The sequence below is a fragment of the Afifella pfennigii DSM 17143 genome (assembly GCF_000688515.1).
Taxonomy (GTDB): Bacteria; Pseudomonadota; Alphaproteobacteria; order Rhizobiales; family Afifellaceae; genus Afifella; species Afifella pfennigii.
Window position 1 is genome coordinate 1 of sequence record NZ_JHZK01000007.1, and the last position, 55,339, is coordinate 55,339.

A 55,339-nucleotide genomic window follows, 5' to 3' on the forward strand; every position below is an offset into this window, starting at 1 on the left:
CGAGATCGCCGACCTCTACAAAAGGCGCTGGGCCATCGAGCTGTTCTTCCGGTGGGTCAAGCAGACGCTCAAGATCAGGCATTTTCTCGGGCGCGGCGAGAACGCCGTGCGCATCCAGATCGCCGTGGCGCTCATCGCCTTCCTCATCCTGCGCCTCGCCCAGGCCGCCCAGAACGCCATTCAAAGCCCGCTCGCCTTCGCCAGGCTCGTGCGCGCCAACCTCATGCACAAAAAGCGCATCGACCGCCTGATCGAGCCACCCCCAGAGCCGTCCAAGGACCCCAACCAAATGCTCCTGCAATGGGCGTGAAATTAAACCGGACAGCCGTGGGTCGAGCCCGGCCATGACGACAACACGGGGGGAGCGAGCCCGGCCATGACGACAACAAAGGCCTGGCCTTGGAACGACGACATGCAAGCCGTGCGTGCTGAGCGGGGGGGCCGCTACTCGGCCGCCTCCAGATGCGCGGGCTCGTCCGCCTTGCGCCTGGCCGGCGCGCCGTGCGTTTGAGGAATGGCGTCCTCGAAGGTGGTCATCAGCTCGGTCGTCTCGTCCTCGGTGACCGGCCGCAGCGCCTCGTCCATATAGGCGAGCTTGTTCGGGTCCTCGTGGACGCGCTTCCAGATGCGGCGCAGACGCAGATAGAGCATCGCCCAGCGATAGTTCTTGTAGAGAACCTCAGACGCATAGCGCGGGTAGAAGAGGAGCGGGCTTTCCAGCCTCATGCCGCTGCGGCGTTGGGTGCGCACCTTGCGGCGCATGAAGCCGGCCTCCAGCGGATGCACCTTCTCGATGGTGACGGAGCCATAGAAGGCGCCGAGGCCGTGGAAGAGCTGCTTGGTCTTGACCCCGCGCGCCGCCGCCCGCCGCAAGACGCGCTCGATATGCGCCTCGTCGTAGCAGATCTCCCAGCATTCCCTGTAGATCGCCTCCCATTCGGCGTCGCTCATCGTCGGATGGTGGGAGACGCGGTGATTGAGGTCGTATTTGTTGACGTCCGGGTCCATCCAGATGCCCTCGCGGGTGAGCTTCTGATGGTCCTCCGAACCGGGGAGGGGCGTCAGGAAGAAGAACTCGACGAGATCGAGCGGCAGCTCCTTCTTCAGGATCTCCATGTTGCGGCGGATCTTCTCCGGCGTGTCGTCCGGGAAGCCGAGGATATAGCCGGCATAGGTGACGACGCCGGCATCCTTCCAGGCCTGGAGCATCTTGCGATACTCCCAGATCTTGTTCTGCCGCTTCTTGGCGGCCATCAGCGCATCCGGGTCGATGTTCTCCAGGCCGATGAAGACGCGGTTGCAGCCGGCCTTGGCGGCCTTCTCGATAAAGCCCTCCAGGCGGTGGCAGAGCGTGTCGACCTGGAGGATGAACTTGAAGCGCAGGCCCTCCGCCTGCAGCTCGATCATGCGGTCGAGGATGGCTTCCCAGTTCTTGTTGCGGGCGAAATTGTCGTCGGTGATGAAGAAGCGCTTGATGCCCTGGGCCGCGTTGGCGCGGATGATTTCCTCAATGTCGTCTGGCGTGCGGTAGCGCGATTTGCGGCCCTGCACGTTGATGATGGTGCAGAAGGAGCATTGGAAGGGGCAGCCGCGGCCGGAATCGAAGCTGGTATACTTGCCGGCGGTGCGCGAGACCGTCTCCTGCGGCAGGAAGGGCAGGGAGGCGCGGCTCATCCCCGGCAGATCGTGCATGTAGTTGTAGAGCGGCTCCAGGCTGTTCTGCCATACGGCCTCGACGATTTCGTCCATCCGCCCTTCCGCCTCGCCGGCATAGATGACGGCGCCGAGGCGCTGCGCTTCCTTGATGTCGTCGGGAAGCTCGTCGAGCATGGCGAGGCAGCCGGAGACGTGAAAGCCGCCGATGACGACGGGAATGCCTTCGGCACGGAAGGTGCGCGTCATGTCGAGGGCGCGCGGGAACTGGTTCGACTGCACGCCGACGAGGCCGACGAAGCCGGCATCGGCCGCCTTGATGTCGCGGATGATGCGCTCGAAGGGAATGACGGTGTTGGTCTCGTCATAGGGGGTGACGTCGATGTCGACATCCTCGCCGAGAACCTTGCGCGCGGCGCAGTCGCGAATGAGGCCGTAAAGCGCCGCCAGCGAGTTGGAGGGAATGGAGGAGATCATCCACTGAATGACATAGCCGTCGTCGTCGTAATGCGACGGCTTGATAAGAACGGCCTTGAAGGTCTTGCGGCTCATGGCTTTCGTCGCATCCCTTTGCTGTTCGTCTCGTGCCTTCGGGGCAAGAATGGCGCGCCCTACTCGGCCGCCGTCAGAACCTCGTCATCGGTCCCGCCCTCGTGAGCTTCCTCGCGGCGCCGGCGCTCCTCGGCTTGGCGGCGCGCCTTTTCCACCGCGGCCTTGGCGCTGTCGTTGAGCTGGAACATTTCCAGCGCCTCCGTCTCCGCGTCGGTCACGGGCGTGATGGCGAAGTCGGTATAGGTCTTGGAGGCCGGATCGGTGGCGATGCGCTGGCGCAGGCGGTGCGTCTTCAGGGCGTAGAGGCCGAAGCGCGTGTATTTGACCAGCGTCTGGCTCCAATGCAGCGGGTAGAAGAGCAGCGCCGGCAGTCGCGGCAGCTCCGGGCGGCGGGCCGTGCGGTCCTTGCGGCGCAGATAGCCGCATTGCTGCGGATGCACGCCCTCGAAATTGGTGGCGCCGTAAATCTGCAAGATGGAGCGCCAGATCTTCACCGGCTTGATGCCGTAGGCGACGTTGCGGCGCATGATGCGCGCCACATGCTCGTCCGTGTAGTACCAGTTCCACACGTCGCGATAGGTCTTCTGCCAGAGCTCGGCGCTCATCTTCGGATGGGCGACAGTGACCGTCTCAAGATCGTATTTGTTGAGATCGGGGTCCATCCAAATGCCGTTCTCGGTGAGGTTCTTGTGGTCCTCCGAGCCGGGCAGGGGCGTCAGCATGGTGAATTCCAGAAGGTCGACCGGTAGTTCCTTCTGGACGATCTCAATGTCGCGCTTCAGCGTCTGCGGCGTGTCGCCTGGCAGGCCCATGATGAAGCCGGCATAGGTGATGATGCCGACCTCCTTCCAGGCCTGGAACATCTTGCGGTATTCGGTGATGCGGTTCTGGTTCTTCTTCATCACCGCGAGATTGTCGGCGTTGATGGATTCAAGGCCGATGAAGACGAACTTGCAGCCGGCCCGGGCCGCCTTGTCGATGAAGTTCGGGATCTTGTGGGCGAGCGTGTCGACCTGGATGAGGAAGTCGGCGCCAAGGCCCTTCTCGCGCAGCGCGATCAGCCGGTCGAAGATGGCTTCCCAGTTCTTGTTGCGGGCGAAATTGTCGTCGGTGACGAAGAAGCGGGTGATGCCCTGGGCCCGGTTCTCCATGACGATGCGCTCAATGTCGTCGGCATCGCGCCAGCGGCTCTTCCTGCCCTGCACGTTGATGATGGTGCAGAAGGAGCACTGGAACGGACAGCCGCGGCCGGCGTCGAAGGAGGAAATGACGCCGTCGTAGCGCTTGACGAGGCGCTGCGGCAGATAGGGGATGGTCTCGCCCTGCAGGTTCGGCAGATCGGACATGTAATTGTAGACCGGCTTTTCGGCGCCGGCGTCGACATCCCTCAGGAAGTCGGCGAAATGCTCCTCCGCCTCGCCGGCGAAGAGGGTGATGCCGAGGTCGAGAGCTTCCTTCAGCTCCGCCGGCATCTCCTTCAGCATGGCCAGACAGCCGGAGACGTGGAAGCCGCCGATCGCCACCTTGACGCCCTCAGCGCGCAGCTGGCGGGCGATGGCCAGGGCGCGCGGAAACTGGTTCGACTGCACGCCGACGAGACAGACGATGCCGGAATGTCCGGGCCGGTTGATGCGCGCGGCGATCTTCTTCAAGGGCACGCGCACATTCATCTCGTCATAGGCGTTGATTTCGATCGCCACATCCTCGCCGAGGACTTGGCGCTCCGAACAATCGCGGGCGATGGCGTAAAGACAGGCCATGGAATTAGAGGGAATCCAAGCCTTCCACCATTGGATGACGTAGCCGTCCTTGTCGTAGTGCGACGGCTTGACGATCTCGACGTGGAATTTACGCATGCAGCTTGCTCGCCCTCTCAAGCTTTCACAGAAACTAACAAATTTCGTCGGAAACAACAGTAGCAATCGCGCAACATGCCAGCCGCGGCCGGCCGAGCATTGCTTCGGCCGGTTGGGTGGGCTTGTCTGTTCTTCAGCCGCAGGTCAGCGTCGAGCGGCTTTGCGGCGCAGGGGCATGGGTGCGGGAAGGGCGTAGAATTCACCGTGTGGCTGTCGCCATTTGCGGCGAACGGGTGCCGGTCGATGCGGGAGCGGGCGCCGCAGCGGAACGATTGATTTGATGGAGAAAGCGATGCGTGGGCTGATGATCGCGGCGTTGCTGTTGGGCGGATTGTCGGGGCCGGCCGTGGCAGAATGCTTTTCCGGCCTCGGCTGCAGCGACGTCGATCGCTTCCGCCAGGCCGATCTGCGAACCATGCGCTGCTCTGACCTTTGGTACGTGCGCAACCGCATCTTCGACGAGAACGGCTATTGCTTCCGGACCGCTCGCGGGCGGGCGAATTTCGACAATTCCGATTGCTGGGAGGCCGATCAGGCGCAGGTGAAGATGAACGCCGTGGAGCGCGCCAATGTCGATGCCATCGTGCGCGCGGAGCGGGCGCTCGGCTGCCGCTGAGATCGCCGCGCGGCGAACGGGGCAGTCAGTCCGCGTCCGGGACGCCGAGCGCGAATAGATCGGCCGTCAGACGGCGCGCCTCCTTGTCGATGCGCTCGGTGGAGGGCGAATCGTAGACGACGAGGAGCCGTGTCTCGCCGTCGATGTCGATGGGCGCGATGCCCTCGGCATGATCGGAGACGCGCACGGCCGGAAGATCGAGAGCGCGCTTGACCGCGCCGGCGGCGTAAAGCGGCTCTTTCGGGTCGTAGTTTTCGAGGACGAAGACCGATTGCAGCGCTTCCAAGTCCGTGGTGGCGCCGGAGAGAACGAGAAGGCGGCTCTCCTGCCAGAAGAGGTCGCGGATGCCCTGGCCGTTGATGTCGACGGCCTGCAGGCGGTAGCGCCTTTTCCCCTGGAGCTTCTTCGGCTTCAGGACGCCGGGCGCGGTCTCCTTCAGCTCCAGGACGAGGATGAAGGCGTGGCCGCCGAGGACGGGGCCGCGCAGGCCGAGGAGCACGGTATTGCCACGAACCGCCAGACCCTCAATGTCGAGGCCGTTCTCCTTGGCGGGAAGGTAGAGATAGGGGGCAAGCAGCGGATCGTCGGCCAGAAGCTTGCGCAACCAGGTCTTTTTCTTGCCGTCCAGGGGCAGCATCGCCGCGCGGCGCGCCGGCTCCCCGCCGATCGGCTCGATGGCAACCACCGGCGCGACAACGCCATTGCCGCTATCGATGAGCGGCACGCGGCCGAGAAAGCCACGATTGGGGTCCCAGTCGATATCGCGAAGGTCGGCAAGGCCGTCCTCAGGCTCGTCGCGCTTCAGCGATTGCGAGCCGGCGATCCACAGATAGCCGTCGGCGACGGCGAGCCCCTCGATATCCATCTCGCCGCCGGGCCCGTCGGGCAGATCGAAGATATCGCCGAGGGAAACGTTCTCGTGCGTGGCGGCCTTGCCCGTCTCGCGGTCGGGAATGACGCGCTCCACCGTCGCCGTCTCGTCGCAGGCCAGGAAGATGCTGGAGCCGGCGACGGCGATGCAGGACGCGTCCTCAAAGATCGGATCCTCGACATGGGCGAGGCGATCGCGGTGCTGGAAGAAGAAATCGATGGTGCCGGCCGGCGCGCGGTCGAGCGCAAGCCCGGCTTCAGCTTCGGCCGCGGCGATGACGGGTTCGGCGAAATGGCGGTTCTTGGACATGGCGGATCGCCTCCATCGCTTGCGCCTCAAGCTAACGAGGCAGAGCGGGAAGCGATCCGAAAAGGCCGTCCTATGCCTTCAGCCGCTCCGCATGCCAGGCGAGATGATCGGCCATGAAGGTGGAGATGAAAAAGTAGGAATGATCGTAGCCGGCGTGCCGTCGGAGCCTCAAATCGATGCCGGCATGGGTGCAGGCGTGCTCAAAGAGCTCCGGGCGAAGCTGCTCGCTGAGGAAGGCGTCGGCCTCGCCCTGGTCGATGAGGAAATCGGCGAAGCGGGCGCCGTCCTCCACCAGGGCGGTCGCGTCGTGGCGACGCCAGGCGGCCCGGTCCTCGCCGAGATAGGCGGTAAACGCCTTCTCGCCCCAGGGGACCTGGCCGGGGGCGACGATGGGCGAGAACGCCGAACAGGCGCGAAAGCGATCGGGGTGCTTGAGCGCCAGCGTCAAGGCGCCGTGCCCGCCCATGGAGTGGCCGAAAATCGATATGCGCGAATCGTCTACGGCGAAATTCTCGTGCAAGACATGAGGCAAGTCCTCCATGACATAGCTTTCCATGCGGAAATGGGAACCCCACGGAGATTGCGTCGCATCGAGGTAAAAGCCGGCGCCCTGGCCGAGATCGTAAGCCTCGTCATCGGCCACTTCCTCGCCGCGCGGCGAGGTGTCCGGACAGACGACGACCAGGCCGTGCTCGGCGGCCGCGCGGCGGTATTCGCCCTTCTCCATGACATTGGCATGGGTGCAGGTAAGCCCGGACAGATAGACGACGGCGGGGCACGGCTCCTCCTGCGCCTTGGGCGGTAGATAGACGGCGAAGGTCATCTCCGTTCCGGTCGCCGCCGAGGCATGGCTGTAGACGCCCTGGATACCGCCATGGGCGGCCCAGGCTGAGATGGTTTTCACGGGGGTCTTTCTCCCAGAAGCTGTCTTGGCGCGATCAGTAGACGACGACGCTGCGGATCGATTGCCCCGCATGCATGAGGTCGAAGCCCTTGTTGATCTCGTCGAGGGCGAGCGTGTGGGTGATCATCGGGTCGATCTCGATCTTGCCGTCCATGTACCAGTCGACGATGCGCGGCACGTCGGTGCGACCCCTGGCGCCGCCGAAAGCGGTGCCTTTCCAAACGCGGCCGGTGACGAGCTGGAAGGGGCGGGTGGAGATCTCCGCGCCGGCCGGCGCCACGCCGATGACGATGGACTGGCCCCAGCCGCGATGGCACGCTTCCAGAGCCTGGCGCATGACGGTCACGTTGCCGGTGCAGTCGAAGGTGTAATCGGCGCCGCCTATCTGATCGGCGCCGCGCTTGGTCAGGTCGACGAGGTAGGGAACCAGCTCCTCGCCGATCTCCTTCGGGTTGACGAAATGGGTCATGCCGAAGCGCTCGCCCCATTCCTTCTTGGCGTTGTTGAGGTCGACGCCGACGATCATGTCGGCGCCCACCAGCCGCAACCCCTGGATGACGTTGAGGCCGATGCCGCCGAGGCCGAAGACGATGGCGGTGGCGCCCGGCTCCACCTTGGCGGTGTTGACGACGGCGCCGATGCCGGTCGTCACGCCGCAGCCGATGTAGCAGATCTTGTCGAAGGGCGCGTCCTCGCGCACCTTGGCAAGGGCGATCTCCGGCAGGACGGTGAAATTGGCGAAGGTGGAGGTGCCCATGTAATGGTGCAGCCGCTCGCCGTTCAGCGAGAAGCGCGAGGTGCCGTCCGGCATCAGACCTTGCCCCTGGGTGGAGCGGATGGCGGTGCACAGATTGGTCTTCTGCGACAGGCAGGAGGGGCATTGGCGGCATTCGGGCGTATAGAGCGGAATGACGTGATCGCCTGTCTTGAGGCTCGTCACGCCTGGGCCGACCTCCACCACCACGCCGGCGCCCTCATGGCCGAGAATGGAAGGGAAGATGCCCTCCGGGTCGGCGCCGGAAAGGGTGAATTCGTCGGTATGGCAGATGCCGGTGGCCTTCACCTCCACCATCACCTCGCCCTCCTTCGGTCCATCGAGCTGGACCGTGGTGATCTCAAGAGGCTTGCCGGCCTCAAAGGCCACGGCGGCGCGCACGTCCATTAGAGTCCCTCCAAAGCTGCTCGGCCCATTTGCCGACCTTCGCCCGGCGGCGCAAGCCCGCAAGCCGACAGGGCCGTTATGTCCGCGCCCGTGCGGCCTTCGACTTTGGACGCGAAAGGCGGTTTTCTCTTGCCGCCACCGCGCAAGCGCACGCATAGAGGATGGCTCGACCGGGGAGGACAGGGCCGGGAATGTTTGCCAAGATTCTGATTGCCAATCGCGGCGAGATCGCCTGCCGCGTCATCGCCACCGCCAAGCGGATGGGTATCGCCACCGTCGCCGTCTATTCGGAAGCCGACCGCCATGCCCTGCATGTGGAGATGGCCGACGAGGCGGTGCCGATCGGTCCCGCGCCGGCGGGCGAGAGCTATCTGAAGATCGACACCATCATCGAGGCGTGCCGGCAGACGGGGGCGCAGGCGGTGCATCCGGGCTACGGGTTCCTGTCGGAGAACGCCGCCTTTGCCCGCGCGCTGGAGGCGGCCGGCATCGTCTTCGTCGGACCACCGGTCGGCGCGATTGAGGCGATGGGCGACAAGATCACCTCCAAGAAGTTCGCCAAGGAGGCCGGCGTCAACGTGGTGCCGGGCCATATGGGCCTTATCGAGAGCAGCGAGGAGGCCGCCAGGATCGCCTCGGAGATCGGCCTGCCGGTGATGCTGAAAGCCTCGGCGGGCGGCGGCGGCAAGGGCATGCGCATCGCCTGGAACGAGCGGGAGGTGCGCGAGGGCTTCGAGGCGGCGCGCCGGGAAGCCAAATCCTCCTTCGGCGACGAGCGCATCTTCATCGAGAAGTTCATCGAGGAGCCGCGCCATATCGAAATCCAGGTGATGGCGGATGCGCATGGCAACGTCATCTATCTCGGCGAGCGCGAATGCTCCATCCAGCGGCGCAACCAGAAAGTCGTGGAGGAGGCGCCCTCGCCCTTCCTCGACGAGGAGACGCGCAAGGCGATGGGCGAGCAGGCCTGCGCGCTCGCCGCCGCCGTCGGCTACCGCAGCGCCGGCACGGTGGAGTTCATCGTCGACCAGCACCGCCATTTCTACTTCCTGGAGATGAACACCCGCCTGCAGGTGGAGCATCCGGTGACGGAGCTCGTCACCGGCCTCGACCTGGTTGAGATGATGCTGCGGGTGGCCGATGGCGAGAAGCTGCCGCTCCGCCAGGAGGAGGTCAAGATGCAGGGCTGGGCGATCGAGTGCCGGCTCTATGCGGAGGATCCGTTCCGCAACTTCCTGCCTTCCACCGGGCGGCTGACGCGCTATCGCCCACCGGAGCGCGCCTCCGGCGAAGGCACGCGGCTGCGCAACGATACCGGCGTGGTGGAGGGCTCGGAAATCACCCTCTTCTACGACCCGATGATCGCCAAATTGTGCACGCATGCGACGGGCGAGGGCGCAAAGGCGCGCGCCGCAGCCGTGGCGGCGATGAGCGACGCGCTCGACGCTTTCACCGTCGAGGGCATCCGTCACAACATCCCGTTCCTTGCCGCGCTGATGGCGCATCCGCGCTGGCAGGAAGGCAGGCTCTCGACCGCCTTCATCGCCGAGGAGTTCCCGGACGGTTTTTCCGGCGCGGCGGCGGGCGAGGAGGAGGCACGGGTCCTGGCCGCCATCGCCGCCACGGCGCATCTCATCGAGCGCGCCCGGCTCGACAGGCTGAGCGGCAGGCTGAGGCCGCATTCGGGACGCATCCGCGAGGATTGGGTCATCCGCCTCGACGGCGAATTCAGGGATGTGCGGGTCGCCGGCGGACGCCCTGGCGTTCCCTGCGACCTCGATCTCGTTATCGACGGTGCGGCGATCGCCATCTCCACGGTCTGGCGCCCCGGGGAACTGACCTTCCACGGCAGCATCGAAGGGCGCGAGGTCTTCGCCCAAATCGCGCGCGAGGGCGCGGCGCTGCGGGTGGAAAGGCGCGGCGTCTCGCGCCTTACCCATCTCTTGCGCCCGGCGGTGGCGGAGGCGGCCCGGCATATGCCGGAGAAGAAGGCCGGCGAGCTCGACAACCGGCTGCTTTGCCCGATGCCGGGCATCGTCATCTCGCTGCCGGTGAAGGAAGGACAGAAGGTGGAAGCGGGCGAGACGCTCGCCACCGTCGAGGCGATGAAGATGGAGAACGTGCTGCGGGCGGAACGGGACGTGGTGGTGAAGAAGATCTGCTCGGCGCCGGGGGAGGTGGTCGCCTTCGATCAGGTGTTGATGGAGTTCGAATAGCCACCGCGCTTGCCATGGCTTTTGGGGGCTTCCACTCGCTCGTTCGCCTGTTCTAAGATTCGCGCAAGCGAGAATGGAGCAGGGCGGCCATGTGGCTCCTCAAGAGCATCCTCAAATCCTTCGTGCGCAACGGTCACCTGAAGATGATCGACGCAGAGGGCGGCGAGCACCATTTCGGCGGCAAGGCGCCGGGGCCGGACGTGACCATGCGCCTGCACGATGCCAAGCTGCATTGGCGGCTGGCGATCAATCCGGAACTCTGCGCGCCTGAAGCCTTTATGGACGGCACGCTGACCTTCGAGGACGGCGCCACCGTCAAGGATTTTCTCGGTCTCTTTTCCGTCAACCGCGACTATCTCGCCGGGCATCCGGCGCAAAGTGTCGTCAACGGGCTCTACCGCAGCCTCCGGCGCTGGCATCAATACAACCCGCTGTGGAAGGCCAAGGAGAACGCCAAGCACCATTACAACGTCAAGGAAGACCTTTACCGGCTCTTCCTGGACGAGCGGATGCAATATTCCTGCGCCTATTGGCTCGACCCGGAGCACGAGACGCTGGAGCAGGCGCAGCTCAACAAGCTTCGGCATATCGGCGCGAAGCTGGATCTGAGGCCCGGCATGAAGGTGCTGGATATCGGCTCGGGCTGGGGCGGGCTGGCGATCTATCTGGCGCAGACCTTCGATGTGCAGGTGACCGGGGTCAATCCGGCCACCGAGCAGCTCGCCGCGGCGCGGCGTTGGGCCGACAGGGAGGGCCTGTCCGGGCGGGTGGAATTCATCGAGAAGGATTATCGCGAGATCGAGGGCACGTTCGACCGCATCGTTTCCGTCGGCATGTTCGAGCATGTCGGCTATCGCTATTACGACGCCTTCTTCCGCAAGGTCTTCCAGATCCTGAAGCCGGACGGCTTCATGATGCTGCATTCCATCGGACGCATGTCGCCGCCGGGTACGACCGGGCCCTTCCTGCACAAGTACATCTTCCCGGGCGGATACGTGCCGGCTCTGTCGGAAGTTTTCGCCTCGCTGGAGCGCACCGGGCTGTGGGTGGACGACGCGGAGGTCCTGCGCCTGCACTACGCCTATACGATCCAGCGCTGGTACGACCGCTTCATGGCCAACCGGGAGACGGCGGTGGAGCTCTACGACGAGCGCTTCGCGCGCATGTGGGAGTTCTATCTCGCCGTGGTGGAGCTCGGCTTCGTGCACGGCACCAATATGGTCTTCCAGCTCATCCTGTCACGCCAGCGCGACGCGGTGCCGATCACCCGCGACTGGATCGGCGAGGCGGAGACAAGGCTCGCCGCCGGCCGGCCGCTTTCGACGGCGGCGGAGTGAGCCGGCGCGCGTAGGGTGCCCCTTCAATCGCTGCATGTGCGCATCGCCGGCCGCGTCCAGGGCGGGGGCTTTCGCGCCTGGACGCAAGACGAGGCACAGGCGCTCGGCCTTTCCGGCTGGGTGGCGAACATGCCCGACGGGACGGTCGAGGCCGTCTTCAGCGGCGAGGAGGAAGCGGTCAGACGCATATTGGAGCGCTGCGCGTCGGGACCGCGCTTCGCCGTGGTGGAGGAGGTGAGGATACTCGGCGAAGCGCCGAAGGAGACAGGCGCTTTTCGCGTCGCCCGCTCACCGCGTTAACATCGATTTAAATTGCAATTGGTTCGTCAACCCTTCGTTAAGCTAATCTCAGAGCCCAAGAGAAAAAGGCCGACAGGGGTGACGTCATGTCCGTCTTGCCGAAACTCGGCCGGGGGCTCGCGCCGGCTTTGATGGCGACGGCTGCCGGCCTGACCGCAACCGCCGTCGCCTATGCGGCTCTCGGCGACAGGCCTCAGATCGCCGCGAGCGAGCCCCCCGCAAAGGAAATACCAGGGCTGACGGAGGTTCGCCTGCGCTTCGAGCCGGACGGGGATCCGCGCGCCGGCAGGGTGAAGGTGCTGCTGAGACCGGAAAGCCGGCCGTTGACCTATTTCGAGGCGCGCCAGGCGGTGCGGCAGGCGTTCCTGGAGACGCTGAAGGAGCCGGGGCTTCCCGATGACCTGAAGCGCATCGCGGTGACGGTGGAGATGCAGCCGGAGGGCGCGCCGGGCGGCGAGACGCAGACCTATCTTTTCGTGCGCAAGGACGCCAAGACCTGGACGATCCTGGCGCCGCAGCCCTGAAATCAGTTCCCCGGCGCCTCAACCGGCCCGAAGACGGCCCTGAAGGCGTCGAGGAGGGCGCGGTCGGCCTCCGCCAGGCTTGCGGCGCGGCCGAGATCGGCAAGGCTGGTAACGCCGTGGCCGGCGATGCCGCAGGGCACGATGCCGGAAAAATGCTCCAGGTCCGGCGCCACGTTGAGGGCGATGCCGTGCAGGCTCACCCAGCGGCGCACACGCACGCCGATGGCGGCGATCTTGTCCTCCGCCGGCGCTCCGTCGGGGCCCGGCCTGTCCGGCCGCTCCACCCAGATGCCGACGCGGCCCGTTCGCCGTTCGCCCGTCACGGCGAAAGCGGCGAGGGCGCGAATCAGCCATTCCTCCAGCGCGTGGACGTAGCAGCGGATGTCGGGCCGGCGCGTCTGAAGGTCGAGCATGAGGTAGGCGACCCGCTGGCCGGGGCCGTGATAGGTGAACTGGCCGCCGCGGCCGGTCTTGAAGACCGGGAAGCGATCCGGGGCGAGAAGGTCGTCGGCCGCGGCGCTGGTGCCGGCCGTGTAGAGCGGGGGATGCTCCAGGAGCCAGAGGCATTCGCGCGCCTTGCCGGCGCGGATGGCGGCGACGCGCTCGTCCATGAAGGCCAGCGCCTCGGGGTAGGCGACGGGCTCCGGGGAGACGATCAGTTCCACCGGCTCCGCATCCGCGGCAGGCCAGAGCGTGCCGGCGCCGGCCTTGCAGGCGGCCGGCTCGGCGGCGCGATCTTCAGCTGAGTGCAGCATGGCGCCTCACATAGGCGCGCAAGGGGCTTCTGGCGAGAGCTTTCAAGGGAGCGAAGATGCGAGAGCGGCCCGTGGGGGTGGGCGGGACGGACCGCTCTCGCGCCGGCAGCGGGCAGGCTCAGAACGCCATGCCGATGAACTGCCGGTTGTAGCGCCCGGAGAAGGCGTTGAAGCGCACGGCGAAGCGCTTGCCGCCGCGGGTGGCGTGGTAGCGGTAGAACTTGCCGCGGCAATCGAGTGGGCGAATGCGGTGGAAGCCCTGGGCGCGCAGCTGCATGCGGCCGCCCTGGCAGCTCATCTTGTGCCAGCCGCCGCCAGGACCGCCAGGCCCCCAACCGCCGCCGGGACCGCCAGGCCCCCAGCCTCCGCCGGGACCCCAGCCGCCGCCGTGGCCCCAGCCGCCGCCGTGGCCCCAACCGCCGCCGACCAAGGTGAGCGAGACCTCGCCGGCCTGCGCCTGGCTGACCGGCTGGAAGGCGGCGAAACCGATGATAAGGGCCGCCGCGGCGAGAACGATCTTCTTCTTCATGATGCGTCTCCTGTCGGGTTTGAGCGTCGGCCCATCGCCGTCGCCATGGCCATCAGTTTCCCGAAGCGGCAAAAAGGTTCAGTGCGCGAGCACACATTCCGCGGCCGGCAGGGCAGGGCCGCGTCTTATGGCCAAGAGCGGCCTTGTTTCGCTTCAGGCCATTTGCTACATGACCGCCGCGCCGGCGTGGCCGGCTGCAGATTTTCGCGGTCGTGGCGGAACTGGTAGACGCGCAGCGTTGAGGTCGCTGTGGGGCAACCCGTGGAGGTTCGAGTCCTCTCGACCGCACCAATCGGCAAAAAGGCGGCTTCGTGCCGCCTTTTTTCGTTCTCACAGACCCGCCGCCCGGCGCAGCGGCTGGACCCGCCCCCACGTGAACCGTAAGGATGAGCGATGGATACGCAGGCCCTCGAGCGCGACGGTGAGCAAGAGGTTCCGGCCCTGGCGGTGCGGGACGAGGAAGGCTCGCTCAACAGCGATTATCTCGCCGCGGTCGCCGAGGCGATCGAGGCGCGCGAGGCGGCGCGTCTGCTGGCGCTGGTCGGCGAACTGCACGAATCGGATCTCGGCGATGTCCTGCAGACGCTCGACCGCGATGAGCGCGAGGCCTTCATCCAGCTTCTGGGCAGCGAATTCGACTGGACGGCGCTGACGGAGGTCGACGAGGCCGTCCGCGACGAAATCCTGGAGACGATCCCGAACGAGGCGATCGCGGAGGCGGTCCGCGAACTCGATTCGGACGATGCCATCGGCATTCTGGAGGACATGGCGGAGGAGGACCGCGAGGAGATCCTCGCCGCCCTGCCGCTGGCGGAGCGCATCGCGCTGGAGCGCTCCTTCGACTATCCGGAGGAATCCGCCGGGCGGCGGATGACGACGCATTTCATCGCCGTGCCGCCCTTCTGGACCGTCGGGCAGACGATCGACTTCTTGCGCGAGGACGAGCGGCTGCCGGACGATTTCACCGAGATCTTCGTCGTCGATCCGCGCTTCCGCTTCCTCGGCACGGTGCCGCTGGACCGGCTCTTGCGCACCAAGCGGCCGGTGAAGATCGAAGAGATCATGGGCGAGGTGACGCATTCGGTCTCCGCCACCGACGACCAGGAGGAGGTGGCGCGCCTGTTCGAGCGCTACAATCTCCTGTCCGTCGGCGTCGTCGACGAGAACGACCGGCTGGTCGGCGTCATCACCGTCGACGACATCGTCGACGTCATCGAGGAGGAGGCGGACGAGGACATCAAGCGCCTCGCCGGCGTCGGCGACGAGGAGATCTCCGACAGCTTCGTCTCGGCGGTGCGCTCGCGCTTCGTGTGGCTGCTCATCAATCTCGGCACGGCCGTCCTCGCCTCCGTCGTCATCGGGCTTTTCGACGCCACCATCTCGGAGATGGTGGCGCTCGCCGTGCTGATGCCGATCGTCGCCTCCATGGGCGGCAATGCCGGCACCCAGACCATGACGGTGGCGGTGCGCGCGCTGGCGACACGCGAGATCGAGACCATCAACCCCTTGCGCTTCATCTCCAGGGAGACGCTGGTCGGGCTCGCCAACGGCATTCTCTTCGCCGTCATCATCGGGGTGGTGGCGACCTTCTGGTTCTCCAACGTGCAGCTCGGCGGCATCATCGCCACGGCGATGGTCATCAACATGGTGGCGGCGGGGCTTGCCGGCATCCTCATCCCGCTGGCGCTCGACAAGATGGGCGCCGACCCGGCGATCGCCTCCTCCGTCTTCGTCACCACGGTGACGGACGTCGTCGGCTTCTTCGCCTTCCTCGGCCTTGCCGCCTGGTGGTTCGGCATCGGCTGAGCGGGCACGGGCGCAAAAATCGTTGCAATCGCGCACTCGCCGTTAACGACCCAGAAAGGCTAAGCCTTCACCAATGAGCCGATCCTGGGACGGCTTTCATGCGGCAGACAACCACTTCCTTTCGCCTTGGCCTGGCGCTTGCGGCCACGCTCATCCTCGCCGCCTGCGGCGGGGCCATCCAATACCTGCCCGATTCCGACCCGCATCCGGGCGTGGCCAGGGCGCATCGCATGCCCGTGCAGGGCATCGACGTCTCCAAATATCAGGGCGATATCGACTGGGCGAAGGTGCGCGACGATGATATCCGCTTCGCCTATATGAAGGTCTCCGAAGGTGGCGACCATGTCGACGAGCGCTTCTACGAGAACTGGGAGAAGGCCGCCCGCGCCGGGGTGCCGCGCGGCGCCTACCATTTCATGTATTGGTGCCGGACCGCGAGCGAGCAGGCGCTGTGGTACCAGATGGCGGTGCCGCGCGACAAAAGCCAGCTGCCGCCGGTGCTGGACCTGGAATGGAACCACCAGTCGCGCACCTGCCCGCACAAGATCTCCAAGGAAGAGGCGCTGCAGAAGATCGACGTGATGCTCGCCGCGATGGAGGCCCATAGCGGCAAGCGGCCGATCATCTACACCGATATCACCTTCCATAAGGACATTCTGGAAGGGCGCTATCGCAACTACGATTTCTGGCTGCGCAGCGTCGCGGCCGAGCCGCATGAGCGCTACAAGCATCGCGCGTTCTTGATCTGGCAATACAGCGCCACCGGGCGCGTGCGGGGTATTTCCGGCCCGGTGGACCGCAACGCCTTCAACGGCTCGGAGAAGGAGTTCGAGCGCTGGCTGAGGCGCCAGGGGGCAAGTTAAGGAGGAGAGGATGGGCGTCGCCATCCGGCCGCTGAGACAAGCCGACCGCCCCGGCTGGGAGCCGCTATGGCAGGGCTATCTGGACTTTTATCAGACCGCTCTCGCCCCGCAGGTGACGGAAGGAACCTGGGCACGTCTTCTTCAGCCGGAAACGCGCATCCATGGCCTCGGCGCCTTTCTGGACGGCGGCGAGCGGCTTGTCGGCATCGTCCATTATCTCTTCCATCCGGTCACCTGGTCGCTGGCGGACCGCTGCTACCTTGAGGATCTCTTCGTCGCCGAGGAGGCGCGCGGGCGCGGCGCCGGGCGGGCGCTGATCGAGGCGGTCTACGCGGCGGCCGACAAGGAGGGCGCCGACCAGGTCTATTGGCTGACGCAGGACTTCAACCACGACGCCCGCCGGCTCTACGACAGCCTCGCCAACCTGACGCCCTTCATCAAATACCGGCGGTGAGCGGTATGGCACCGAGCATCGACGGCATTCTAGAGACGGCGGTCTACGTGGAGGACATGGAAGAGGCCCATCGCTTCTACGGCGAGGTGCTCGGCCTGAAGCGCGTCATCGACACGCCGCGGATGATGACCTACGAGGCCGGGCCCGCCGAGGTGCTGCTCGTCTTCAGGCGCGGCCAGACGGCGGAGGACGCCAAGACGCCGGGCGGCGTGGTGCCGGGCCATCACTCAGAGGGTCCGGCGCATTTCGCCTTCCGCATCGCCAAGGACGCCTACGGCACATGGAAGCGCCATCTTCAGGCGCATGGCGTCGTGGTGGTGAGCGAGGTGACCTGGCCGAAAGGCGGACGCTCCATCTATTTCCACGATCCGGACGGCAACGTGGTGGAGCTGGCGACGCCGGGCCTTTGGCCGAACTACTGAACCGCTCCCGGTCGCGCCGCCGGCCGCAAGGCGGATAGGCCGGCGGCCAGGGCTATATCCAGCGACGCACGCGCGCCTTGAAGGCGCGGTACTCCTCGCCGAAGCGCGCTTCCAGGTGCTTTTCCTCGCGCGCGATCGCCACCCTGTCGAGGAGGACGAAGACGGCCGGCGTCAGAAGCACCAGCCACAAGTTGGCGAAGGCGAGACCGAGGCCGAGAATGAGCAGGCCGTTGCCGATATAGATGGGATTGCGCGAATAGCGGAACGGCCCGTCGGTGGCGAGCGCGGCGGCCGAGCGGTCGGGCCGCACCGTCGTGGCGTGGCGACGGAAGGTCTGAAAGGTCCAGATGTCGAGGCCGAGGCCGAGGAGGATGAAGACGACGCCGAGGCCGCGGAAGGCCTCCACGGTCTCCGGCGAGAGCGGGATCGGCACAAGCCAGGAAAGGATAAGGGCGAGCAGGACGGCGCCGGCCATGATGACGGGCGGCCAGGGAACCTTGCTCGGCGCGGCGGAAAAATCGTCCATGGGATGGCCCGAGGGTTGTGCTCTGTCTTCGGCATGGAGATGGAGAAAGCAAGGTGCGCGCGCAATAGGGCTTGCGCTTGGCGCCCGCGCAATTTCTCCTGGGGGCAGGCAACGCTTGAGACGAACGACATGCTGGCCAACGACCTTCCCACCTTCAATTTCCAGCTCGGCGAAACCGCCGAGATGCTGCGCGACACGGTGCGCTCCTTCGCCGAGGACAGGATTGCGCCGCTTGCCGAGAAGATTGACCGCGAGGACTGGTTTCCCCGCGAGCTCTGGCCGGAAATGGGCGCGCTCGGCCTGCACGGCATCACCGTAGAGGAGGAATGGGGCGGGTCGGGCCTCGGCTATCTGGAGCATTGCGTGGCGATGGAGGAAGTCTCGCGCGCTTCCGGCTCCATCGGCCTTTCCTACGGCGCGCATTCCAACCTGTGCGTCAATCAGCTGCGCCGCTGGGGCAGCGAGGAGCAGAAGTCGCGCTACCTTGCCAAGCTCATCTCCGGGGAGCATCTGGGCGCGCTCGCCATGTCGGAGACGGGGGCGGGCTCCGATGTCGTCTCCATGAAGCTCAGGGCGGAAAAGCACGGCGAGCGCTACTTCCTCAACGGCTCCAAGATGTGGATCACCAACGGCCCGCAGGCCGATACCCTCATCGTCTACGCCAAGACCGACCCTGAGGCCGGCGCGCGCGGCATCACCGCCTTCCTCATCGAGAAGGGCTTTGCCGGCTTTTCCGTCGCCCAGAAGCTCGACAAGCTCGGCATGCGCGGCTCGGAGACGGGCGAGCTCGTGTTTGAGGATTGCGAGGTGCCGGAGGAGAACCGGCTGGGGGCGGAAGGCGAGGGGGTGAAGATCCTCATGTCCGGCCTCGATTACGAGCGCGTCGTCCTGGCAGCCGGGCCACTCGGCCTGATGCAGGCGGCGCTCGACGTGGTGATCCCGTATCTGCACGAGCGCCGGCAGTTCGGCCAGCCGATCGGCTCCTTCCAGCTGATGCAGGGCAAGCTCGCCGACATGTATGTGACGATGAATGCCTGCCGGGCCTATGTCTATGCCGTGGCGCGCGCCTCAGACGCCGGGCAGACAACGCGCCAGGACGCGGCCGGCGCCATCCTCTACGCGGCGGAGAAGGCGACGCAGGTGGCGCTCGACGCCATCCAATGCCTCGGCGGCAACGGCTATATCAACGATTATCCGACCGGACGCATCCTGCGCGACGCCAAGCTCTACGAGATCGGCGCCGGCACCAGCGAGATCCGCCGCATGCTGATCGGGCGGGAGATCTTTCAGCGCACCGGCTGAGAAAGGCCGCGCCCGCCTTCGTCTCTTCCTCGCCGACCTCTTCCCGCAAGCCAGGAGCCTTGCCATGCTGACCGCCTATGGCCGCCCCAATTCCATCAACGCCCAGAAGGTGCATTTCTGCCTGGAGGAGCTCGGCATCGCCTATGAATGGGTGATGGCCGGCATGGAGCACGGGGTGGTGGACAGCCCCGAATACGGGCGGATGAACCCCAACCGCCTCATCCCGGTGATCGACGACGAGGGCTTCGTGCTATGGGAATCGAACGCCATCGTGCGCTATCTTTGCGCCCGCTACGGCGCCGGCGGGCTGTGGCCGGAGGACCTTCAGACCCGCGCCAGCGCCGACCGCTGGATGGACTGGCAGACGACCACCTTCTCGCCGGCCTTCACGCCGGCCTTCCACAATCTGGTGCGCACGCCGGAGGGCGAGCGCGATCTTGCCGCCGTGGAGGCGGGAAAGCGCAAGGGCGAGGCGGCGGCCGCCATCCTCGACGACTGGCTGGCCTCGCGCCGCTTCGTCGCCGGCGAGGCCTTCACGATGGGCGACATACCCATCGCCGCGGCGGCGCATCGTTGGCTGAACCTGCCGCTGGAGCGACGCGAGGCACCGCATTTGGAGCGTTACTACCGCGAAGTGATGCAAAGGTCGGCGGCGGCGACGGCGCTGGCGCTGCCGGTGACGTGAGGCGATATCGCGGGGCAGGGCGCGGTGATAGGCTCGCGGCGAGGGCTATCGTGATGGGGCGCGGCGCACCTTGCTAGAGATTCGCGGCATTCTGCGGCTGGAGCGCTGGTGGCGGCGGCTTCAGACGGTGCTCACGAGCTTCTGGTTCGTGCCACTCGTCCTCGGCGCCGGCGGCTGGGCGGTGGCGCTTCTGGCGCTGCGCCTCGATCAATGGGAGGCGCTGCAGGCGGGCCTCGGCGACATCTTCTTCCGGCAGATCGCGGCGGAGACGGCGCGCTCCATTCTGGCCACCATCGCCGCGGCGACGATCTCGGCGACCTCCATCGTCTACTCGCTGTCGCTCCTCATCCGCACGCTGGCGGCCTCCTCGCTCGGCCCGCGTCTCGTCCAGGACTTTCGCCAAGACCGGCTGACGCGCCTGACGCTCGGCGTGCAGCTCGCCGCTTTCACCTATGCGCTGACGGTTCTCTATTACGTCGGCAGCGTGGTTGAGACGCGCACCATTTCCATCGGGCTTGCCATCGGCTTCGTGCTGGCGGCGCTTTCCTTCCTGGTCGTCTTCGTCAACCGCATCTCCGACCAGGTGAGCATCGACCATATCGTGGCGCGGGTGGCGGGCAACCTGCAATGGGCGCTGAAGCGCGAGGCGGCGCGGGCAGAGAAGGGCACGCGCGCGCCATTGCCGGAGCCGACGCCGCCGGCAGGCGCGACGATCCTTGCCGAAGAGGACGGCTATGTCGCCTCCATCAGCTATTCGGCGATCGCCGGCGGCGCCGATCCGGCGATGCGCACCGTGGAGCTTTTGGTGCGGCCGGGCGATTTCGTCATCCGGCGCAAGGCGCTGGCGCGCATCGACCTTGAGGAGGCGCCGGAGGGCTTCGCCAAACTGGTGCGCGAGGCGGTGATCCTCGGCCATGCCCGCACCTATTACCAGGATATCCCGGCGCGCTTTCAGCTCCTCGTCGAGATCGCGCTGAGAGCGCTGTCGCCCGGCGTCAACGACGTGTTCACGGCGGTCGCCTGCGCCAACCATCTGGCCGGCGCCTTTTCGCTTCTCGACGGGCGGGATCTGACGCCGCCGGTCTATTTCGACGAGGCGCGCGACGTCATAGTGGTGCCGAAGGCGCTTCGCTTTTCCGACCTTGCCGGGGCCGTCTTCCATCCGCTGCGCCAGGCGGCGGCGCAGGTGCATGTCATGAACGTGGCGCTGCTCGGCACGCTCGGCGACCTCGCCATCGCCTCGCGCAGCGCCTCAGCGCGGGCCGTCTATGTGGAACATGCGCAGCTGCTCGTGGCCAGCGCCTGCCGCCAGCCGCTGGAGGATGCCGACAGGGCGATGATTGAGAAGCTTCTGGAGCGTACCCGCGTCGGCCTGCAAGAGGCCGGAGAGATCAAGGAGCCGGCCCCGGCGCCGCACCGGGAAGAAGGGTGGGAGGAAACCGCGAGCTAGGCTCCGTGGGGGATCGGCAAAACCTAGAACGGGATCTCGTCGTCGATCTCGTTCTGGAAGCCGCCGCCTCCACCGCCTCCACCGCCGCGCTGATCCATCGGGCCGGAGGAGCCGAAATCGGAGCGCCCGCCGCGCTCCGGCGCGTCGTAGCCGCCTCCGCCGCCGCCGCTGCGGCCGTCGAGCATGGTCAGCGCCGAGTTGAAGCCCTGCAGCACCACCTCCGTGGTCCAGCGCTTCTGGCCCGACTGGTCTTCCCATTCGCGCGTTTGCAGCTGGCCTTCCACATAGATCTTGGAGCCCTTCCTGAGATATTGCTCGGCGATCTTGGCCAGACCCTCGTTGAAGATGACGACGCGGTGCCATTCGGTGCGCTCGCGGCGCTCGCCGGAATTGCGGTCGCGCCAGCTCTCGGAGGTGGCCAGCCTCAAATTGACGACCGGACGGCCGTCGTTCATGCGCCGCACCTCCGGATCGGCGCCGAGATTGCCGATCAGGATCACCTTGTTGACGCTGCCCGCCATCACTCTCTCCCTTGTCCGCGGCGGCCGCCCCGGCAGGCGGCCGATGTCGTGCCCCTTCTTGCCCATGCGGGCGACGGCTGCAAATGCCAGCTTGCATCTCGCTCGTGTTCACTGTATGTTCTTTGTCGGCCGAAGGCAAGGAGGGGGGCGTTGGAACAGCGGATGAGCGTGGTCACCCTGGGCGTCGCCGATCTGGCGCGGGCGCGGCGCTTCTACGAGGAGGGGCTCGGCTGGCGGCGCGGCAACAGCGAGGCGGAGGTCGCTTTCTATCAGCTGAATGGCATGGTGCTGGCGCTCTATCCGAGCCGCTCGCTCGCCGCCGATGCGGGGATCGCGCCGGAGGCAAGCGGCTTTGCCGGCATCACGCTCGCCTATAACGGGCGCAGCCGCGAGGAGGTCGATGTCGTCATCGCCGAAGCGGAGGCGGCCGGGGCGATCGTCGTCAAGCGCCGCCAAGAGGTCTTTTGGGGCGGATATTCGGGCTATTTCGCCGATCTAGACGGGCATGTGTGGGAAGTCGCCTTCAATCCCTTCTGGTCGCTCGACGAGGCCGGTCATGTCAGCCTTGCCGGGCGAGGCTGAGCCTTTTTTGCCGCCGCCGTTTGCCCTAGATAGGAGGCGCGGCGAAGCCACAGCTTTCACCATTCAGCGCAGCCGGCGCCCGCTCCGGCGCCATCCAAGGGACGAGAATGGCCGATCCCTCCAAAACGATTTCCGTGCGCGGGGCGCGCGAGCACAATCTGAAGAATGTCGATCTCGATCTGCCGCGCGACAGCCTGATCGTGATGACGGGGCTTTCCGGGTCGGGAAAATCCTCGCTCGCCTTCGACACCATCTATGCGGAGGGCCAGCGGCGCTATGTGGAATCGCTGTCGGCCTATGCCAGGCAGTTCCTGGAGATGATGCAAAAGCCCGATGTCGACCAGATCGACGGGCTGTCGCCGGCCATCTCCATCGAGCAGAAGACGACCAGCCGCAATCCGCGCTCCACGGTCGGCACCGTCACCGAGATTTACGACTATATGCGGCTTCTGTTCGCGCGCATCGGCGTGCCCTATTCGCCGGCGACGGGCCTGCCGATCGAAAGCCAGACGGTCAGCCAGATGGTCGACCGCATCCTCGCCTTGCCGGAGGGCACGCGGCTCTACCTGCTCGCGCCGGTGGTGCGGGGCAGGAAGGGCGAGTTCAAAAAGGATCTCGCCGAATGGATGAAGCGCGGCTTCCAGCGCGCGCGCATCGACGGGGCCTTTTGCGAGATCGTCGACGCGCCGGCGCTCGACAAGAAGTTCAAGCACGATATCGACATCGTGGTCGACCGCGTCGTGGTGCGCCCGGACGCTGCGAGCCGGCTTGCCGATTCCCTGGAGACGGCGCTCAAGCTTGCGGAAGGCCTCGCGGTCGCCGAATGCGCCGATCCGCCGGAGGGCGGGGGCGAGCCGGAGCGGCTCACCTTTTCGGAAAAGTTCGCCTGCCCGGTCTCCGGCTTCACCATCTCGGAGATCGAGCCGCGGCTCTTCTCCTTCAACAACCCGTTCGGGGCCTGTCCGACCTGCGACGGGCTCGGCTCGGAGCTCGGTATCGACCCGGAGCTCATCGTTCCCGATCCCGCTCTCAGCCTGAGGCGCGGGGCCATCCATCCCTGGTCGCGCTCCTCCTCGCCCTATTACCTGCAGACGCTGGAGGCGCTCGCCGGGCATTACGGTTTCAGCCTGACGGAGCCCTTCGAGAGCCTGCCGGAGACGGCCAGGCGGGCGGTGCTCTACGGCACCGGCAAGGAGAAGGTGACCTTCACCTACAACGACGGTCTGAGGTCCTATCAGGCCAAGAAGACCTTCGAGGGCGTCATCCCGAACCTGGAGCGGCGCTGGAAGGAGACCGATTCGGCCTGGATGCGCGAGGAGATCGGCAAATACATGTCGAGCGCGCCCTGCACCGCCTGCGGCGGTTTCCGCCTGAAGCCGGAGGCGCTGGCGGTGAAGGTGGCCGGCCATCACATCGGCGAGGTCTCCGCCTTCTCCATCCGCCAGGCGAAGGATTGGTTCAAGGCGCTGCCGGAGAGCCTGACGGACAAGCAAAGCGAAATCGCCGTGCGGATTCTCAAGGAAATCCGCGAGCGGCTCACCTTCCTCGACGATGTGGGGCTCGACTATCTCACCTTGTCGCGCGGCTCCGGCTCGCTGTCGGGCGGCGAGAGCCAGCGCATCCGCCTCGCCTCGCAGATCGGCTCCGGCCTGACCGGGGTCCTCTACGTCCTCGACGAGCCCTCCATCGGCCTGCACCAGCGCGACAATGCCAGGCTGTTGGAAACGCTGAAGCACCTTCGGGATCTCGGCAACACCGTCATCGTGGTGGAGCACGACGAGGATGCCATCATGGCCGCCGACCATGTCGTCGATATCGGTCCGGGGGCGGGCATCCATGGCGGCGAGATCGTCGCCGCCGGCAAGCCGGCCGACATCCTGGCGCATCCGGCCTCGCTGACCGGCCAATACCTTTCCGGCGCAAGGGCGATCCCGGTGCCCGAAGAGCGCCGCAAGCCGAAGAAAGGCAAGTGGCTGAAGCTTTCCGGCGCGACCGGCAACAACCTCAAGAATGTCACCGCGAATATCCCGCTTGGCACCTTTACCTGCGTCACGGGCGTCTCGGGCGGGGGAAAATCGACGCTCCTCGTCGACACGATCTACAAGGCGGTGGCGCGGCGCCTTTCAGCGGCGCGCGAGCATCCTGCGCCCTTCGAAGGGCTCGCCGGGCTGGAGCATCTGGACAAGGTCATCGATATCGACCAGTCGCCGATCGGGCGCACGCCGCGCTCCAATCCGGCGACCTACACGGGCGCCTTCACGCCCATCCGCGAATGGTTCGCCGGCCTGCCGGAGGCCAAGGCGCGCGGCTACCAGCCCGGCCGCTTCTCCTTCAACGTCAAGGGCGGGCGCTGCGAGGCCTGCCAGGGCGACGGCGTCATCAAGATCGAGATGCACTTCTTGCCGGACGTCTACGTCACCTGCGACGTCTGCCACGGCAAGCGCTACAACCGCGAGACGCTGGAAGTCACCTTCAAGGGCAAGTCGATCGCCGACGTCCTCGATATGACGGTGGAGGAGGGGGTGGAGTTCTTCGCCGCCATCCCGGCGGTGCGCGACAAGCTGACGACGCTCGCCCGCGTCGGCCTCAATTACGTGCATATCGGCCAGCAGGCGACGACGCTTTCGGGCGGTGAGGCGCAGCGGGTCAAGCTCGCCAAGGAGCTGTCGAAGCGCGCTACCGGGCGGACCCTCTACATCCTCGACGAGCCGACGACCGGCCTGCATTTCCACGACGTCGCCAAACTCCTGGAAGTGCTGCACGAATTGGTCAAGCAGGGCAATACGGTGGTGGTCATCGAGCACAATCTCGACGTCATCAAGACCGCTGATTTCATCCTCGACCTCGGCCCGGAAGGCGGCGACGGGGGCGGTGAGATCGTCGTCGCCGGCACGCCGGAGGAGGTCGTCGCCGAGAAGCGCTCCTATACCGGCCAGTTCCTGAAGCCGATCCTGGAGCGCGGCAGGGCGCGCGCGCAGGTGGAGGCGGCGGAGTAGGGAAGTCAGCCGACCGAACTTGGCAGCGTTCGGGTCTTCGCGCTGCGGCCTTAATCGGTATCTTAGGTTCTGTCGCGAAGAGCCGCCGGAGGGGACCATCGTCTTGTGCCTCCGTCACATGGCGCGGCGTGACGACCGGCACCAGGGCCGATAGGCGACAAGCATGCCCCCACGCTCCGCCGGCATTTTGATGTATCGCCGACGCCCGTGGGGACCGGAAGTGCTCCTCGTCCATCCCGGCGGGCCCTATTGGGCGAAGAAGGACAAGGGCGCCTGGACCATTCCCAAAGGGCTGTTGGAGGCGGGTGAGGAGCCGCTTGCCGCGGCATTGCGCGAATTCAGCGAGGAAACGGGCCTTGCGGCGGAGGGCGAGGCTATCCTCCTCGGCACCTTCCGGCAGGCGGGCGGCAAGCACGTCACCGCCTTCGCCGTGGAGGGCGATGCGGACCTTGCGGCCTTCAAGAGCAACCTTTTCGAGATGGAATGGCCGCCGCGCTCCGGGCGCCTGGCGCGCTTTGCGGAAGCGGACCGGGCGGGCTGGTTCCAGATCCAGGAGGCGCGCGGCAAGATCCTGAAAAGCCAAGTGCCGATCCTGCGCGCGCTCGCGGTGCATCTCGGCCTGGACGTTGCCGAATAGCTGGGCGAGGCCGCCGATCTGTGGCATTTGGGCGCGATGAGCGAGAAGCACGCCGCAGCGACAGGCGGGAAGAAACAGGGAAAGCCGGCGCCGGAGAAGGACAAGGCGCGGCCGGCCGAACCCACCCGCGCGCCATCCGGGGCGGGCGGCGAGAGCGGCCTGCACCGGCAGTTGCGACTACTCTACGAGGGCCATTCGCAGCGCGCCCACCGCTTCCGCTATGCGCTGCTCGCCTTCGACATCGTGACGGTGCTGTTCATCGTCGGCACCTCCTTCGTACCTCGCACGCAGGTGGTGGAATCGCTCGACGTCCTCTTCGGCATCGTCATCCTCGTCGACTTCTCCGCTCGCCTCTATATCAGCCGGCGGCCCGTGGCGGAGTTCATGCGGCTTTCCACCTGGGCCGACATCATCGCCATCGTCTCCTTCCTGGTGCCGATCGTGGGGGAGGGGGCGGGCTTCCTCAGGATCCTGCGCACGCTGCGGCTGTTGCGCACCTATCAGCTGATGGAGCGGCTCAGAGCCGACAGCCGCTTCTTCCGGCGCAACGAGGAGCCGATCATCGCCATCGTCAATCTCGGCGTCTTTCTCTTCATCATGACGGGCCTGGTCTACGAGACGCAGCATTGGCGCAATCCGGCGATCGGCAATTATGTCGACGCGCTCTATTTCACCGTCACGGCGCTGACGACGACCGGTTTCGGCGACATCACCCTTGCCGGCACCGGCGGGCGGCTCATCGCCGTCATCATCATGATCTTCGGGGTGACGCTCTTCCTGCGCCTGGTGCAGGTTTTGCTGCGACCGCGAAAAGTGCGATTCACCTGCCCCAATTGCGGCCTGCAGCGGCACGAGATCGACGCCGTCCATTGCAAGGCCTGCGGCACGCAGCTGGCCATTCCGGACGAGGGAAGATTCTAGATTTCGTCTAGATTCTGCCCGGATTCGAACGCTGCGCGCATGCCAAAGCGGCAATTGTGAAAAAAGCATGCAGCCGGCCCGCGTCCGCCTGCGAAAAAACGATGCAGTTCGCCCACTTCCAGGGCATCGCAGCCATGCACTTTTGTGCAGTGCAAAACGGATGGGCGCGGGCCTATATCCTGGCTGTCGAACACCACACAAGAACGCATCGAGGTCAACCATGCGCACGTCGTCCAAAGGTCTTCTGGGCCGCTTCCGCCGTTGGCGGCGCTATCAGCGCACCGTGAAGGAGCTGCAGGGCCTGTCGGTCCGCGAGCTGCACGACATCGGCATCACCCCGGGTGAGATCCGCCGCGTCGCTCGCGAGGCGAGCTACTAAGCTTCCCGCTCCCAGAGCACCCTACCAAACCGCCGGCGGTCCTCCGCCGGCGGTTTTGCTTTGCGCGGCGTTTCAGCCCGGTGCCCCGTGTTCACGGCTATGAAAGGCTCTAGGAAGCGCCGCCGCGGGCGGCGAACCAGGCCTTCAGCGGCATGATTTCCGGCGGTTCGGCATTGGCGTTCGGCCAGGAATCGACGGCATAGCGCGGCCCGCCACCCTTCTCGCCGATGACGGCGGTGGCGTGCGGGTAGCGGCCGTCGAGGAAGAAGCCGCGCGCCACGGGGCTGAGCACCTGGTGATGCTTCAGCGCGCCTTCCCCGGCGAGGAGGAGAAGAAGGCTCGTCGTGTTGGTCGCCTCGTCCAGGCAATCCATTTGCGTCGGATCGCCGCCGCCGATCTTCTCAAAGCCGCCGGTATCGGCCGAGGTGCCGATGCGCGCGCCGACGATGCGCTCATAGGCCTGGACGGAATCGGAAATGGCCGCCCGCTCCGCCGCCGGCGTCGCCGCATCGCGCAAGGGCAGGGTGAGCGCCTTTACCTCCGCCTCGGTGAAGGTGACGGGCGTCGTCCGCAGGCAGCCGAAAGCGTGGCAGACGAAGACCTTGCGCCCCTGTGGCGGGCGCGCCTCGCGCGCTTGGTACCAGCCGTCATAGGTGGAGCTCGTCTGCGCGGCGCAGGCCGCCAGAAGAAGGCCGACAAGGGTTGCGATGAAGCCGGGGCGCATGAGCGGAGACTAGCCGAGCCTGCCGATCGGCGGAAGCTGGAACCGAGCCGCGATCGCCCCCGTTGGGGAGGAAGAAGAGACGGGCGGGCGCAAGCCAATGGAGTTTCGCCATGCACGACATCACCGGCAAGAAGGTCGCCATTCTCGCCACCGACGGCTTTGAGCAATCGGAGCTGGAGGTGCCGCTGCGAGAGCTTCGCAAAGCCGGCGCCGAGGTGCACGTCGTCTCGCCGCAGAAGGGCGAGATCAAGGGTTGGGACAAAAAGGATTGGGGCCGCGCCGTGCCGGTCGACCGCAGCCTTGAGACGGCGCGCGCTGACGACTACGACGCCCTTGTCCTGCCCGGCGGGCAGATCAACCCGGACCTTCTGCGGCTGGAGGAGAAGGCGCTCGACTTCATCCGTGCCTTCTATGTGGACAAGAAGCCGATCGGCGCCATCTGCCACGCGCCCTGGCTGTTGATTGAAACCGGCATCGCCAAAGGTCGCGACATGACCGGCTACGCCTCCATCAAGACCGATCTTGAGAATGCCGGCGCCAACTGGCACGACGAGGCGGTCGTGGTCGATGAGGGCATCGTCACCAGCCGCCATCCGGGCGACCTCGATGCCTTCTGCGCCAAGGTGGCGGAGGAGATCGCCGAGGGCCGCCATACCCAGCGCCAAGCCGCGTAGCACGCATTCCTTGCGGATAGGAGAGAAGCCGGCCGGCGCAAGCGGCCGGCTTCGTCATGTTGGCGCTTTCACGTTGGTTGGGGGCCGGCGATGAAGGCGACGATGCCGTCGGCGACGTATTGCACGGCGAGCGCGGCGAGGATGACGCCGAGAAGGCGCGAGATCACCATGCGCCCGGTATCGCCGATGAGCTTTTCGATGCGCTCGGCAAGGGCGAAGACGAAGAAGGTGATGGCAAGGATCACCGCAATGACGCCGACGAGCTCCGCCTTGCCGGCAAGGCCCGGCAGCTTGCCGGCCAGGAGGATGGTGGCGGAGATGGCGCCCGGCCCGGCCACCAGCGGAATGGCGAGCGGGAAGACGGCGAGATGCCCCATCTCCGCGGAGGTGAGGCGCGTGGCGCTGCGCTCATGCCGCTCGGCGCGCTTTTCAAAGATCATCTCAAAGGCGATGACGAACAAAAGCAGGCCGCCGGCGATGCGGAAGGCGGCGAGCGTGATGCCGAAAAGGGCGAGGATCGCCGTGCCGGCCAGCGCGAAAAGGACGAGGATGACGAAGGCGATGATGGTCGCTCTCAGCCCGACCTGACGGCGCTCGGCGCGGCTCATGCCCGCTGTCAGCGCGATGAAGAGCGGCGCCAGCCCGGCCGGGTCGATGGTGACGAAGAGCGTCACGAAAGCGGTGATGAGTTGATCCATCGCCTTAAGCCATACAGGGGCGCGCCGGGGCTGGAAACCGCAGATGCGGGCGGGGCGGGCGTTAACGGGTCGGCGCTGGTGGCCGTGCGGGCAGGGGCGCGCGGCCGCAATTTTCCACCAAGGGGGCCCCGCGTCGACACGGCTTTGCCAAATTTATCTATAAGCCATTGATTTCAAATATGTATTCAAGCCTCGCCATGCTTGGCTTTTGGGCCGATTCCGGCTAGAACAGGGCGCACAATCACAACCACCGATTCTTCCCCTTGACCGACCCGAACCATCCATCCGACGGGCGCCGCGGCGGCGATATCCGTTCCATCTCCATCACGGAGGAGATGCGCTCCTCCTATCTCGACTATGCGATGAGCGTCATCGTCAGCCGGGCGCTGCCGGATGTGCGCGACGGGCTGAAGCCGGTGCATCGGCGCATCCTGCATTCGATGAACGAGATGGGGATCGCCTCCAATCGGCCCTATCGCAAATGCGCCGGCGTCGTCGGCGATGTGATGGGCAACTACCACCCGCATGGCGACCAGGCGATCTACGACGCGCTGGTCAGGATGGCGCAGGACTTCTCCATGCGCCTGCCGCTCATCGACGGGCAGGGCAATTTCGGCTCGCTCGACGGCGATCCGCCGGCGGCGATGCGTTACACCGAGTGCCGGCTCGACAAGTCGGCGGAGTCGATGCTCTCCGACATCGACAAGAACACGGTCGATTTCCAGGAGAACTACGACGGGCGCAAGCGCGAGCCCGTCGTGCTGCCGGCGCGCTTTCCGAATATCCTCGTCAACGGTGCCGGGGGCATCGCCGTCGGCATGGCGACCAACATCCCGCCGCACAATCTCGGCGAGGTGATCGATGGCTGCGTGGCGCTCATCGACGATCCGGCGCTCTCCGACATCGACCTGATGGAGATGATCCCCGGGCCGGATTTCCCGACCGGTGGCGTCATCCTCGGCCGCGGCGGCATCCGCTCGGCCTATCAGACCGGCCGCGGCTCCATCCTGATGCGCGGCAAGGTGACGATGGAGACCGGCGCGCGCGACCGCGAAGTGATCGTCGTCACCGAGGTGCCCTACCAGGTGAACAAGGCGGCGATGATCGAGAAGATCGCCGAGTTGGTGCGCGAGAAGCGCATCGAGGGCATCGCCGACATTCGCGACGAATCCGACCGCCAGGGCGTGCGCGTCGTCATCGAGGTGAAGCGCGACGCCGTCGCCGATGTGGTGCTGAACCAGCTCTACCGCTTCACCCCGCTGCAGACGAGCTTCGGCGCCAATTTCGTGGCGCTCAATGGCGGACGGCCGGAACAGCTCGGCCTGCGCGACATCCTGACGAGCTTCATCGCCTTCCGCGAGGAAGTGGTCGGCCGGCGCACGAAATTCCTCCTCGGCAAGGCGCGCGACCGGGCCCATGTGCTGGTCGGGCTCGCCATCGCCGTGGCCAATATCGACGAGGTGATCGCCCTCATCCGGGCCGCGCCCGACCCTCATGTGGCGCGCGAGCAATTGATGGCAATGGCCTGGCCTGCAAAGGATATCGCTCCTCTGGTCGCGCTGATCGCGGACCCCCGCCATCTGGTGGCCGAGGACGGGACGGTGCGCCTTTCGGAAGAGCAGGCGCGGTCCATCCTGGATATCCGCCTGCAGCGGCTCACCGCGCTCGGGCGCGACGAGATCGCCGATGAACTCAACAAGCTCGCCGCCGAGATCAAGGAATACCTGGAAATCCTCGCCTCGCGGGCGAGAATCCTCGGCATCGTCAAGGACGAGCTGGCCGCCGTGAGGGAGGAGTTCGCCACCCCGCGCAAGACGCAGATCGAGGAGGGCGGCGCCGACCTGGAAGACGAGGACCTCATCCAGCGCGAGGACATGGTCGTCACCGTCTCGCATGCCGGCTACATCAAGCGCGTGCCGCTCGCCACCTATCGGGCGCAGCGGCGCGGCGGCAAGGGCCGCTCCGGCATGTCCTTCCGCGACGAGGATTTCGTCAACCGCCTGTTCGTGGCCAACACGCATACGGCGGTGCTGTTCTTCTCCTCGCGCGGCATCGTCTACAAGCTGAAGGTCTGGCGGCTGCCGCTGGCCGCGCCGCAAGCGCGCGGCAAGGCGCTGGTCAACATTCTTCCGTTGGAGGAAGGCGAGACCATCACCACCATCCTGCCGCTGCCGGACGACGAAAAGGAATTTGAGCGGCTCGATCTGATGTTCGCCACGACCGGCGGCACGGTGCGGCGCAATTCGTTGTCGGATTTCGTCAACGTCAACCGCAACGGCAAGATCGCCATGAAGCTGGAGGAGGGCGACGCGATCGCCGGCGTGTGGACCTGCTCGCAGGACGACGACGTTCTCCTCACCACCGCCTTCGGCCAGTCGATCCGCTTCCCGGTCACCGATGTGCGCGTCTTCGCCGGGCGCTCCTCCGTGGGCGTCAGGGGCATCAATCTCGGCAAGGGCGACAGGGTGATCTCCATGTCGATCCTGCGGCACTTCGAGGCGAGCCCGGAAGAGCGCAGCGCCTACCTCAAGATGCGCCGGGCGATCGCCGGCGAAGTGGAGGGCGAGGGCGAAGAAATCGCCGAGGAGGGCGAGGAGGCGGCCGAGCCCGGCGCGCTGTCGCCGGAGCGCTATGCGGAGATGAGCGCGGCGGAGGAATTCATCCTCACAGTTTCGGAGCGCGGCTACGGCAAGCGCAGCTCCTCGCACGAATACCGGATCTCCGGGCGCGGCGGCAAAGGCATCATCGCCATGGTGGTGAACGATCGCAACGGGCCGCTCGTCGCCTCCCTGCCGGTGGAGGACGCCGACCAGATCATGCTCGTCACCGATCGCGGGCAGCTCATCCGCGTGCCGGTCGAGGGCATCCGCATCACCGGTCGGGCGGCGCAGGGCGTCATCGTCTTCTCCACCGCCAAGGACGAGAAGGTGGTCTCCGTGGAGCGCATCACCGAGGCGAACGGGCAGGACGAGATCGTCGGCGAAGAGGGGCCTGAGGAGGGCGAAGCGGGCGAGGACGGCACCGAATAGGGCGGCGGGGCATGATCGAGCTTTCCACCTTCCTCACCTATCTCGCCGCCTGCATCGCCATCGTCATCGTGCCGGGGCCGACGGTCACGGTGATCATCGCCAATTCCATGCGTCACGGGGCGCGCGCCGGTCTTTTGAACGTCGCCGGCACGCAGGCCGGAATCGCCATCATGCTCCTCGTCCTCGCCTTCGGCCTGTCGACCGTCGTCGCCTTTCTGGGAGAGGCCTTCTTCTGGCTGAAGCTCGTCGGCGCGGCCTATCTCGTCTGGCTCGGCATCAAGCTGTTGCGCTCCGACGGGCGGCTCGGCGGCGGCGATGCGGCCGGGAAGAGCCGCAACTGGTTCTGGCAGGGCTTCATCGTCATCTGGTCGAACCCCAAGGCGCTGTTCTTCTTCGGCGCCTTCATCCCGCAATTCGTCGATCCGAGCGGCTCCACCGTGCTGCAGACGGTTTTTCTCGGCCTGGTGTTCATGGCGGTGGCGACAATTCTGGACGGCGCCTACGCCCTGGCGGCGGGCCGCACGGGGCTGCTTCTGTCGCGTCGCAATGTGCGGCTGGTGGAGGTTTTCGGCGGCACCTGCCTGGTCGGCGGCGGGCTGTGGATGGCGCTCGCCCGCCGCTAACCCGTGCAGTAAGGGCGTTGCGGTTCGCGGCACGGAACGATAAGCGGAGCGGATGGCGCGTACAGGTCTTTATCCCGGCTCCTTCGATCCGCTCACCAACGGGCATATCGATATCCTGCGAGCCGCCTTCGCTCTCGTCGACCGGGTGGTGGTGGCGATCGGCCGGCATCCCACCAAGGCGGGGCTTCTCGACCTCGACACGCGCATCGCGCTCATCCAGGAAGTGGCCGGGCCGCTGGCAGAGGCGGAGAGCGTGGAACTGGTGGTGGAAAGCTTCGACAACCTCGTCGTCGATTTCGCCCGCGAGGTCGGCGCCACCATCCTCATCCGCGGCCTGCGCGACGGCACCGATCTCGATTACGAGATGCAGATGGTGGGCATGAACCTCACCATGGCGCATTGGCTGCAGACCGTCTTCGTGCCGGCGAGCCCGCATCATCGCCACATCACAGCCACGCTCGTGCGCCAGATCGCTACGATGGGCGGCGATATCGGCCCCTTCGTGCCGGCCTCCGCGGCCGACGCCGTGCGCCAGGCGGTGGCGCGGCAGAAGCCATGAGCGCCGCCCGCGCCAACCTCGAGAGGATTCACCGAACATGCTGAAACGCCTTGCAGCGCTGACGCTTTTCGCCGCGCTTCTCAGCGCGCCGATCGCCGGTCCCGCCCATGCCCAGGCGAGTGAGCCTGAGAACACGCTCATCATGCAGCTTGCGCAGGGCAACGTGACCATCCGTCTGCGGCCCGACCTTGCGCCGCAGCACGCGGAGCGGCTGAAGACGCTCGCCCGCCAGGGCTTTTACGACGGCGTGCCGTTCCATCGCGTCATCGACGGCTTCATGGCGCAGACGGGCGACCCGACCGGCACCGGAACGGGCGGCTCCGATCTGCCGGACCTTGAGGCGGAGTTTTCCGCCGAGCCCTTCGAGCGCGGCATCGTCGGCATGGCGCGCGCCCGCGACCCCAACAGCGCCAATTCGCAATTCTTCATCATGTTCGCGCCGGCGCCCGGCCTCAACGGCCAGTACACGGTGGTGGGCGAGGTGGTGGAGGGCATGGAGCATGTCGACGCCATCAAGAAAGGCAGCCGCGCGGCGAACGGCATGGTGGAGGGCCCCGACAAGCTCCTCTCCATGCGCGTCGCCGCCGACCAGTGATCTGACCGAACCGGAGGACTTTCCCATGGCCGCAGAGCCGGAAAACACCATCATCCTGGATACCAGCAAGGGCCAAGTGACGATCGCCATGCGGCCGGATCTCGCCCCCAACCACGTGGCGCGCATCAAGGAACTGGTGCGCGAGGGCTTCTATGACGGGGTGAAGTTCCACCGCGTCATCGACGGCTTCATGGCTCAGACCGGCTGCCCGCAAGGCACCGGCACCGGCGGCTCCGGCCAGAAGCTGAAGGCCGAATTCTCCGGCGAGAAGCACAAGCGCGGCACCGTCTCCATGGCGCGCGCGCAGAACCCCGATTCCGGCGACAGCCAGTTCTTCATCTGCTTCGCCGAAGCGCCCTGGCTCAACGGCCAGTACACGGTCTGGGGCGAGGTGACGGAAGGCATGGACGTGGTCGACGCCATCAACAAGGGCGAGCCGCCGCGCGAGCCGGACACCATCCGCTCCGTCAAGGTGGCGGCCGACGCCTGAGATCAGGGCGCGGCAAGCCGCGCCCACAGCGATGCGCGTCGAGGATTTCGATTTTGAACTGCCGGAGGAGCTGATCGCCCTGCGGCCGGCGCGCCCGCGCGACGCGGCGCGGCTTTTATGCGTGCCGCCGGCCGGCGCGCTCAAGGACCGACATGTGCGCGATTTGCCAGGGCTCCTGCGGCCCGGCGACCTCCTTCTTCTCAACGACACGGCGGTGATTCCGGCGCGGCTTTCCGGTCGGCGTCTGGCGCGCGAGGAAGGCGGCGCGGAGGCGCGCATGGAAGCGACGCTGATCGAGCGGCTGGACGAGGCACGCTGGCTGGCGCTCGCCAAACCCGGGCGCAAGCTCGCCGTCGGCGACCGGCTGCGCTTCGGCGGCGAGGGCGAGGCCTGCTTTCTGGAGATGCTCGACGCGCGGGTGGAGGCGAAGGGCGAGGGGGGCGAGGTGACGCTTTCCTTCGCCTTTCAGGGTCCGTTCCTCGACGACGCGATCCGTGAGCGCGGGACGATGCCGCTGCCGCCCTATATCGCCGGACGCAGGGCGCCGGACGCGCAGGACCGCAGCGACTATCAGACGGTGTTCGCCGCGCGCGAAGGCGCGGTGGCGGCGCCGACGGCCGGGCTGCATTTCACCGAGGAGCTTTTCGCCGCCCTTGAGGAGAAGGGCATCGAAAAGCGCTTCGTCACCCTGCATGTGGGGGCGGGGACCTTTCTGCCGGTCAAGGCGGAGACGACAGAGAGCCATGTCATGCATGCCGAATGGGGCGAGGTGAGCGAGGCGACGGCCGAGGCGATCAACGCGGCGCGCCGGCGCGGGGGAAGGCTGGTGGCGATCGGCACCACGGCGCTTCGCATCCTGGAGAGCGCGGCCGACGCAAACGGGCGGGTGCATGCCTTTTCCGGCAAGACCGACATCTTCATCACGCCCGGCTACCGCTTCAAAGCGGTGGATCTTCTGTTCACCAATTTTCATCTGCCGCGCTCCACCCTCTTCATGCTGGTGGCGGCGTTTTCTGGCCTTGAGCGCATGCGCGCGGCCTATGCCCATGCGATCGCCGAACGCTACCGTTTCTATTCCTACGGCGATGCCTGCCTCCTGGAGCTGGCCGTGCCGGCGATGCGGCCGCGATGAGCGCGTTCGTCTTTGCCATCCAAGCGCGCGACGGGCAGGCGCGGCGCGGCGTCATCGCGACGCCGCGCGGGGATATCCGCACGCCGGCCTTCATGCCCGTGGGCACGCAGGCGAGCGTGAAGGCCATGTATCCCGATCAGGTGCGCGATCTCGGCGCCGATATCGTGCTTGCCAACACCTATCATCTGATGCTGCGGCCGGGCGCGGAGCGGGTTGCCGAGCTCGGCGGGCTGCACGAATTCATGCGCTGGCCCTATCCCATCCTCACCGATTCGGGCGGCTTTCAGGTGATGTCGCTCGCCAAGCTCAGGAAGCTCGACGAGGACGGGGTCACCTTCGCCTCGCATATCGACGGCTCCACCCACCGGCTGACGCCGGAGCGGGCGGTGGAGATCCAGCGCCTGCTCGGCTCCGACATCACCATGCAGCTCGACGAGTGCCTGAAGCTGCCGGCCGAAGAACCGGAGATGCGCCGCGCCATGGAGCTTTCCCTGCGCTGGGCGGAGCGCTGCAAGACCGCCTTCGTGCCGGCGCCGGGAAAGGCGCTCTTCGGCATCGTGCAGGGGGGCGACGATGCGGCCTTGCGCCTTGCCTCGGCGGAGGGACTGCGGCGGATCGGCTTCGACGGCTATGCGGTGGGCGGGCTTGCCGTCGGCGAGCCACAGGCGGTGATGCTGAAGGTGCTGGAGGAGACGGTGCCGGCGCTGCCGGCGGCAAATCCGCGCTATCTGATGGGCGTCGGCACGCCCGACGACATCCTCCAGGCGGTTTGGCGCGGCATCGATATGTTCGATTGCGTGATGCCGACAAGGGCCGGGCGGCACGGCCAGGCTTTCACCCGCTTCGGCCGGGTGAACCTGCGCAACGCCCGCCACGCCGACGACAAGCGCCCGCTCGACGCCACCAGCGACTGCCCGGCGGTGCGGGATTATTCGCGCGCCTATCTGCATCATCTCGTCCGCACGCAGGAGACGCTGGGCGCAATGCTGCTGACCTGGGCCAATCTCGCTTATTACCAGAGCCTGATGGAGGGCGCCCGCCAGGCGATCGGCGAGGGGCGCCTCGGCGATTACATCGCCATGGTGCGAGAGGATTGGGAGAGGGGCGACGTCTAGCGCCGCCGAAGGCCGTCAGGCGACGGCCTTGTCGCAACAGGCTCTAGCGGACGAGGGCGCCGAGATAGGCCGCCGTGGCGATGAGAACCGCCATGGTGGCGGTGGAGACCAGCGCGTAATGGAATTGGCGGGCCCTGGCCGCGAAGGCCAAGGCATTCAGAGCCTTGTCCTGCATCAGATCAGCACCCCCGGGGCTGGCGAGAGTTCGCAATCGACGATCTTCCAGTCGCCCGCATCGTCCTGGAACAGCGAGAATTCGGCCGACCATTGGATGCCGATGCGATCGCGGACATAGGTCGTGACGCGCGTCAGCTCGCCCTCCAGCGCCACGCTGTCGATCTGGATCCGCTTGGCATGGACGAGCGGAGGATGGATCTTGGAGAAGAACTGATAGGCCGCTTCTTCGGTGCCGAGACGGCTCTGCTCGAACTCGGTGGCGAAGACCCAAACGGCCTTCGGCTCCTTGTTGGACAGGCCCCAGACGAAGGTCTCAACGGCCGTTTCGACGGCGCCGCGCTGATCGGCATTCAAGGATGGCATCGGGCGCTGATAGGAGACCCGGTCCAGCCGGTCGCCCTTTTCGGCGGCCTGCGGCAGGTTTTGAGGCAGGGGCATCGGCGCGTTCAGGGAATTCACCTGGGCCGTGCCGACGAGCATCGTGGCGGCGATGCCTACCGCGGCAATCGCTGTGTTGCGCCTCCATCCGCCCGTCAAACTGAACATTGCCTTCGCCTCCGCCTCAGGAATGTCCAGGGATAATTCGTTAACCCGCCAGTAAGTTCCGTGCGAAAACACACAGGCGCGAAAATCGCCGGAGCAAAAGGTTTCGGAAGCCTTAAGGAGGGCGCGGAAAAAGCACGGTATTTTCGCCTATCCGACTGAAGAACAGGCCGTTCGCGTCAAGAAGAGAGCGCCCGCTTGAGCCTGCGGGCCCGCCGTCGCCGCACGGAGGGCTTTCGGTCAGACGACGCCGGGTATCGCAGCGGCGGTCGCGGCGGTCCGGCGTCCTGGCGGGGCTTCGCCGCCAGCCGGCCGGGCAGCGCCGCCGTGCCTGTGCCATTTTGACACGAATTTTCACGCAAGAGTTTACCAAAGGTAAACCAATCGCTGGATTTCGCGGGCAGCTTTCAGTCTACTAGAGAAGACGCGAAGGGCGGGAGGCTTCGCCTTAGCGAATACCCCATGGATATGCTCAGGTCCGCCGCATCTCCTGGGTCCGTGGGGTCGGCCGGTCCGGTCGCGGCACGTGGCCTCCTCGATTGCCGCGGCCGGCCGGCCACTCAGCGCCTCTCAAGGCTCTGCACATCTGGCACAAAAGAGAAAGGCGCCCCGAGGGGCGCCTTTTTCGACTCTAAGATGTGGCGGCGATCACTTGATCTTCGCTTCCTTGAAGTTGACGTGCTTCTTCAGCTTCGGATCGTATTTACGCTTCACCAGCTTGTCGGTCATGGTGCGGCTGTTCTTCTTGGTGACGTAGAAGGTGCCAGTGCCTTCCTCGCTCACCAGGCGAATCTTCACGGTCGTGGCCTTGGCCATCCTTATCGTCCTTGCTCAAGCGCGGGAATTTGGTCGCTCACATGACCGTTCGCGAGACGGAAGTCAAGGTGCCTCGGCGCGTGCGCGCACCAGCCTTGCCGCGGCGATGATGGCATAGAGCGCAAAGGCGCCGCCGACGACCAGCGGAAAGCCGCTCAAGGGCCAGCGGCCGAGCGCGTCGCCGACCGTGATAGGGCCGACCAGCATGCCGAGCGAATAGCAGAAAACGAAGGCGGCGTTGGCGGCGGCGAGGTCGCCGGCGGCAAAGCGCGAGGCGAGATGGGCAAGGCCGACCGTGTAGATGCCGGCCGAGGCGCCGCCCCAGAGGAAGAGGACGAGCATCAGGGCGGGCCAGCTGCCGGAAACCAGGTGCGCGGCCAGCATGCCGAGGGCGCCGATGAGGGCGCAAACGAGCAGGATGAGGCGCTTGTCGATGCGGTCGGCGAGAAGGCCGAGGGGGATTTGCAGCGCCACATTGCCGAGCGTCATCGCCGAGGCGAGCAGCGGCACGATCGCGGTGGAATAGCCAAGATGCTGGCCCCAGAGCGGCAGGAAGGCGAAGCCGCTCGATTCGGACATGGCGAAGACGAAGACGCCCACCGTGGCGATCGGCACCGCGAGGATGAAGGCCGCAAAGCCGCGCGAGGGCCTCTCAGAGAAGTCCGGCGAGACATCGCGCGCCAGCCAGGCCGGAACGGCGCCGAGGAAGAAGAGCGCCGTGCCGATGAAGAAGGGAAGCGGCGTGGCGATGCCGGTCAGGGTGATGACGATGGGCCCGAAGGCGAAGCCCACCGACAGAAAGGTCGCGTAAAGGCCCATGATGAGGCCGCGGCGGGCGGCCGGCGTGACCGCGTTGATCCAATATTCCGACAGCGCGAAGGTCACCGACACGCACATGCCGTAGATGAAGACGAACACGAAAAGGATGCGCAGATCCGTCACGTACCAGGCGAAAGGGATGAGGCAACCGGCGATCGGCAGAAGGGTGGCGATGGTGCGGGCCGTGCCGAAGCGCCTGGCGATATGAGGGGCGTAGGGCGTGGCAAAGAGCGCCGAGAGGGCGATGGTGGCCACCAGGATGCCGATGAGGCGCTCGGAGATGCCACGCTCAGCAAGGGTCAGCGCCAGGAGCGGGGACAGAAGGCTGATGGTGATGCCGACGGCGATCATGGTGACGATCGCCGCCATGGCGCCGCGCGTCAGGCCGAGAGAGGCGCAACGCTTGCTGACGGCGGCGCTGAGGCTCACCTGGTTCGGCTCCTAGAGAATCGTACTTAGAGAAGCGTGCTTTTCGTCTGTCCGTAATGCATAAAATGGAAGGGAACACCACCGTCGGGCGTAAGCTCAGGATCGCGTGTCAGCCGGCCGGCGAGATCGGCCAGGACCCGGCGGGTGATAAAGGGCAGGTCGGCCTCCTCCATATCCTCGAAGGTCAGCCATTTGGGATCGAGAAGCTCCCTATCGGTCTCCGCGACGCGCTGCATGGAGCCATCGTCGAAGACGGCGAAAAAGCGCGCATCGAAGCGGCGCGGCCGTCCCGGCGGGGTGATGGCCCGCGCCACCAGGCGCACCGGCGCCAGCGCCGGCAGATAGCCGGCCTGGTGAAAGGCGCGCCAGGAAGGGTTGCGCGAGGGGCGGGCAAGCGGGGCTTCCTGCCGGTCGCCGAGGAGATAGCCGGTCTCCTCGAAGGTCTCGCGGATGGCCGCCAGGGCGAGGGCGCGCCCGAGCCGCGGTGTCGCCCGCGCGCCGCAATGGTCGGCCAGTTTCATCTCCACGGGCGCGGCAAGCTCGCTGGCGGCGGGGGCGCGGTAATCGGCCTTTTCGACGCGCCCGCCGGGAAAGACGAGCTTGCCCGGCATGAAGACGTGCTGGTCCGAACGTCGGCCCATCAAGATGCGGGTCTGCCCGCCCTCGCGGCGCAGGACGATGAGCGTGGCGGCATCCTTGGGTCGCAGCGACGGGTGCGGGCGGGCGCTCTGCGGGCCGGGAAAGGCGAAATTGGCGCTCATCGCCAGGCGCTGTCGACGGATTTGTCGGCGGCTTCCGGCGCGTCGGGATCGAAGCCATGCATCCCCAGCGCCCATTGCAGGGCGACGGTGGCGCCCTTGGCCGGTCGCAGCAGAATGAGCGACATCGCCACCGTCAGCGGCAACCACAACGCCATATGCACCCAGAGCGGGGGAACCAGCGCCAGCTCCATCGCGAGCGCCAGGGCGACGACGACATGGCCGACGATGAAGACGACGAAATAGGGCGGGGCGTCGTCGGCGCGGTGGTGGTGAAGCGCCTCGCCGCAATGGTCGCATTGCTCGCGCACGCGCAGAAAGCCGGAAAACATCGGGCCGCGAAAGCAGTTCGGGCAGCGGGCGGCCGCGCCGCTCGCCAGGGCCCGCAACAGGGGTCGTTTCTTCGTCGTCACATCCGCCATCCTACTTCCGCCGCCGCCTGCCCCCCTTGGGCGGGCGACGCCTCTGGGTCGGGCCGCGCAGGCGCCGCCGGCCGCCAGCGCCACCCTTTTCCTTGGTGCCCTGGCTCAGCATCTCCAGCTTCAGGTCGCCGGCGAAGGGCGTCGCTTCGAGGAGGCGCACTTCCACGCGCTCGCCGAGCTGATAGCTGAGGCCGGTTTCGGTACCCGTCAAGCGGTGCAACGCCTCGTCATAGGCAAAATACTCCGCGCCGAGCGTGCCGATGGGCACGAAGCCGTCGGCGCCCGTCTCCTCCAGCTCCACGAAGAGGCCGGCGCGGGTGACGCCGCGGATGCGACCCCAAAAATGCGCGCCGACCTGGTCGGAGAGCCAGGCGGCGATGAGCCGGTCGAGCGTATCGCGCTCGGCGGCCATCGCCCGCCGTTCGGCAAGCGAGATATCGGCGGCGACCTTCTCCATGGCCGGCGCATCCATCTTGCCGAGGCCGCCCTCGCCGAAGGACAGGGCCGAGATCAGCGCCCGGTGGACGAGAAGATCGGCATAGCGGCGGATGGGCGAGGTGAAATGGGCGTAGCGGCGCAGATTGAGGCCGAAATGGCCGATATTCTGGGTGGAATACTGGGCCTGGCTCTGCGAGCGCAGCACCACCTCGTTGACCAGCATGGAATGAGCGGTGTCGGCGACGGTCCTCAAAATACGGTTGAACTCGGCCGGGCGCAGGCTGCCCTTCTTCGGCAGGTTGAGGTCGAGCGAGCCGAGGAAGTCGCGCAGGGCCTCCAGCTTGTCGAAGGAAGGCTCGTCGTGGATGCGGTAGACGAGCGGCGAATCCTTGCCCTCCAGCTCCTCGGCGGCGGCGACGTTCGCCTGGATCATGAATTCCTCGATGAGCTTGTGGGCATCGAGGCGGGGCGGGACGTAGATGCGGTCGATGGCGCCGGTCTCGGTGAGCACGACCTTGCGCTCCGGCACGTCGAGCTCCAGGGGCTCGCGATCCTCGCGGCCGGCATGCAGCACCTTGTAAGCGGCCCAGAGCGGCTTCAAGACGTCCTCAAGCAAGGGCGCGGTGCGCTCGTTGGGATGGCCGTCGATGGCAGCCTGCGTCTCCTCGTAGGAGAGGGCGGCGGCCGAGCGCATCATGACGCGGTGGAAACGGTGGCTCAGCTTGCGGCCGGCGCCGTCGAAATGCATCCGAACGGCGAGCGCCGGGCGGTCCTCGCCGGCGCGCAGGGAGCACAGATCGTTGGAGATGCGCTCCGGCAGCATGGGCACGACGCGGCCGGGAAAATAGACGGAGTTGCCGCGCTTTTCCGCTTCCTTGTCCATGGCAGAGCCGGGGCGCACATACCAGGCGACGTCGGCGATGGCGACGGTGACGATGAAACCGCCTTCGCGCTCCGGGTCGGGGCGGGCATGCACGGCATCGTCGTGGTCGCGCGCATCGGCCGGATCGATGGTGATCAGCTGCATGTCGCGCCAGTCGTCGCGATCGGCCATCCCAGCGGGGCTCGCCTCTTCCGCCTCGGCGAGCACGCGCGGCGGGAAGACGTAGGGGATATTGTGCTCCTCAAGGGCGATCAGGCTGATGGCCTTTTCGGAGGTGACGTCGCCGACGCGCTCGGCGATGCGGGCGGAGGGAAGGCCGAGCCGGTTCCTGGCGCGCGGCTCGATGGCGACGAGCTCGCCGTCCTCGGCATCGCCCGCATCGGCCGGCGCGACGATGAATTCGCGCTGACGGCGGTTGACCGGGACGATGCGCCCGCCGCCGCGCCCGCCCGGATCCGCGCGGAAGACGCCGATGGCGCGCTCGGGAACCCGCTCCAGAAGCTTCATCACCCGGCCCTCGTAAGGGCCGTTGCCGGAAGGCGGGGCGATGCGGGCGAGAACCCGGTCGCCCGGCCCGGCGGCGGGCTTGCCGTGGCGCTTGCCGGAAGGGGAGAGGGCGAGGCGCACCCGCGGCGGGTCGCCGGCCGCCTCGTCCCAATCGGTGGGCAAGGCGATGAGGTCGCCGTCCTCGTCGACGTCGAAGATGCGCAGGACGGTGACCGGCGGCAGCGTGCCGGCAGGCCGGATGGCCTTGTGCGGGGAGGCGATCAGCCCCTCGTCGGCCATCTGCCGCAGCATGCGTTTGAGGCCGATGCGCTCCGCGCCGGTGATGCCGAAGGCGCGGGCTATCTCGCGCTTGCCGACCTTGGCATCGGAGCCTTGCACGAATTCCAGGATATCCTGCCGGCTCGGCAGAGCCGGTGGAGCCTTCTTCTGTTTCTGCTTCTTGGCCTTCGGCAATGTCAGCCTTTCGCCTTTGCCGGGCTCTTCTTCGCCGGCGCCTTGGTCTTGGATGCGCTCTTGGATGCCGTCTTGGCCGTCTTCGCCTTGCTCGCCTTTGCCGTCTTGCCGCCCTTGGCGGCCTTGGCTTCAATCAGCGCCAGAGCCTCCTCCAGCGTGACGCTCTCAGGGTCCTTGCCGCGCGGCAGGGTGGCGTTGATCTTGCCGTGATGGACATAGGGGCCGTAGCGCCCCTCCATGACGGTGACGGGGCCGCCGTCCGGATGCTCGCCGAGCGCCTTCAGCTCCTTCTTGCCCGGGCGGCCCTTCTTCTCCGCCAGAAGCGCGACGGCGCGGTTGGCGCCGACCGTGAAGACCTCCTCAAGGCTGTCCAGATTGGCGTATTTGCCATCATGGGAGACGAAGGGGCCGTAGCGTCCTATACCGGCGGTGATCGGCTTGCCGGTCTCAGGATGGGCGCCGATCTCGCGCGGCAGGGAGAGAAGCTGCAAGGCCTTCTCCAGGTTCATCGTCTCCGGGTCCCAGCCGCGCGGCAGGCTGGCGCGCTTGGGCTTGTCGTCGCCCTTCGCCGGGTCGGCGCCAAGCTGCACATAGGGCCCGAACCGACCGGAGCGCAGGCTGACGGGCTCGCCGGTGTCCGGATCCTCGCCAAGGGCGACGCCTTCCGCGCTCATCGCCTGCTGCGCCATGTCGCCGTCGGGCTCCGGCTCGGCGAGCTGACGGGTGTAGCGGCATTCGGGATAGTTGGAGCAGCCGATGAAGGCGCCGTAGCGGCCAAGCTTCAAGGAGAGCTTGCCATCGGCGCATTGGGGACAGGTGCGCGGGTCGCTGCCGTCCTCGCGTGGGGGAAAGATGAAGTCGCCCAGGATCTCGTTGAGCGCCTCCAGCACCTCAGCGACGCGCAGGCCCTGAATGTCCTCAAGATTGGCGTTGAAATCGCGCCAGAAGTCACGCAGCACCGCCTGCCAGGACATCTCGCCGGCGGAGATGAGATCGAGCTTCTCCTCCAGATCGGCGGTGAAGTCGTACTCCACGTAGCGGCGGAAGAAGCTTTCCAGGAAGGCGGTGACGAGGCGGCCCTTGTCCTCCGGCACCAGGCGGCGCTTGTCGAGCCGCACATAGCCGCGATCGCGCAGGACACTCATCGTCTGGGCATAGGTGGAAGGCCGGCCGATGCTGAGCTCCTCCATCTTCTTGATGAGCGAAGCCTCGGTGTAGCGCGGCGGCGGCTCGGTGAAATGCTGGCTGGCGGCAACGCCGAGCGCGCTCAGCGGGTCGTCCGCCGCGACGGGCGGCAGGCGGCCGCCTTCCTCGTCCTCCGGCTCGTCGCGACCCTCCTGGTAGAGGGCGAGAAAGCCATCGAAACGAATGACGCTGCCGGTGGCGCGAAGGCCGAGCGTGCTGGAGCCGGAACGCGCATCCACCTCGATCGTGGTGCGCTCCATCTCGGCGGAGGCCATCTGGCTCGCCATGGTGCGCTTCCATATGAGCTCGTAGAGCCGCGCCTGGTCGCTGTCGAGACGGCGCTCAACATCCGCCGGCAGGCGGGCAGGGTCGGTGGGGCGAATCGCCTCGTGCGCCTCCTGGGCGTTCTTGGCCTTGACGAAATAGCGCCGTGGCTGATCCGGCAGGTAGGGCGCGCCGTAATCCGACTTGATGAGGTCGCGCACGGCCGACAGCGCTTCCGGAGCGATGTCGACGCCGTCGGTACGCATATAGGTGATGAGGCCGATGGTCTCGCCGCCGACATCGACGCCTTCATAGAGGCGCTGGGCGACGCGCATGGTGCGGGTGGCGTCGAAGCCGAGCTTTCGCTGCGCTTCCTGCTGCAGGGTGGAGGTGGTGAAGGGAGGTTGCGGATTGCGGCTGTGGGGCTTCGATTCCACGCTCTCGACGCGGAAGGCCGCGTCCTGAAGCAGCTTCTTCAGCCGCGTCGCCTGGGCCTCGTCGCCGATGGAGAGCTTGGTCAGCTTCTTGCCGTCCTCGGCGACGAGCCGGGCGGTGAAGCTGTCCTTGGCGGGGGTGGCGAGCTCGGCGGTCAGAGACCAGTATTCCTGTGGGCGGAAGCGCTCGATCTCCGATTCCCGGTCGCAGACCAGGCGCAGCGCCACGGACTGGACACGGCCGGCGGAACGGGCGCCCGGCAGCTTGCGCCACAGAACCGGCGAAAGGGAGAAGCCGACAAGGTAATCGAGAGCGCGGCGCGCCAGATAGGCCTCCACCAGCGCGTCGTCGATCTCCCGGGGCTGGGCGATGGCCTCTTCCACGGCGCGCTTGGTGATGGCGTTGAAGACAACGCGCGCGACCGGCTTGTCCTTCAGCCCCCTCTTCGACCTCAAAACCTCCAGGACGTGCCAGGAAATCGCCTCGCCCTCGCGATCAGGGTCGGTGGCGAGCAAGATCCGGTCGGCGGATTTGGCCGCCTCGGCGATCTCGGCAAGGCGCTTCTTGGCCTTGTCCGCGACCTCCCAGGACATGGCGAAGTCCTCGTCCGGCCGCACCGATCCGTCCTTCGACGGCAGATCGCGGACATGGCCGTAGGAGGCCAGGACCTGGTAGTCGGAGCCGAGGTATTTGTTGATCGTCTTCGCCTTGGCGGGCGATTCGACAATCACGAGATCCATGGAAATCTACTCCTTGGGCGGAAACAGGCGCCGCGCGGTTGCCTCACTTGGATTGCCCGGGCGGCTGGGTCAAGGCCGCAGAAGGGCAGGGCAGCCAGGAGCGCAGCGGTCAGGCCTCTATCCTCCCGACTGTTATTCAACTAAAACGCGAATAAATACATAGACGCACGTCTTGCGTGCTGATGGGGCGTTGACGTTGGTGGAAGGTAAGCGGCGCGAGGAGATCGCGGAAGAGATTGCCGTTCAGGCGAGCCAGTTGCGGCGGATGGCGGAGGAGGCGCGCATGCCCTTTCTTGGCTATCTCGCCGAGATGGTGGTGCTGGAGGCCTGGCGGGAAGCCTCGCGCGAACGCGATGCGAGCGAGGAGCACGGCGCTTCAGGGGCCGCGGGATAGGATGCTCAGAAGATCAGAGAAATGCGTCCGCCTGGATGACGCTCCAGCCGGCCGGCGAGCTCCAGCTCCAGGAGAATGACGCTGACGATGCGCGCGGCGAGCCCGGTCTCTGCGATGAGGTCGTCGACCGTGACCGGGACCGGGCCGAGCGCGTCCACCACCTTCGCCCGCTCCTCGCCGGCCGGCTCCACCATGGCGGGCGGGGGCGTCTTTTTGGGAAGCTCGAAGCCCTCCCGTTTCGGCAGGGCCAGCATCGGCGACAGCGCCTCCACGATATCGGCCGCATCCGTCACCAGCCTGGCGCCCTTCTTGATGAGGCCGTTGGTGCCCGATGCACGCGGATCGAGCGGCGAGCCGGGCACCGCCATGACCTCGCGGTTCTCCTCCAGCGCCAGGCGGGCGGTGATGAGGGAGCCGGAGCGCTCCGCCGCCTCCACGACGACCGTCGCCAGCGTCATGGCGGCGATGATGCGGTTGCGGCGTGGGAAGTCGCGTGCCCGCGGCGTCCAGCCCATCGGCATCTCGCTGACGAGGGCGCCTTGCGCGGCGAGGATGCGCTCAAGAAGCGCTTCGTGCTCGGGCGGATAGACGATATCGACCCCGCCGGCGAAGACGGCCACCGTTCCCGTCCCCAGCGCGGCCTCGTGGGCGGCGGCGTCGATGCCGCGGGCAAGCCCGGAGACGATTGTGAAGCCGGCCTCTCCAAGCCCGCGGGCAAGGCGGGCGGCCATGCGCTTGCCGGCGATGGAGGCGTTGCGCGAGCCGACGATGGCCACCGCCGGGCGAGCGAGAAGGGCGGCGTCGCCGCGCAGGGCGATGAGCGGCGGAGGCTGCTCGGCCTGGCGCAGCCAGGGCGGGTAATGCGGCTCGCCGACGCCGATGAAATCGGCCCCGATCCGCGCCGCGGCGGCAAGCTCGCGCTCCACCTCCGCCTCGCTGGCAATCTTCAAGGTGCGGCGCGCGCCGCCCCGCTTCGACAGTTCCGGCAAGGCGCGCAGCGCCGCGGCGGCGGAGCCGTAATGGTTGATGAGGGAGCGGAAGGTCTGCGGGCCGACATTCTCGCTGCGGATGAGGCGCAGCCAGGCGCGTTTCTGTTCGCCCGTCAGGCGGATGCCTTCGCCAGCTTCGGGGCCGCCCCCACGCCCCGGCATCTTCAGCCGCCGCTCATTTCTGACCGATCCGCGATTCGGTGCCCTTCAAGAGCCGGGCGAGATTGGCGCGATGGCGGAACCACAGGATGACGGTGACGATGAGGAAGAGTTCGGCGAGCGCGATCTGCCCGGTGACGAAGAAGATGACGGGCGTTGCGGCGCTCGTCAGCAGCGCGGCAAGGGAAGAATAGCGGGTGGCGAAGGCCGTGCCGATCCAGATCGCCGCGGCGGCGAGCATGGTCGGCCAGGAAAGCGCCAGCAGGATGCCGAAATAGGTGGCGACGCCCTTGCCGCCGGAAAAGCGCAGCCAGACGGGAAAGCAATGGCCGAGAAAGGCGCCGAAGGCCGCGGCGAGCGCCGGCTCGGTGCCGAAGCGGCTGGCGAGGAGGACGGCGAGCGTGCCCTTCAGCGCATCGGCGAGGAGCGTCGCTGCGGCCAGCTTCTTATTCCCGGTGCGCAGAACATTGGTGGCGCCGATATTGCCGGAGCCGATGCCGCGGATATCGCCGAAGCCGGCAAGGCGCGCCAGGATCAGCCCGGAAGGAATGGAGCCGAGAAGATAGCCGAAGACGAGGCCGCCAAGAGCGGCCCAGGTGAATGCCAGCTGGATCGGATCGGCCGTCACGGCTCTGCCCCCATACGAGCGGCCTCAGGGCTTGCTTGCTAAGCTCCCCGCTCTCCATCTGCATAAGGATAGACGGTCCTCCCGGCAACCAGCGTGCGCGTCACGCGGCCGGAGAGCTTCGCCCCCTCAAAGCAGGTGTTCTTGGAGCGGGAATTGAGGGCCTCCTCCGTCACCACCCAGGGCCTATTAAGGTCGACGACGGCAAGGTCGGCCGGGGCGCCGGGCTTCAAGGTGCCGCCGGCAAGGCCGAGGAGGGAGGCCGGCGCGGTCGACATCGCTTCCACCAGGCGCAGCAGCGGCACGTCGCCGGAATGGACGAGGCGAAGGCCGACCGCAAGCGAGGTCTCCAGGCCGACGGCGCCGTCCGCCGCCTCGGCGAAGGGCTGGCGCTTGCCCTCCACATCCTCCGGGTCGTGGGCGGAAACGACAATATCAAGCGTGCCGTCGGCCAGGGCCTCCACCATGGCGAGGCGGTCTTCCTCGCTTCTGAGCGGCGGCGACATTTTGAAGAAGGTGCGATAGGAGCCGATATCGCCCTCGTTGAGGGAAAGATGCGCAATCGCCGCCCCGGCAGTGACACTAAGGCCGCCAGCCTTGGCATGGCGGACGGCATCGAGAGAGGCGGCGCAGGAGAGCTGCGCGGCGTGGTAGCGGCCGCGCGTCAGGCGGGCGAGCCGCAAGTCGCGCTCCAGCAAGATGGTCTCCGCCTCGCGCGGAATGCCGGGAAGGCCGAGGCGGGTCGCAACCTCGCTCTCGTTCATGACGCCGGCGCTGGCCAGATCGGCATCTTCCGTGTGGTGCACGATGAGGGCGTCGAAGTCGCGGCCATAGGTGAGGGCGTTGCGCATCACCTGGGCGTTGCGCAGCGAGCGGCGGCCCTCGGTGAAGGCGACGGCGCCGGCATCCTTCAAAAGCCCGAATTCCGACAGCTCCTCGCCGGCAAGCCCCTTGGTCACGGCCGCCATGGGATGGATGTTGACGAGGGCGGAATGGCGGGCGCGGCGCAAGACGAAATCGACGAGCGCGGGATCGTCGATGACCGGATCGGTGTCGGGCATCGTCACCAGCGTGGTGACGCCGCCAGCGGCCGCCGCCCGGCTCGCCGTCTCCAGCGTCTCCAGATGCTCCGCGCCGGGCTCGCCGACGAAGACGCGCATATCGACAAGGCCGGGAATGACCGCCTTGCCGGCGCAATCGAAGACCTCCCAGCCCTCCGGCGTGCCCTGATTGGCCGCTTCCGGCCCGGCGGCGACGATGCGCCCGTCGGAGACGACGACGGCACCCGGACTGTCGAGACCGCGGGAGGGATCGACGATGCGGGCGTTGGCGAGGAGGATGGGACGGGGCATGGGCGGCATTTTTGAGCTAGCGATTCGGCAGGTGCTGCGCGAGCGCTTCCAGAACCGCCATGCGCACGGCGACGCCCATCTCCACCTGTTCGCGAATGACGCTCTGCGGACCGTCCGCCACCAGGGGGTCGATCTCCACGCCGCGGTTCATCGGACCTGGATGCATGACCAGAGCGTCCGGGGCGGCAAGGGCGAGCTTTTCCACGTCGAGCCCGTAATAGCGGAAATACTCGCGGATGGAGGGGACATAGGCGGCGCTCATGCGCTCGCGCTGCAGGCGCAGCATCATCACCACATCGACGCCGACGAGGCCCTGGCGCATGTCGTTGAAGATGTCGACGCCGAAGCGGTCAATCGCCGTCGGCAGCAGCGTGGAGGGGGCGATGAGGCGGATCTGCGCCCCCATCGCCTGAAGCAGGATGATGTTGGAGCGGGCGACGCGCGAATGGCGGATATCGCCGCATATGGCGACCTTGAGGCCCTGCAGGCGGCCCTTGTGGCGGCGGATGGTGAGCGCGTCGAGAAGCGCCTGGGTGGGATGCTCGTGGGCGCCGTCGCCGGCATTGATGACGGAGCATTCGACCTTCTGGGCGAGAAGCTCCACGGCGCCGGCGGAATGGTGGCGCACGACGAGGATATCCGGGCGCATGGCGTTCAAGGTCATGGCCGTGTCGATGAGCGTCTCGCCCTTCTTCACCGAGGAGACCGCGACGGCCATGTTCATGACGTCGGCGCCGAGGCGCTTGCCGGCGAGCTCGAAGCTCGACTGGGTCCGGGTGGAGGCCTCGAAGAAGAGATTGATCTGCGTGCGCCCGCGCAGGGTCTGCTTTTTCTTCTCGATCTGGCGCGAGACCGCGATCTCCTCCTCGGCGAGATCCAACAGCGCGGATATCTCCAACGGAGAAAGGCCTTGGATGCCCAGAAGATGCTGATGCGGGAAGGAAGGAGCGTCGGCCATTAAAGGGTTGGCTATAGGCTCAATCGGCAAGACCGGCAACTCGGCGAAGCCACGGCGCTGCGATTTTCCCCTGGATTGAATCGCCATGGGGAGACGGATCGGGCGGCGATGGTGCATGGTGCGCGAAATCCGCCCTATGTTGCCGTCGCTAGAACGAAGACCGAGAAGATGGCCGAGAACCTTAAGCCTGCCCAAGAACGAACGCATGCGGTGTTCAATCAGACACCAGCGCGCGTCAATGTCGACCTCTTCCATGCCGACCCGCTGCTCGATCTGGAATGCTCCGGCTTTTCCGACGGCGTGCGCGAGGATCTGGCCCATGTCGGGCGTTTCTGGGGCTCCCAGGAAGCGCGCGAATTCGCTCGCCTGGCCAACGGCGAGGCGCCGACGCTGGAGCGCTACGACGCGCAGGGGCGGCGCATCAACGAGGTCAACTTCCACCCAGCCTATCACGCCTTGATGCGGCGCTCCGTCGCCGCCGGGCTGCATTGCTCCGTCTGGGAGCGCGGCGGCGAGGAGGAGCCTGTGCGCCACCGGGCGCGCGCGGCGCGCCTTTACATGACGGCGCAGACCGAATGCGGCCATATCTGCCCGATGACGATGACCAACGCCTCGCTGGCGAGCCTCCGGCACACGCCGGAGCTGCTCTCCGAATGGGGCCCGAAGCTGCTGTCGCGGACCTACGACCGCGCCCTGCGCAAGCCGGGCGACAAGCAGGGCGTGACCATCGGCATGGGCATGACGGAAAAGCAGGGCGGCACGGATGTGCGCCAGAACACCACCCGCGCCCAGCCGACCAATCAGGGCTATTTCCGTCTGACCGGCCATAAATGGTTCATGTCGGCGCCGATGTCGGATGCCTTCCTGGTGCTCGCCCAGACCGACAAGGGCCTTTCCTGCTTCCTGATGCCGCGCATCCTGCCGGACGGCACGGAGAACGGCATCCGCCTGGAACGGTTGAAGGACAAGCTCGGCAACCGTTCCAACGCTTCCTCGGAGGCGGAGTTCGAGGACGCCCATGCCTGGCTCGTCGGCGAGGATGGGCGAGGGGTCAGGACCATCATCGAGATGGTGACCTATACGCGGCTCGATTGCGCCACCGCCTCCGCCGGGCTGATGCGCGCCGGCCTGGCGGAGGCGGTGCACCATTGCCGCCACCGCCACGTCATGGGCTCGGCGCTGATCGACAAGCCGCTGATGCAGCGGGTGCTGTGCGATCTGACGCTGGATCTTGCCGGCGCCATCGCGCTCACCTTCCGGCTGGCGGAAGCCTTCGACATGCAAGCCGAGCGTCCGGAGGAGGCGGCCTATGCCAGGCTGATGACGCCGGTTGCCAAATACTGGATCTGCAAGAGCGCGCCGCCCTTTCTGGCGGAGGCGATGGAGTGCCTCGGCGGCAACGGCTATGTGGAAGAAAGCGTCATGCCGCGACTGGTGCGCGAGGCACCCGTCAACGCCATCTGGGAAGGCTCCGGCAACGTCATGGCGCTCGACGTTCTGAGGGTCCTGGAGCGGGACGGCGATGCGCTGCCGGCGGTGCTGGAGAGCCTGCGCCAGGAGCTCGGGCCGAACGGGCGGGCCGCGGTGGAGGTGCTGGCGGCCGCCGCCGACGTGGCGCGCGAGGACGAGGGCAGCGCTCGCATGCTGACGGAGCAGCTCGCCTTGACGGCCGCCGCGGCGGCGCTGAGGCGCGATCTTCCGCCGGTCTTCGCCGACGCCTTCATCGAATCGCGGCTCGGCCGGCCCTGGCGGGCGACCTACGGCATGCTCGATCGGCGCTTCAACATGAAGGCGCTGCTCGACTACGCCTTTCCGGAAGGCTGAACGGCCCGGCGCAGGCATGACGACAAGCCCGGCGCAGGCATGACGACAAGCAATGCTGAGGCGCAGTCTGTCGTGATGCCAAGGCGTGGCCTTGGTATCCATTCCGCGCCGCCATCGGCATGTCGAAGGTGTTTTTTGCGTGTCCGGCTGATACCCTGACATTCGATGCCGTGTCAGGCCCATCGCGGTAACGGCGCCTGTGCTTATCCGGCGGCCTTGCGCCTCAGCGTCGCCAGCCGGTCGAGCGCGCCCTGCAGGATATAGGCGGCGGCGGCCGCGTCGATGCGCTCGGCGCGCTTGGCCCGGGAAAGGTCAGCTTCCACCATCGCCCGCTCCACCGCCATGGTCGACAGCCGCTCGTCCCAAAAGGTCATCGGCAGAGCGGTGAGGCCGCGCAGGTTGCGCGCGAAGGCCCGGCTTGCCTGGGCGCGCGGGCCCTCGCTGCCATCCATGTTGACGGGAAGGCCGAGCACGAGGCCGCCCACCTTCTCGCGACCGCAAAGGTCAAGGAGCGCGGCGGCGTCCTTGCCGAATTTGACGCGGCGGATGGTCGTCACCGGGCTCGCCACGCGCTGGCCGGGATCGGACAGGGCAAGGCCGATGGTCTTGGTGCCGAGGTCGAGGCCGGCAAGGCGCGCACCGGGCGGCGCGGCTTCGGCGAAGGCTTCAATCGGCAGGTCTGGCGGGAGTGCGGGCGGCATGGCGTCGACGTAGCATGAGACCGCGCGATTGTCGCGGAGCGCGCAATCGGCCAAATAGAGGGCCATGGGCAGCCAAGTGATTCCACCGCCGGGAAGCGGCGAGGAGAACATCCTTCCGGTCAATCTCAGAGAGGCGTTGGAAGAGCGCTATCTCGCCTATGCGCTGTCGACGATCATGAACCGGGCGCTGCCGGATGTGCGCGACGGGCTGAAGCCGGTGCACCGGCGCATCCTGCACGCCATGCGGCTGATGCGGCTCCTGCCTGGCTCAGGCTTCAAGAAGTCGGCCAAGGTGGTCGGCGAGGTGATGGGCAATTTCCACCCGCATGGCGACCAGGCGATCTATGACGCCATGGTGCGCCTCGCCCAAGCCTTTGCCGTGCGCTATCCGCTGGTCGACGGGCAGGGCAATTTCGGCAATGTCGACGGCGATAACGCCGCCGCGATGCGCTACACGGAGGCGCGGCTGACGGAGGTCGCCAACCTCCTGCTGGAAGGCATCGACGAGGACGCGGTCGACTTCCGGGCGACCTATGACGGGGAGGACGAGGAGCCGGTCGTGCTGCCGGGCGCCTTCCCCAATCTCCTCGCCAATGGCGCCGCCGGCATCGCTGTTGGCATGGCCACCAACATTCCGCCGCATAACGCCGCCGAACTCTGCGATGCGGCGCTGCATCTCATCAAGCATCCGAACGCCACGGCCGAAAAGCTGCTGGAACTGGTGCCCGGACCCGATTTTCCCACCGGCGGCATCATCGTCTCGCCCGCCTCCGATCGGCTGGAGGCCTATGCGAGCGGGCGCGGGACGATGCGGGTGCGCGCCCGATGGGAGAAGGAGGAGGGGGCGCGCGGCTCTTGGGCCGCCATCGTCACCGAAATCCCCTATCAGGTGGCGAAGGGGCGCTTGATCGAGCAGATCGCCGGCCTCATCGAGGCGCGCAAACTGCCGCTGGTCGGCGACATCCGCGACGAGAGCGCGGAGGATGTCCGCATCGTCATCGAGCCGAAGAGCCGAACGGTCGATCCGGATCTGATGATGGAATCGCTGTTCAAGCGCGCCGATATGGAAGTGCGCTTCTCGCTCAACATGAACGTCATCTCCGAAGGCCGGGTGCCGAAGGTGATGGCGCTGCGCGACATCCTCGCCGAATGGCTGGCGCATCGCAAAGAGGTGCTCCTTCGCCGCACGCGGCACCGGCTCGGCAAGATCGCCCATCGGCTGGAGATCCTCGACGGCTACCTCATCGCCTATCTCAACCTCGACGAGGTGATCCGCATCATCCGCGAGAGCGACGAGCCCAAGCCGGAGCTGATCAAGGCCTTCCAGCTTACCGACGTGCAGGCCGAGGCGATCCTCAATATGCGCCTGAGGGCCTTGCGCAAGCTGGAAGAGATGGAGATCCGCAAGGAGCACGAGGCGCTGACGAAGGAGCAGGCGGATCTCACCGACCTGGTGGCATCGGAAGAGCGGCAGTGGAAATGCGTCGCCTTCGAGATTTCAAAGGTGAGGAAGAGCTTCGGCCCCGATACGGAGCTGGGGCGGCGGCGCACCTCCTTCGCAGAGGCGCCGGAGATCGACGTGGATGAGATCCAGCAGGCGATGATCGAGCGCGAGCCGGTCACCGTCATCCTCTCCGAGAAGGGCTGGCTGCGCACCATGCGCGGGCATTTGACGGACTTCGCCGCGCTTGCCTTCAAGGAGGGCGACCGGCTGAAGATCGCCTTCCCGGCCTATACGACGGACAAGATCGTGCTTTTCTCCACCGCCGGAAAGGCCTTCACGCTGGAGGCGGCGAAGCTGCCCGGCGGACGCGGCCATGGCGAGCCGGTGCGCCTCATGGTGGAGATGGACAACGACCAGGACATCGTGACCGCCTTCGTCCACGACCCGGCGGCAAAGCGCCTCGTCGCCTCGGCGGCCGGCAACGGCTTCGTCGTGGCGGAGAGCGATATGGTCGCCAATACCCGGAAGGGCCGGCAGGTGCTCAACGTCTCCGGGGCGGACGAGGCGAAGATCTGCGTTGTCGCGAAGGGCGACCACGTGGCCGTCATCGGCCAGAACCGCAAGCTCCTCGTCTTCCCGGCGAGGCAATTGCCGGAGATGTCGCGCGGCAAGGGCGTGCGTCTGCAGCGCTACAAGGACGGAGAGATCTCCGATGTGCGCTTCTTTGACGGCGAGGAGGGGCTCATCTTCGAGGATTCGGCCGGGCGCAGCCACAGCCGCTCTTTCGGCGACCTTTCCGAATGGCTCGGCGAACGGGCACAGGCCGGGCGCATGGCGCCGCAGGGCTTTCCCAAATCGAACCGCTTCTCGCCGGCGACGTAAAGCCGAGGAGCGGGGGCTAGGAACTAGGAGCGATCTCCACGATCACCGGGTAGTGGTCGGAGCCGAGATTGGGGCCGCGGCGGATGTCGGCCGCCGCAAGTCCCGTGCCGAGATAGACGTGATCGAGCGGCATCACCGGGCCGAAGGCGGGCAGCGTGAAGCGGCCGCGAAAGGTCGCATTCGTGGAAGGCCAGGTGGGAAGGGCGCGGGTCACGCGGGTGAGCGGCGTCGCCGCATCGAAGCGGCGCAGCGCGTAGGACCAGGGCGTGGAGTTGAAGTCGCCGGCCAGGATGGTGTTGGGTTCCGCATCGGCAAGACGCGTCTTCAGGTTGGCGAACTCCGCTTCCTGCTCGTCGGCGGGAAACGGCCAGTGCA

Annotated in this window: 54 protein-coding genes and 1 tRNA gene (1 of these 55 cut by a window edge); 30 read left to right on the forward strand and 25 right to left on the reverse strand. The window is 66.7% G+C overall.

Going from position 1 to position 55,339, the window contains the following annotated elements:
- Positions 1-310: IS4 family transposase (locus tag Q331_RS20470; protein WP_026381883.1), on the forward strand; the 310-nt coding region annotated here is incomplete at its 5' end.
- 134 nt (positions 311-444) lie between these two features.
- On the opposite strand, the gene Q331_RS0107365 is transcribed toward Q331_RS20470, so the two are convergent.
- On the reverse strand, positions 445-2,205 hold the full coding sequence (locus Q331_RS0107365; RefSeq protein ID WP_026380154.1) for a B12-binding domain-containing radical SAM protein: 1,761 nt from the start codon (positions 2,203-2,205) through the stop codon (positions 445-447).
- Positions 2,206-2,264: 59 nt separating this feature from the next.
- The gene (locus Q331_RS20475; RefSeq protein ID WP_084174867.1) at positions 2,265-4,061 is read right to left on the reverse strand and encodes a B12-binding domain-containing radical SAM protein; all 1,797 of its coding nucleotides are present in this window, start codon (positions 4,059-4,061) and stop codon (positions 2,265-2,267) included.
- Positions 4,062-4,353: 292 nt separating this feature from the next.
- Here Q331_RS20475 and Q331_RS22940 point away from each other — a divergent pair, with 292 nt between their 5' ends.
- A complete protein-coding gene (locus Q331_RS22940; protein ID WP_169738477.1) occupies positions 4,354-4,677 on the forward strand; it encodes a YARHG domain-containing protein in 324 nt (107 codons plus the stop codon).
- Between the two features lie 25 nt (positions 4,678-4,702).
- On the opposite strand, the gene Q331_RS0107380 is transcribed toward Q331_RS22940, so the two are convergent.
- The 3 genes from Q331_RS0107380 to Q331_RS0107390 all read right to left on the reverse strand — a co-directional run bounded on the left by Q331_RS0107380 (position 4,703) and on the right by Q331_RS0107390 (position 7,923).
- Positions 4,703-5,857 (reverse strand): DUF3616 domain-containing protein, encoded by a 1,155-nt coding sequence (locus tag Q331_RS0107380; protein WP_026380155.1) that lies wholly within the window; start codon positions 5,855-5,857, stop codon positions 4,703-4,705.
- A 70-nt stretch (positions 5,858-5,927) separates the two neighbouring features.
- On the reverse strand, positions 5,928-6,761 hold the full coding sequence (gene fghA / locus Q331_RS0107385; RefSeq protein WP_026380156.1) for an S-formylglutathione hydrolase: 834 nt from the start codon (positions 6,759-6,761) through the stop codon (positions 5,928-5,930).
- Between the two features lie 34 nt (positions 6,762-6,795).
- Positions 6,796-7,923 (reverse strand): S-(hydroxymethyl)glutathione dehydrogenase/class III alcohol dehydrogenase, encoded by a 1,128-nt coding sequence (locus Q331_RS0107390; RefSeq protein WP_026380157.1) that lies wholly within the window; start codon positions 7,921-7,923, stop codon positions 6,796-6,798.
- A gap of 191 nt (positions 7,924-8,114) precedes the next feature.
- Between Q331_RS0107390 and Q331_RS0107395 the strand changes: the two genes are divergently transcribed.
- From Q331_RS0107395 to Q331_RS0107410, 4 genes are all read left to right on the forward strand, one after another.
- Positions 8,115-10,139 carry an acetyl-CoA carboxylase biotin carboxylase subunit gene (locus Q331_RS0107395; protein WP_026380158.1) on the forward strand — a complete coding sequence of 675 codons (2,025 nt, stop codon included), beginning with the start codon at positions 8,115-8,117 and terminating at the stop codon, positions 10,137-10,139.
- A gap of 89 nt (positions 10,140-10,228) precedes the next feature.
- A complete protein-coding gene (locus tag Q331_RS0107400; protein ID WP_026380159.1) occupies positions 10,229-11,476 on the forward strand; it encodes an SAM-dependent methyltransferase in 1,248 nt (415 codons plus the stop codon).
- 15 nt (positions 11,477-11,491) lie between these two features.
- The gene (locus Q331_RS0107405) at positions 11,492-11,776 is read left to right on the forward strand and encodes an acylphosphatase (RefSeq protein ID WP_026380160.1); all 285 of its coding nucleotides are present in this window, start codon (positions 11,492-11,494) and stop codon (positions 11,774-11,776) included.
- An 86-nt stretch (positions 11,777-11,862) separates the two neighbouring features.
- Positions 11,863-12,300, forward strand: a complete 438-nt coding sequence (locus Q331_RS0107410) for a hypothetical protein (RefSeq protein ID WP_034491424.1) — start codon at positions 11,863-11,865, stop codon at positions 12,298-12,300.
- 2 nt (positions 12,301-12,302) lie between these two features.
- On the opposite strand, the gene lipB is transcribed toward Q331_RS0107410, so the two are convergent.
- On the reverse strand, positions 12,303-13,055 hold the full coding sequence (gene lipB, locus Q331_RS20485) for a lipoyl(octanoyl) transferase LipB (protein WP_084174871.1): 753 nt from the start codon (positions 13,053-13,055) through the stop codon (positions 12,303-12,305).
- A gap of 118 nt (positions 13,056-13,173) precedes the next feature.
- Positions 13,174-13,584 (reverse strand): hypothetical protein, encoded by a 411-nt coding sequence (locus Q331_RS23895; protein ID WP_051630787.1) that lies wholly within the window; start codon positions 13,582-13,584, stop codon positions 13,174-13,176.
- Between the two features lie 206 nt (positions 13,585-13,790).
- Here Q331_RS23895 and Q331_RS0107425 point away from each other — a divergent pair.
- From Q331_RS0107425 to Q331_RS0107445, 5 genes are all read left to right on the forward strand, one after another.
- Positions 13,791-13,875 (forward strand) — tRNA-Leu (locus Q331_RS0107425).
- A 102-nt stretch (positions 13,876-13,977) separates the two neighbouring features.
- On the forward strand, positions 13,978-15,390 hold the full coding sequence (gene mgtE, locus Q331_RS0107430; RefSeq protein ID WP_026380162.1) for a magnesium transporter: 1,413 nt from the start codon (positions 13,978-13,980) through the stop codon (positions 15,388-15,390).
- A gap of 98 nt (positions 15,391-15,488) precedes the next feature.
- Entirely contained in the window at positions 15,489-16,253 is a 765-nt protein-coding gene (locus Q331_RS20495; protein WP_051630789.1) for a glycoside hydrolase family 25 protein, read from the forward strand.
- Between the two features lie 10 nt (positions 16,254-16,263).
- Positions 16,264-16,707, forward strand: coding sequence for a GNAT family N-acetyltransferase (locus Q331_RS0107440; protein WP_026380163.1), 444 nt, complete (start codon positions 16,264-16,266; stop codon positions 16,705-16,707).
- 5 nt (positions 16,708-16,712) lie between these two features.
- Positions 16,713-17,129 carry a VOC family protein gene (locus tag Q331_RS0107445; RefSeq protein WP_026380164.1) on the forward strand — a complete coding sequence of 139 codons (417 nt, stop codon included), beginning with the start codon at positions 16,713-16,715 and terminating at the stop codon, positions 17,127-17,129.
- 52 nt (positions 17,130-17,181) lie between these two features.
- On the opposite strand, the gene Q331_RS0107450 is transcribed toward Q331_RS0107445, so the two are convergent.
- Positions 17,182-17,655, reverse strand: coding sequence for a methyltransferase family protein (locus tag Q331_RS0107450; RefSeq protein ID WP_026380165.1), 474 nt, complete (start codon positions 17,653-17,655; stop codon positions 17,182-17,184).
- 129 nt (positions 17,656-17,784) lie between these two features.
- Between Q331_RS0107450 and Q331_RS0107455 the strand changes: the two genes are divergently transcribed.
- From Q331_RS0107455 to Q331_RS0107465, 3 genes are all read left to right on the forward strand, one after another.
- Complete coding sequence (locus Q331_RS0107455) at positions 17,785-18,957, forward strand: isovaleryl-CoA dehydrogenase (protein WP_026380166.1); 1,173 nt, start codon at positions 17,785-17,787, stop codon at positions 18,955-18,957.
- Between the two features lie 64 nt (positions 18,958-19,021).
- A complete protein-coding gene (locus tag Q331_RS0107460; protein WP_026380167.1) occupies positions 19,022-19,642 on the forward strand; it encodes a glutathione S-transferase family protein in 621 nt (206 codons plus the stop codon).
- Between the two features lie 70 nt (positions 19,643-19,712).
- Positions 19,713-21,092: a DUF2254 domain-containing protein gene (locus Q331_RS0107465; protein ID WP_026380168.1), complete on the forward strand. Its 1,380-nt coding sequence runs from the start codon at positions 19,713-19,715 to the stop codon at positions 21,090-21,092.
- A 23-nt stretch (positions 21,093-21,115) separates the two neighbouring features.
- On the opposite strand, the gene Q331_RS0107470 is transcribed toward Q331_RS0107465, so the two are convergent.
- Positions 21,116-21,613: a single-stranded DNA-binding protein gene (locus Q331_RS0107470; RefSeq protein ID WP_026380169.1), complete on the reverse strand. Its 498-nt coding sequence runs from the start codon at positions 21,611-21,613 to the stop codon at positions 21,116-21,118.
- Between the two features lie 162 nt (positions 21,614-21,775).
- Here Q331_RS0107470 and Q331_RS0107475 point away from each other — a divergent pair, with 162 nt between their 5' ends.
- The 5 genes from Q331_RS0107475 (at position 21,776) to Q331_RS23395 (ending at position 27,128) form a co-directional block, all read left to right on the forward strand.
- Complete coding sequence (locus Q331_RS0107475; RefSeq protein ID WP_034491430.1) at positions 21,776-22,195, forward strand: VOC family protein; 420 nt, start codon at positions 21,776-21,778, stop codon at positions 22,193-22,195.
- A gap of 107 nt (positions 22,196-22,302) precedes the next feature.
- Positions 22,303-25,191, forward strand: a complete 2,889-nt coding sequence (gene uvrA / locus Q331_RS0107480; RefSeq protein ID WP_026380171.1) for an excinuclease ABC subunit UvrA — start codon at positions 22,303-22,305, stop codon at positions 25,189-25,191.
- A gap of 163 nt (positions 25,192-25,354) precedes the next feature.
- Entirely contained in the window at positions 25,355-25,828 is a 474-nt protein-coding gene (locus tag Q331_RS0107485; protein ID WP_026380172.1) for an NUDIX domain-containing protein, read from the forward strand.
- 36 nt (positions 25,829-25,864) lie between these two features.
- A complete protein-coding gene (locus Q331_RS0107490; protein ID WP_084174873.1) occupies positions 25,865-26,749 on the forward strand; it encodes a potassium channel family protein in 885 nt (294 codons plus the stop codon).
- Positions 26,750-26,969: 220 nt separating this feature from the next.
- The gene (locus Q331_RS23395; protein ID WP_084174875.1) at positions 26,970-27,128 is read left to right on the forward strand and encodes a DUF1127 domain-containing protein; all 159 of its coding nucleotides are present in this window, start codon (positions 26,970-26,972) and stop codon (positions 27,126-27,128) included.
- Between the two features lie 109 nt (positions 27,129-27,237).
- Here the strand turns inward: Q331_RS23395 and Q331_RS20500 are convergent, their stop codons facing one another.
- Positions 27,238-27,852 carry a hypothetical protein gene (locus Q331_RS20500; protein ID WP_034491432.1) on the reverse strand — a complete coding sequence of 205 codons (615 nt, stop codon included), beginning with the start codon at positions 27,850-27,852 and terminating at the stop codon, positions 27,238-27,240.
- A gap of 110 nt (positions 27,853-27,962) precedes the next feature.
- Here Q331_RS20500 and Q331_RS0107505 point away from each other — a divergent pair, with 110 nt between their 5' ends.
- Positions 27,963-28,526: a type 1 glutamine amidotransferase domain-containing protein gene (locus Q331_RS0107505; protein WP_026380174.1), complete on the forward strand. Its 564-nt coding sequence runs from the start codon at positions 27,963-27,965 to the stop codon at positions 28,524-28,526.
- 68 nt (positions 28,527-28,594) lie between these two features.
- Here Q331_RS0107505 and Q331_RS0107510 read toward each other — a convergent pair whose 3' ends face one another.
- Positions 28,595-29,224 (reverse strand): MarC family protein, encoded by a 630-nt coding sequence (locus Q331_RS0107510; protein WP_026380175.1) that lies wholly within the window; start codon positions 29,222-29,224, stop codon positions 28,595-28,597.
- A 263-nt stretch (positions 29,225-29,487) separates the two neighbouring features.
- On the opposite strand from Q331_RS0107510, the gene gyrA reads away from it, so the two are divergent.
- From gyrA to tgt, 7 genes are read left to right on the forward strand one after another with little or no spacing between them, the layout of a single operon-like run.
- Positions 29,488-32,253, forward strand: coding sequence for a DNA gyrase subunit A (gene gyrA / locus Q331_RS0107515; RefSeq protein WP_026380176.1), 2,766 nt, complete (start codon positions 29,488-29,490; stop codon positions 32,251-32,253).
- A 14-nt stretch (positions 32,254-32,267) separates the two neighbouring features.
- Positions 32,268-32,876 (forward strand): LysE family translocator, encoded by a 609-nt coding sequence (locus Q331_RS0107520; RefSeq protein WP_407637768.1) that lies wholly within the window; start codon positions 32,268-32,270, stop codon positions 32,874-32,876.
- A gap of 52 nt (positions 32,877-32,928) precedes the next feature.
- Positions 32,929-33,435: a pantetheine-phosphate adenylyltransferase gene (coaD, locus tag Q331_RS0107525; protein ID WP_026380178.1), complete on the forward strand. Its 507-nt coding sequence runs from the start codon at positions 32,929-32,931 to the stop codon at positions 33,433-33,435.
- A 37-nt stretch (positions 33,436-33,472) separates the two neighbouring features.
- On the forward strand, positions 33,473-34,030 hold the full coding sequence (locus tag Q331_RS0107530; RefSeq protein ID WP_026380179.1) for a peptidylprolyl isomerase: 558 nt from the start codon (positions 33,473-33,475) through the stop codon (positions 34,028-34,030).
- A 25-nt stretch (positions 34,031-34,055) separates the two neighbouring features.
- A complete protein-coding gene (locus tag Q331_RS0107535) occupies positions 34,056-34,520 on the forward strand; it encodes a peptidylprolyl isomerase (protein WP_026380180.1) in 465 nt (154 codons plus the stop codon).
- 31 nt (positions 34,521-34,551) lie between these two features.
- Positions 34,552-35,652 carry a tRNA preQ1(34) S-adenosylmethionine ribosyltransferase-isomerase QueA gene (gene queA / locus Q331_RS0107540; RefSeq protein WP_026380181.1) on the forward strand — a complete coding sequence of 367 codons (1,101 nt, stop codon included), beginning with the start codon at positions 34,552-34,554 and terminating at the stop codon, positions 35,650-35,652.
- Positions 35,649-36,767, forward strand: a complete 1,119-nt coding sequence (gene tgt, locus Q331_RS0107545; RefSeq protein ID WP_026380182.1) for a tRNA guanosine(34) transglycosylase Tgt — start codon at positions 35,649-35,651, stop codon at positions 36,765-36,767. The genes queA and tgt overlap by 4 nt, the downstream gene beginning before the upstream one ends.
- Before the next feature lie 43 nt (positions 36,768-36,810).
- Here tgt and Q331_RS24285 read toward each other — a convergent pair whose 3' ends face one another.
- The 8 genes from Q331_RS24285 to topA all read right to left on the reverse strand — a co-directional run bounded on the left by Q331_RS24285 (position 36,811) and on the right by topA (position 45,636).
- The gene (locus tag Q331_RS24285; protein WP_281173891.1) at positions 36,811-36,942 is read right to left on the reverse strand and encodes a hypothetical protein; all 132 of its coding nucleotides are present in this window, start codon (positions 36,940-36,942) and stop codon (positions 36,811-36,813) included.
- Positions 36,942-37,490 (reverse strand): hypothetical protein, encoded by a 549-nt coding sequence (locus Q331_RS0107555; RefSeq protein WP_034491434.1) that lies wholly within the window; start codon positions 37,488-37,490, stop codon positions 36,942-36,944. The genes Q331_RS24285 and Q331_RS0107555 overlap by 1 nt, the downstream gene beginning before the upstream one ends.
- 645 nt (positions 37,491-38,135) lie before the next feature.
- On the reverse strand, positions 38,136-38,303 hold the full coding sequence (gene rpmG / locus Q331_RS0107560) for a 50S ribosomal protein L33 (RefSeq protein WP_026380184.1): 168 nt from the start codon (positions 38,301-38,303) through the stop codon (positions 38,136-38,138).
- Positions 38,304-38,366: 63 nt separating this feature from the next.
- Complete coding sequence (locus Q331_RS0107565; protein WP_051630791.1) at positions 38,367-39,551, reverse strand: MFS transporter; 1,185 nt, start codon at positions 39,549-39,551, stop codon at positions 38,367-38,369.
- Positions 39,552-39,577: 26 nt separating this feature from the next.
- Positions 39,578-40,312, reverse strand: coding sequence for an NUDIX hydrolase (locus Q331_RS0107570; protein WP_026380186.1), 735 nt, complete (start codon positions 40,310-40,312; stop codon positions 39,578-39,580).
- Positions 40,309-40,731, reverse strand: coding sequence for a DUF983 domain-containing protein (locus tag Q331_RS0107575; protein ID WP_026380187.1), 423 nt, complete (start codon positions 40,729-40,731; stop codon positions 40,309-40,311). Before Q331_RS0107575 ends, Q331_RS0107570 begins: the two co-directional genes overlap by 4 nt.
- Position 40,732: 1 nt before the next feature.
- Complete coding sequence (gene rnr / locus Q331_RS20505; protein WP_051630793.1) at positions 40,733-43,012, reverse strand: ribonuclease R; 2,280 nt, start codon at positions 43,010-43,012, stop codon at positions 40,733-40,735.
- Between the two features lie 2 nt (positions 43,013-43,014).
- Complete coding sequence (gene topA / locus Q331_RS20510) at positions 43,015-45,636, reverse strand: type I DNA topoisomerase (protein ID WP_034491437.1); 2,622 nt, start codon at positions 45,634-45,636, stop codon at positions 43,015-43,017.
- A 196-nt stretch (positions 45,637-45,832) separates the two neighbouring features.
- Between topA and Q331_RS0107590 the strand changes: the two genes are divergently transcribed.
- Positions 45,833-46,030, forward strand: coding sequence for a hypothetical protein (locus Q331_RS0107590; protein WP_026380188.1), 198 nt, complete (start codon positions 45,833-45,835; stop codon positions 46,028-46,030).
- 5 nt (positions 46,031-46,035) lie between these two features.
- Here the strand turns inward: Q331_RS0107590 and dprA are convergent, their stop codons facing one another.
- Genes dprA through Q331_RS0107610 form a run of 4 tightly spaced genes read right to left on the reverse strand, consistent with a single transcriptional unit; the run spans position 46,036 to position 50,113 of the window.
- Entirely contained in the window at positions 46,036-47,181 is a 1,146-nt protein-coding gene (gene dprA, locus Q331_RS0107595; protein WP_026380189.1) for a DNA-processing protein DprA, read from the reverse strand.
- 13 nt (positions 47,182-47,194) lie between these two features.
- Positions 47,195-47,806, reverse strand: a complete 612-nt coding sequence (gene plsY, locus Q331_RS0107600; protein ID WP_051630794.1) for a glycerol-3-phosphate 1-O-acyltransferase PlsY — start codon at positions 47,804-47,806, stop codon at positions 47,195-47,197.
- 38 nt (positions 47,807-47,844) lie between these two features.
- On the reverse strand, positions 47,845-49,155 hold the full coding sequence (locus tag Q331_RS0107605) for a dihydroorotase (protein ID WP_026380191.1): 1,311 nt from the start codon (positions 49,153-49,155) through the stop codon (positions 47,845-47,847).
- 16 nt (positions 49,156-49,171) lie between these two features.
- Complete coding sequence (locus Q331_RS0107610) at positions 49,172-50,113, reverse strand: aspartate carbamoyltransferase catalytic subunit (protein ID WP_026380192.1); 942 nt, start codon at positions 50,111-50,113, stop codon at positions 49,172-49,174.
- 168 nt (positions 50,114-50,281) lie between these two features.
- Here Q331_RS0107610 and Q331_RS0107615 point away from each other — a divergent pair, with 168 nt between their 5' ends.
- Positions 50,282-51,937, forward strand: a complete 1,656-nt coding sequence (locus Q331_RS0107615) for an isovaleryl-CoA dehydrogenase (protein WP_084174881.1) — start codon at positions 50,282-50,284, stop codon at positions 51,935-51,937.
- Positions 51,938-52,140: 203 nt separating this feature from the next.
- Here Q331_RS0107615 and ruvX read toward each other — a convergent pair whose 3' ends face one another.
- The gene (gene ruvX, locus Q331_RS0107620) at positions 52,141-52,638 is read right to left on the reverse strand and encodes a Holliday junction resolvase RuvX (RefSeq protein ID WP_034491489.1); all 498 of its coding nucleotides are present in this window, start codon (positions 52,636-52,638) and stop codon (positions 52,141-52,143) included.
- Positions 52,639-52,702: 64 nt separating this feature from the next.
- On the opposite strand from ruvX, the gene parC reads away from it, so the two are divergent.
- Positions 52,703-54,964, forward strand: coding sequence for a DNA topoisomerase IV subunit A (gene parC, locus Q331_RS0107625; RefSeq protein WP_026380195.1), 2,262 nt, complete (start codon positions 52,703-52,705; stop codon positions 54,962-54,964).
- 16 nt (positions 54,965-54,980) lie between these two features.
- Here parC and Q331_RS22945 read toward each other — a convergent pair whose 3' ends face one another.
- On the reverse strand, positions 54,981-55,339 hold the 3' end of the coding sequence (locus Q331_RS22945) for an endonuclease/exonuclease/phosphatase family protein (RefSeq protein ID WP_026380196.1). The gene runs 607 nt beyond the window's last position; only the last 359 of its 966 coding nucleotides appear in the window; its start codon lies beyond the right edge, outside the window; its stop codon occupies positions 54,981-54,983.

Excerpts from the sequence above, each read along its gene's own strand:
- Q331_RS0107365 (WP_026380154.1), bottom strand. The coding sequence starts at position 2,205 with ATGAGCCGCAAGACCTTCAAGGCCGTTCTTATCAAGCCGTCGCATTAC.
- Q331_RS20475 (WP_084174867.1), bottom strand. The coding sequence starts at position 4,061 with ATGCGTAAATTCCACGTCGAGATCGTCAAGCCGTCGCACTACGACAAG.
- Q331_RS22940 (WP_169738477.1), top strand. The coding sequence starts at position 4,354 with ATGCGTGGGCTGATGATCGCGGCGTTGCTGTTGGGCGGATTGTCGGGG.
- Q331_RS0107380 (WP_026380155.1), bottom strand. The coding sequence starts at position 5,857 with ATGTCCAAGAACCGCCATTTCGCCGAACCCGTCATCGCCGCGGCCGAA.
- Q331_RS0107390 (WP_026380157.1), bottom strand. The coding sequence starts at position 7,923 with ATGGACGTGCGCGCCGCCGTGGCCTTTGAGGCCGGCAAGCCTCTTGAG.
- Q331_RS0107395 (WP_026380158.1), top strand. The coding sequence starts at position 8,115 with ATGTTTGCCAAGATTCTGATTGCCAATCGCGGCGAGATCGCCTGCCGC.
- Q331_RS0107400 (WP_026380159.1), top strand. The coding sequence starts at position 10,229 with ATGTGGCTCCTCAAGAGCATCCTCAAATCCTTCGTGCGCAACGGTCAC.
- Q331_RS0107410 (WP_034491424.1), top strand. The coding sequence starts at position 11,863 with ATGTCCGTCTTGCCGAAACTCGGCCGGGGGCTCGCGCCGGCTTTGATG.
- lipB (WP_084174871.1), bottom strand. The coding sequence starts at position 13,055 with ATGCTGCACTCAGCTGAAGATCGCGCCGCCGAGCCGGCCGCCTGCAAG.
- Q331_RS23895 (WP_051630787.1), bottom strand. The coding sequence starts at position 13,584 with ATGAAGAAGAAGATCGTTCTCGCCGCGGCGGCCCTTATCATCGGTTTC.
- mgtE (WP_026380162.1), top strand. The coding sequence starts at position 13,978 with ATGGATACGCAGGCCCTCGAGCGCGACGGTGAGCAAGAGGTTCCGGCC.
- Q331_RS20495 (WP_051630789.1), top strand. The coding sequence starts at position 15,489 with ATGCGGCAGACAACCACTTCCTTTCGCCTTGGCCTGGCGCTTGCGGCC.
- Q331_RS0107440 (WP_026380163.1), top strand. The coding sequence starts at position 16,264 with ATGGGCGTCGCCATCCGGCCGCTGAGACAAGCCGACCGCCCCGGCTGG.
- Q331_RS0107445 (WP_026380164.1), top strand. The coding sequence starts at position 16,713 with ATGGCACCGAGCATCGACGGCATTCTAGAGACGGCGGTCTACGTGGAG.
- Q331_RS0107450 (WP_026380165.1), bottom strand. The coding sequence starts at position 17,655 with ATGGACGATTTTTCCGCCGCGCCGAGCAAGGTTCCCTGGCCGCCCGTC.
- Q331_RS0107455 (WP_026380166.1), top strand. The coding sequence starts at position 17,785 with ATGCTGGCCAACGACCTTCCCACCTTCAATTTCCAGCTCGGCGAAACC.
- Q331_RS0107460 (WP_026380167.1), top strand. The coding sequence starts at position 19,022 with ATGCTGACCGCCTATGGCCGCCCCAATTCCATCAACGCCCAGAAGGTG.
- Q331_RS0107470 (WP_026380169.1), bottom strand. The coding sequence starts at position 21,613 with ATGGCGGGCAGCGTCAACAAGGTGATCCTGATCGGCAATCTCGGCGCC.
- Q331_RS0107475 (WP_034491430.1), top strand. The coding sequence starts at position 21,776 with ATGAGCGTGGTCACCCTGGGCGTCGCCGATCTGGCGCGGGCGCGGCGC.
- uvrA (WP_026380171.1), top strand. The coding sequence starts at position 22,303 with ATGGCCGATCCCTCCAAAACGATTTCCGTGCGCGGGGCGCGCGAGCAC.
- Q331_RS0107485 (WP_026380172.1), top strand. The coding sequence starts at position 25,355 with ATGCCCCCACGCTCCGCCGGCATTTTGATGTATCGCCGACGCCCGTGG.
- Q331_RS0107490 (WP_084174873.1), top strand. The coding sequence starts at position 25,865 with ATGAGCGAGAAGCACGCCGCAGCGACAGGCGGGAAGAAACAGGGAAAG.
- Q331_RS23395 (WP_084174875.1), top strand. The coding sequence starts at position 26,970 with ATGCGCACGTCGTCCAAAGGTCTTCTGGGCCGCTTCCGCCGTTGGCGG.
- Q331_RS20500 (WP_034491432.1), bottom strand. The coding sequence starts at position 27,852 with ATGCGCCCCGGCTTCATCGCAACCCTTGTCGGCCTTCTTCTGGCGGCC.
- Q331_RS0107505 (WP_026380174.1), top strand. The coding sequence starts at position 27,963 with ATGCACGACATCACCGGCAAGAAGGTCGCCATTCTCGCCACCGACGGC.
- Q331_RS0107510 (WP_026380175.1), bottom strand. The coding sequence starts at position 29,224 with ATGGATCAACTCATCACCGCTTTCGTGACGCTCTTCGTCACCATCGAC.
- coaD (WP_026380178.1), top strand. The coding sequence starts at position 32,929 with ATGGCGCGTACAGGTCTTTATCCCGGCTCCTTCGATCCGCTCACCAAC.
- Q331_RS0107530 (WP_026380179.1), top strand. The coding sequence starts at position 33,473 with ATGCTGAAACGCCTTGCAGCGCTGACGCTTTTCGCCGCGCTTCTCAGC.
- Q331_RS0107535 (WP_026380180.1), top strand. The coding sequence starts at position 34,056 with ATGGCCGCAGAGCCGGAAAACACCATCATCCTGGATACCAGCAAGGGC.
- queA (WP_026380181.1), top strand. The coding sequence starts at position 34,552 with ATGCGCGTCGAGGATTTCGATTTTGAACTGCCGGAGGAGCTGATCGCC.
- tgt (WP_026380182.1), top strand. The coding sequence starts at position 35,649 with ATGAGCGCGTTCGTCTTTGCCATCCAAGCGCGCGACGGGCAGGCGCGG.
- Q331_RS24285 (WP_281173891.1), bottom strand. The coding sequence starts at position 36,942 with ATGCAGGACAAGGCTCTGAATGCCTTGGCCTTCGCGGCCAGGGCCCGC.
- Q331_RS0107555 (WP_034491434.1), bottom strand. The coding sequence starts at position 37,490 with ATGTTCAGTTTGACGGGCGGATGGAGGCGCAACACAGCGATTGCCGCG.
- rpmG (WP_026380184.1), bottom strand. The coding sequence starts at position 38,303 with ATGGCCAAGGCCACGACCGTGAAGATTCGCCTGGTGAGCGAGGAAGGC.
- Q331_RS0107570 (WP_026380186.1), bottom strand. The coding sequence starts at position 40,312 with ATGAGCGCCAATTTCGCCTTTCCCGGCCCGCAGAGCGCCCGCCCGCAC.
- Q331_RS0107575 (WP_026380187.1), bottom strand. The coding sequence starts at position 40,731 with ATGGCGGATGTGACGACGAAGAAACGACCCCTGTTGCGGGCCCTGGCG.
- topA (WP_034491437.1), bottom strand. The coding sequence starts at position 45,636 with ATGGATCTCGTGATTGTCGAATCGCCCGCCAAGGCGAAGACGATCAAC.
- dprA (WP_026380189.1), bottom strand. The coding sequence starts at position 47,181 with ATGCCGGGGCGTGGGGGCGGCCCCGAAGCTGGCGAAGGCATCCGCCTG.
- Q331_RS0107605 (WP_026380191.1), bottom strand. The coding sequence starts at position 49,155 with ATGCCCCGTCCCATCCTCCTCGCCAACGCCCGCATCGTCGATCCCTCC.
- Q331_RS0107610 (WP_026380192.1), bottom strand. The coding sequence starts at position 50,113 with ATGGCCGACGCTCCTTCCTTCCCGCATCAGCATCTTCTGGGCATCCAA.
- Q331_RS0107615 (WP_084174881.1), top strand. The coding sequence starts at position 50,282 with ATGGCCGAGAACCTTAAGCCTGCCCAAGAACGAACGCATGCGGTGTTC.
- ruvX (WP_034491489.1), bottom strand. The coding sequence starts at position 52,638 with ATGCCGCCCGCACTCCCGCCAGACCTGCCGATTGAAGCCTTCGCCGAA.
- parC (WP_026380195.1), top strand. The coding sequence starts at position 52,703 with ATGGGCAGCCAAGTGATTCCACCGCCGGGAAGCGGCGAGGAGAACATC.